The organism is uncultured Merdimmobilis sp. (assembly GCF_902471145.1).
GTDB classification, from domain to species: Bacteria; Bacillota; Clostridia; order Oscillospirales; family Ruminococcaceae; genus Merdimmobilis; species Merdimmobilis hominis.
On record NZ_CABRJC010000011.1, the window covers coordinates 1 to 57,671 of the forward strand.

The following is a 57,671-nucleotide window of genomic DNA, read 5'->3' on the forward strand; positions in this document are numbered from 1 at the left end:
CACCCGTCGCACCGGTAGGACCAGTTGCGCCAGTAGGCCCGGTCACACTGGCGCCAGTTGCACCAGTGGCACCGGTTGCACCCCGGGGGATAGTAAAGGAGAGCACGGCATTGCTGGCGGTACCTACGTTGACTACGCTGGCTGGGGTGCCAGGCTCACCAGTGGTCACGGTACCGATAGCCACAGTGGCATTTTCACCGGCAGGGCCCTGTGGGCCTACAGGCCCCGGGCAGCAGCAGACCGACGGGCAGGGCGGAGGACACGGCCTAGGGCAGGGAGGAGGACAACAGCCATCGTTGGGACGATATATATTCAAATCAAATACCCCCATTTGGATAAAATTTTGGATTACTCCACTGCCAGTATATGAAAATCCAAAAAAGTTGCTACAGCAAAAGAGGGTTTTTTCTCGGCTGTGGGAAAAAATCTGTCTTTTCAAGGGGAGAAAATCCTCTTTTTATCGAAGTGGCACCCATGGGATCCCTCCCGTGGGGAAAAGAAAACAACCGGAGCTCATCCTTTGAGCTCCGGTTGGAATGGTTAGCGCGCGATGCCGTTTTGGAAGGCGTTGTACTCCACCACCCGCCAATCGATAAGGGGGAACCACTGATCTAGGTATTCGGCCCGGCGGTTTTGGTACTGGAGGTAGTAGGCGTGTTCCCAGACGTCCACCAGAAGGAGGGGCCGCAGCCCTTGGGGAAGCGGCGTGTCCTGATTGGCGGTGGAGAGGATTTTGAAATCCCCTTTGGGGTCTTGGACCAGGTAGGCCCAACCGGACCCGAAGCGGGCTAGGGCCGCCGCCTTCAGCTGCTTCTGGAATTCCTCCAGGGAGCCGAAGCAGCGGTTCAGTTCCCGCTCCATCCGCGGGGAGGGGGAGTTCTTATCCCCGGTCATACACCGGAAATACAGCTGGTGGTTGTACACGCCGCCGGCGTTGTTGCGCACTCCGGTGGCAGCTTGAGGCGGCAGGGAGCCGTAATCAGCGCAGAGGCGTTCCAAGGTCCAGTCTTGAAACTGGGGATAGGGTTCCAGCGCCTTGTTGAGATTATCCACATAGGTTTGCAGGTGCTTGTCGTGGTGGAAGTGGAGGGTGGTCTCGTCGATGTTGGGGGAGAGGGCGTCATAGCTGTAAGGCAGGGGTTCCAGCTGAAAGGGGTAACGGGAGTTTTCCATAAAATCAAATCCTTTCCCATGGGTATTTCCCCAATAGTTTTTGCAGTTGCGGCTGGAATATCAGCAAATAAAGGAAATTGAGCTGTGAACAATTAGACAATTTTAACACGGTAAACAATTGACCAAGCGGCGGAAACCTGCTACAATAAGACCGTCCCCAAACGAGACAAATTTAGTCGAGAAAAGAAACGGAGAAAACACAATGAGCGATTTGATGAAACGAGCCGAGGAACTCAAAGACGTGATTGTCAAGGATAGAAGAACCATCCATGAGACTCCTGAAATCAACGCTGAGCTCCCCGAGACCACAAAATATGTGATCAAGTGCCTCAAGGAGATGGGGTACGAGCCCAAGGAAATCTGCAACTGCGGCGTAGTGGCCACCACCACCCCCAAGCCCGGCAAGGTGCTGCTGCTGCGGGCCGATATGGATGCCCTGCCCATGCAGGAGACCAGCGGTGTGGATTTTGCCTCGAAAAACAACTACGCCCACACCTGCGGCCACGACTGCCACACCGCCATTCTTCTGGGCGCTGCCCGCCTGCTGAAAGAGCGGGAGGACGAGCTGGAGGGCACTGTGAAATTCATGTTCCAGCCCGATGAAGAGGGCCTGACCGGCGCCCAGGCTATGATCGACGCCGGCGTTATGGAAAACCCCAAAGTGGACGGCGCCTTTGGCATGCACATCACCGGCGAGGGCCTGCCCTGCGGCCACATCGGTTTCCATGAGGGGCCCTTCATGGCTTCCTCTGACCGGTTTACCATCACCATCCACGGCAAAGGCGGCCACGGCGCTTACCCCCACACCAACATCGACCCCATCAATGTTGCGGCTCATACCCATATCGCATTGCAGGAGATCATCAGCCGTGAAGTCAACACCGCGGAACCCGCCGTGCTGACCATCGGCTCCATCCATGCCGGCGACGCCCCCAACATCATCCCCGAGTATGCGGTGATGGAGGGTTCCATCCGCACCTACAACAACGATGTGCGGGAGTACATCAAATCCCGCCTGGTGGAGATCGCCCAGTACACTGCCCTGAAATTCCGCTGCACCGCTGAGGTAGTGTACACCGGCGGCGTCTGCCCGCTGATCAATGAGAGCGCCTTCACCAAGGAGATGCACGGCTACATCAGCGACTTCCTGGGTGTGGACAAGCTCCACGAGATCCCCGCAGTCATGGGCTCTGAGGACTTCGCCCTGCTGACCGGCCTGGTGCCCGGCGCCTTCTTCAACATCGGCGCTGAGGTTGCTGACCCTGAGGGCCGTTACTCCTGCCACAACCCCAACGTGGTCTTTGACGAGAGCGCCCTGCCCATCGGCGCCGCCACCTTTGCCAACTGTGCCATCCAGTGGCTGAAACACAACAAATAACCTGGTAAAACGGCGAAAGAGGCCGGCCCAATTTGGGCCGGCCTCTTATTATTATGCGGGGACTTTGGAAAAGATGCCAGGGGTTAACCTACTACATTGATGGGGTTTCCCGCCAAATACGCATCGATATTCTTTTTGAGGAGGGAGAGGAGCCGCTGCCGGGTCTCCAGCCCTTTCCAGCCCATGTGGGGAGTCAGGATGACATTCTCCATGGTGTAAAGGGGGTTGTCCTCTGCCGGGGGCTCAGTCTCCTGGACATCCAGCGCCGCGCCTGCGATAACCTTGTTTTGCAGTGCCTCAATGAGGGCGGCCTCATCCACCAACGGCCCCCGGGAGGTGTTGATCAGATAGGCAGAGGGCTTCATCAGAGCGAGGGCTTCCTTGTTGATGATGTGGTGGGTGGAGGGCAACAGCGGGCAGTGGAGGGTGACATAGTCGCTTCTGCGCAGCAGCTCCTCCAGGCTGACAAAGTGGACCCCATCGGCGTCCTCCTGTGCAGGCACCGTGTAAGAGATAACCTCCATCCCCAGGGCCTGGGCGATCTTGATGACCTCTTTTCCGATGTTGCCTGCGCCGATGACCCCCAGGGTCTTGCCGTTGACCTCGGTATGGGAAACCTGGAGGCACTTGGTGAAGTTGTCGTGATTGCCCCGGGTGAGCATCGCCTGCTGGATTTGCAGGGAAGAACTCAGGTTCAGAAGCAGGGCGATGGCGGTGTGGGCCACCCGCTGGGTGCTGTAAGCGGGGATGTTGCAAACGGTGATCCCCTTCTTTTTGGCGGCAGCTAAGTCGATGTTGTTGTAGCCGGTGCCGGCCTCGCAGAGCAGTTTAACCGAATCGGGGAACTGAGCGATCAGTTCCGCTCCCACGGGGATTTCCTTGGTGACCACGATGTCATACCCTTGAATCCTCTGGAGGAATTCCTCCGGCTGGGTGTCATCGTAGACGGTGGTGTGGGGGGTCAGGGAACTAAAATCCACATTGCCATCAAAGTTGGTTTTTTCTGCGTTGAGAACTACTACTTTGTCGTTCATCTTCATCATCCTCTTGTCAGTTTTGGAGAATTGTCCTACCTTTTATTATACCGGCCCTGGGAAGGGCATGTCAACGCAAAGAGGGACTTGTTTGGCGGGGCGGCATTACTCCTTGGCCTTTCCGAAGTTGTACCGATAGTTGACCCAGGTAAAACAGAGGATTTCCAGGAACAGAAATCCCAATAAAAAGTAGACTGCTAGGGAGGAGTGGGTTTTGTATTCATATACCCATGCGGCGATCAGCACGAAGGTACTGATTGCCCGGGAGGTATAATCATAAAGCTTGGAATCCCGGAATTTGTCTTTGGGCCGGAACCAGGCGTTGTGGGTCCGCAGCAGCCAGAGGACTCCCCACCACAAGAGAAATCCCCCCGCCAGCCATGGGAGCCAACCCACTTGATTCCAACAGACTATGAGAAGAGAGAACGCACAAAAACCCAATGAAATCAGATGTTCGGCAAGGAATTGCAGTTTATCTTTTCTGCGGTTGTCTTCCATTTACAATCCCTCCTTCATCGCTCCTCGGGAAGGAGCAATTTGTAGAAGTTGTGCGAGTTTAAAACGACTGGGGAATAGGGGTTCGCTCGTAAAACATACAGGAAAAAGCGATGTTGCCGTAAGGAAACAGCAAAAAAACCCTTTGTATGGATAATATGACACGGCAGTTCTCCCCCTTTCTGGCATGGCAGATGGCAGCGATATACACTATAACTTTATTATACCATAAAGTCTGTATAAATTGGGAAAACTCGGCTTGGTTTTACCCTTGTAACGGGAGCACAGCGCTGGGGGAGAAAAGGCCACTGCCCCCTGGCATCCTGGGCGGGGATCCGCTATTTGATGCGGATTGGCCGCCACGAAACGCTTCTTTGAGGAGGGCCACTGGTTTGTAGAGGGGAAGGACGCCCCAGAGAGGGAATAAAAAATCCCCCGGCCAGATGATATATCTGGTCAGGGGATTTCTTGCTGTCAATCAAAGCATGCCATTGGACAGCAAAAATGCAATAGTCTTGACTTGCATCTTTACAAAAAACACCCTGTTTTTGCCCTGTTTTTGCCCTGTTTTGGCAAGGGTATAAGCCGTTTTAGAAGATAAGAAAAACCCGCTAAAGGCTGATTCTAAAGCCATTTAACGGGTTTTTTCTGTTGGTCGAGATGACAGGATTCGAACCTGCGGCCTCTGCGTCCCGAACGCAGCGCTCTACCAAACTGAGCCACATCTCGGTATGGAAATATAAGATAGCTGTATTATGATATACCAAATTTGGGCAAATGTCAACCCTCCCGGTTAAAACGTCCGGCTGTATAGTGGACGTTAACATTCTTTTAAAAACCATGGAATAATCTGGAACCCCAAGTTTCCCATTTTTCCACGGCTTTGCATATCCTGTTTAGGGGGCCGGCACCCCTATCTTTCAAAACTTTACTTCGATAAATGAAGGTGGCATGAGGGATCATGCCGCCTTTTTTGTGGATATGTTGAGGATCGCCCCCTCAAATTGAAGGAATCCCTTCACATAAAGAATGATTTGAGATATTTTACACAGAAAATAACCGACAAAATTAGGAGATATCACAGCAAAATTTCCAAAAGAACCCCTTGCTTTTTACAAGTTGGGGGACTATAATGAAGAAAATGACGCAAATCATGCATCAAAAACATGAATTCACATTTTTTGAAAGAGAAATTTCAATAAGGGAGAGAGCGATATGGCATTTCGTACCGAAAGCGATTCCATCGGCAGCAAACAGATCCCCGCTGAGGCTTACTATGGGGTTCAGTCCCTGCGCGGCGCGGAGAATTTCCACATCACCGGCGCAAAACTCCACCCCGAATTTATCAACAGTTTGGCGGCCATTAAAAAAGCTTCTGCGTTGAACAACCTAGCGGTGGGCGAATTGGACAAGTCCATCTGCGACGCCATCTGCCAGGCCTGCGATGAGATTATGGCCGGTCAGTTCCACGATCAGTTTATCTGTGATGCCATCCAGGGGGGAGCCGGCACCACAGCCAATATGAACGCCAACGAAGTCATCGCCAACCGCGCCATTGAAATCCTCGGAGGTACGAAAGGCGATTACAGCGTGGTTCATCCCAACGACCACGTCAACCGCGCCCAGTCCACCAACGATGTCATCCCCACCGCGGGCAAAATCACCACCATTAAATTGCTGCAGGCCGCTGTCAAAGAACTCCAGCGGCTGGAGAAATCCCTGGCGGCCAAAGAGAAGGAGTTCGACTCGGTGGTGAAGATGGGCCGCACCCAGATGCAGGATGCCGTCCCGATCCGTTTGGGCCAGGAATTCGGCGCCTACCGCTCGGTAGTCGCCCGCGACCTGAAACGGTTCAGCGAGCTGATGCCCTATCTGTACAGCATCAACATGGGCGGCACCGCCATTGGCACCTGCCTCAACGCCAACCGGGGTTATGTGGGCCACATTGCTGTCACCCTGGGGGAGATCACCGGCCTGCCCTTGGTCAAAGCCGACGACTTGGTGGATGCCACCCAGCATGTAGATGTGTTTGCCCAGGTCTCCGGGGTGCTGCGCACCTGCGCCCTGAGCCTTTCCAAAATGGCCAATGACCTGCGCCTGATGTCCTCCGGCCCCCGCACCGGCTTTGGCGAGATCAACCTGCCTGCCAAACAAAACGGTTCTTCCATCATGCCCGGCAAGGTAAACCCGGTCATCCCCGAAGTGATGAGCCAGGTGGCCTTCAATATCATTGGCAACGATGTGGCCATCACCATGGCAGCGGAAGGCGGACAGCTGGAGCTCAACGCCTTTGAGCCGGTGATCTACTACAACCTGTTCGAATCCATCATGACCTTGACCAATGGGGTCAATACCTTCATTGACAACTGCATTGACGGCATCACTGCCAACGAGAAGCATTGCGCCGATCTGGTCCACGGCAGCGTGGGCATTATCACCGCCATCTGCCCCAAGGTGGGGTATCAGCTGGCGGCCAGCATTGCCAAAGAAGCCATCAAAACTGGGGCCTCGGTCCGGGAACTGCTGGAACGGGAGAACATCTTCTCCAAAGAGGAGCTGGACGAAATCCTGGACGTCTATGCCATGACCAAATAACCAGACCAATCGACAACAATAGGGGCGGGGGAATTTCCCCCGCCTTTTTCTTTTTCTCAGGTTTGGGAACAGATTCTCTCTACTGGTAAAATTTTAACCGTTTTTTCACAGGATTGTGTTATAATAATCTCAAAGGGCGATGATTCGTCAAAAAGCCTTTGTCCATTGCCGCAAGCAAAGCCTATGGCATGCTATGAGTTGCTGTTGGGATGGAATCCCTCCCTCCTGCCGTGTACCGGCAGCGCAATTCTTTGAGGGCATAGCCCATCCCGACGCGAAGTGTCAACGGGCTTTTTCTAGCCTATGGGAATTTTATGCCACAATAAAAACTATAATCAGCAGCGGTTTGCAAAGAAAGGGGGGGAGAGAAGATGCCGCCTTATCGGGATTCGGATATGATCCATATGTTTGGGGCGCTGATGCGTACCCACGACATCCTTCTCAACAGAATTTTAAACCGCTATGGGCTGTACAAAAGCCAGCCCTTTATCCTGGAATTGTTGGAACGTTACCCGGGAATCACCCAGCAAGAGCTAGCCGATTGCCTGAAGGTGAGCAAGGCCACCATTGCAGCCTCCCTTAAGCGGATGGAGAAGGTGGGTTTTGTACAGCGGGCTCCTGATCCCCAAGATACCCGCCGCAACCGGATCACCATCACCGAGCTGGGGCGCAAAGCCTCCCACGACTGCCGCCAGGAGGTAGATCACCTGCGGGATACGCTGTTTTCCCAGGTGACCCCCCAGGATGAAGAACTGCTCACTGACCTGCTGCGCCGGATGTACGAGAGCCTCAACCGCCTCCGGGAGGAGGATGAAGACACGGAAGGGATGCGGCCGCGGAACCACCACCAGAACCCGCGCTGGGAGGAAGGACCGGACATGTAGCTGCGTCCAAGTTTGGCAAGACATCCGCGATAAAACGGACATATTTCAATGGAAACAGCCCCTTGAAAAAGGAGCTGTTTTTATCTTTGGTAGCCCTGTTGAGGGATTGGGGAGTTTAGGCGCCAAAAAACGATGTTCGCTTTATAGGGAAAGCGGCTTGGGGCAGGGCGTCTACCGCCAAAAAATATTCTTGTAAGTCCTACGGCAAGGGGCTAGATGCACAAAATTTGCTGTCCAATAGGTTTGATATCGACTACTTTTTAGGCACATATGATCATTTTGTGAATTCGTATCTGTGCGTATTGACAATTAAAATCCGGTGAAGTAGAATAGGATAACAATAAATAGTAAGTCGGCTTACCAAATTGTAAGCCCTTCCTAACATTAAAGAGATATGGGGTGAAAATATGATAAAAAAATTTGCGCCCTACCTATCCAAGTATAAAAAATGGGTGGGTATGGGCTGCCTGTGCGGCATTATGGAGGCAGTGTTTGAGATGCTGATTCCTTTGGTGATGGCAAACATTGTGGATGTGGGCGTGCAGAACCACGACGCGGCCTACACCATCCGCATGGGTTTGCTGATGGCCGCAATGGCTGTAGTATCCATGGGGTTTGGCATGGGTTTGGCCCGCTGCTCCTCCATCGCTGGGCAGAGCTTCGGCGCCGAGCTGCGGGAAGCCCAGTACAATAAAATCCAGGAGTATTCTTTCAGCAACATTGAACGGTTCAGCACCGCCTCGCTGATCACCCGCCTGACCAATGACGTCAACGCCATGCAGATGAGTATCACCATGGGCATGCGGATTCTGGTTCGCGCCCCTGTGATGCTGGTCAGCGCCCTCTTTTTGGCGGTGATGATCAACGCCAAGCTGGCCATGGTGTTCCTGGTGGCCATCCCGGTATTGCTGGGGTCGCTTTATTTCATCATAAGCCACGTGCGCAAACGCTTTGGCATTCTCCAGGGCCGGATTGACAACATGAACACCGCTGTGCAGGAGAACCTGATCGGCATCCGTACGGTAAAGGCCTTTGTCCGGGAGGATTTTGAGCGCAAAAAGTTTGAGACCGCCAACGGCAACCTGCGCAAGGCTTCGGAAGAGGCTTTCGGGTTTGTGGTTCTCAACATGCCGGTGATGCAGATGGTCATGTTCTCCACCATCATCGCCATCCTGTGGTTTGGCGGCGGAATGGTGTACACCGGCGCGCTGCAGGTGGGCAAACTGACCAGCTTCATCACCTATGTGACCCAGATTTTGATGTCCTTGATGATGGTCTCCATGATCTTCATGATGCTTTCCCGGTCGGTGGCATCCGCCCGCCGTATCCTGGAAGTGCTGGAAGAGGTCCCCGATATCAACGACGACGCCTGCGACCCACAAGCACAGGTGGCCGACGGCTCGGTGGTCTTCGACCATGTGAACTTCAGCTATGATGGAAAAGAGGACGATCTGGTTCTCACCGACGTCAACCTCACCATCCCCTCCGGCTCTACAGTGGGCATTTTGGGGGGCACCGGTTCGGCCAAGACCACCTTGGTGCAGCTGATCCCCCGCCTGTACGACGTCACCTCCGGCCGGGTGCTGGTGGGCGGTCGGGATGTGAGGGACTACAGCCTGGAACACCTGCGCAACACCGTCGCCATGGTGCTCCAGCAGAACACCTTGTTCTCCGGCACAATCCGGGAAAACCTTTTGTGGGGGGATGAATCGGCCAGCGACGAAGAGATCTGGGCGGCCTGTCAGGCGGCCTGCGCCGATGAGTTCATCAGCCGGATGCCCCAGGGATTGGAAACTGACCTGGGCCAAGGCGGCGTCAACGTCTCCGGCGGCCAGAAACAGCGGCTCTGCATCGCCCGTGCCATCCTGAAGAAGCCTAAGGTTCTCATCTTGGACGACAGCACCAGCGCCGTGGACACCGCCACCGATGCCAAAATCCGCCGGGCCTTCCGGGAGGATCTCTCCGGCACCACCAAGATCATTATCGCTCAGCGGGTCAGTTCCATCAGCGACGCCGACCAGATCATCGTGCTGGATGACGGTCATGTGGCGGCCCATGGCACCCACGAGGAGTTGATGGAAAGCTGCGATATTTACCGCGAGGTCTATCAATCTCAACAGGAAGGAGCTGGTTTGAGTGAGTAACAATACCAAAACTGCCGCACCTATGCGCGGACCCGGCAACGGACCGGGCAAACACGGGTATGCGCGCCCTCAGAACATGGGAAAAACTCTCCGCTTCCTGATGGGGTATATCGGCAAACACAAGCTGCTGCTGGTGGTAGTCATTGTATGCCTGTTTGCCAGCTCCTTTGCCATGGTGGCGGGGAACTACTTCCTGCGGCCATTGATCAACAATTACATCCTGCCCGGCGATTTTGCCGGTTTGGCCAAGATGCTGACGGTGATGGCCCTAGTTTACCTGACCGGTGCCTGCTGTTCCTACGCATACGCCCGCATTATGGTTCACATCTCCCAGCAGACGGTGTATGAGATGCGCCGGGACTTGTTTGACAAGATGGAACAGCTCCCCCTGAGCTATTTCGACAGCCACACCCACGGCGAATTGATGAGCCGTGTCACCAACGATATCGACACCGTCAGCGAGGCGGTCAACAACAGCTTCGCCTCGCTGATCTCCAATGGGCTGACTTTTGTTGGCACCCTTTCTATGATGGTCTTCCTAAGCCCTGGGCTCACCCTGATTTCCCTGGGCTTTTTGGGGCTCATGCTCCTGCTCATCAAAGTCATCGGCGGTAAGAGCCGGTTTTACTTTGGCCAGCAGCAGCAAAAGCTGGGCAATGTAAATGGATACATCGAAGAGATGATCGAGGGCCAGAAGGTCATTAAGGTCTTCTGCCATGAAGAAGAGGCTAAAGCCCAGTTTAAGGAGCGCAACGATGCGTTGCGCCAAGCGGCCATCAGCGCCCAGAGCTATTCCGGCATCATGATGCCTATGATGGGCAACCTCTCCCACGTCAACTACGCAGTCACCAGCTGTGTCGGCGGCCTGATGGCCATTGCCGGCGGCTTGGACCTGGGTTCCCTGATTTCCTACCTCCAGTACACCCGTCAGGTGGCGAACCCCATTTCCCATCTATCCCAGCAGATTAACACCATTCTGGCGGCTTTGGCCGGCGCGGAGCGGGTGTATGAAGTGATGCAGGTGGAGCCGGAAGTGGACGAAGGCACCGTCACCCTCACCGAGGCCATCCGCAAAGAGGACGGCACCCTGGAGGAAACCAGCGAACACACCGGCATTTGGGCCTGGAAAGCCCTAGGCCCCGCCGGTACTGTGGTGCTGGAGCCGGTTCTGGGGGATGTGCGGTTCCACAACGTGGTGTTTGGCTACAACAAGGATAAGACCATCCTCCACGACATCAGCCTGTTTGCCAAACCCGGCCAGAAAATCGCCTTTGTGGGTTCCACCGGTGCGGGCAAAACCACCATCACCAACCTGATCAACCGGTTTTATGAAATCCAGTCGGGCACCATCACCTACGACGGAATCGATGTCCGGCTGATTGAAAAGGACTCCCTGCGCCGCTCCTTGGGGATCGTCTTGCAGGATACCCACCTGTTCACCGGAACCATCGCCGACAACATCCGCTACGGCAAGCTGGATGCCACCGACGAAGAGGTGGTCGCCGCGGCCAAACTGGCCAACGCCCACGCCTTTATCAAGCACCTGCCCCAGGGGTATGACACCGTCCTCACCGGGGATGGCGACAACCTCTCCCAAGGCCAGCGGCAGCTGCTGTCCATCGCCCGGGCAGCGGTGGCCAACCCGCCTGTGCTGATTTTGGATGAGGCCACCAGCTCCATCGACACCCGGACCGAGAAGCTTATCGAGAAGGGCATGGACCGCCTGATGGCCGGCCGGACGGTGTTTGTCATCGCCCACCGCCTCTCCACTGTGCGAAATGCCAAGGCCATCATGGTCTTGGAGCAGGGGGAGATCATCGAGCGGGGCACCCATGAGGAGCTCCTGGAGAAAAAGGGCCGGTACTACCAGCTCTACACCGGCAAAGCCGAATTGGAGTAAAAAAGATCCCTCGCTGCGGCGGGGGATTTTCTTTTTTTGCTCGGTTGTGAAAAGCCTGGCGGTGTGGTACTATAAGACCGTAGAATTGTATCGGAAGGGGGAGCGCTGTTGTGAGAGGAGCTGTCAAAATTGTGGTTTGCATAGCTTTTGCTGCGGCAATTGCCGCTTCGTTCTTCCTAGGAAGCTACAAAAAGGAGCAGGAGTATACCGAAAGTAGAATACAGCGCTGTAACACGCTAATTCTGTTTGCGATTGATAAAGCTGAGAAGGAGGATCTGTCCAATCAGGAGACGATGAAGGCACTAATTAGCAACATCTATGCCGCTTACGAACTTTGTGACAACCCCATTGGAGCGCAGCAGCTGCATGATTTGTGGAATACCATGATTTTTGAAGGTGAAACCTATATTGGCAAAGAGGATATGTTGGCTGACCAGCTGAGAGGTATTTTAAATAGAATGCAGGCAGCGGAATAACAACCCAAAACTTTTGAAGGAAAAGAGAGCTTGCACCCGGACTTTTCAACAAACCGGGGGAAGTGTATAATAGGAACGGTAATAAGGGGGATGAGACATGTTTTTGCCAGTAGGGGTATCGGGCCTTTTGGAGGCGCTGGAAACAGCCGGATTTGCCGCCTATGCGGTGGGCGGCTGTGTCCGGGACAGCCTTTTGGGCCGAGTCCCCCAGGATTGGGACATCGCCACCTCTGCCCGCCCGGAGGAGGTGCTGGCCCGGTTCCCCCACGCCATACCTACCGGTATCGCCCACGGCACTGTTACAGTGGTGTGGGAGGGGGAGCCCTTTGAAGTGACCACCTTCCGGGCGGAGAGCGCCTACACCGACCACCGCCATCCGGATCAGGTTCGGTTTGTCCCGGATTTGGAGGCGGACCTGGCCCGGCGGGATTTCACCGTCAATGCCATGGCATGCCGCCGGGATGGGCAGGTGATCGACCGGTTCGGCGGCCGGGAAGATCTAAAAAATGGGATCATCCGCTGTGTGGGGGACCCAGGGGAACGGTTCCGGGAGGACGCCCTCCGGATCCTGCGGGCGCTGCGGTTCGCCGCCTGCTATGGGTTTCGGCTGGAGGAAAAAACTTCTGCCGCGGTGCTGGAATCCCGGGAACTCCTCTGTTATGTGGCGGCGGAACGGATCTGGGCAGAGTTTTCACGCCTTCTCTGCGGCATAGACGCCGGTCGGGTGCTGAGGGAGTTCCCTCAGGTGATTTTTGCAATTTTGCCAGAGCTTTTCCCAATGGAGGGATTTTTGCAGTACAACCCTCACCACGACCGGGATGTGTGGGAGCACACCTGTGCCGCAGTGGAGGCATCCTCTCCTGAATTGGCAGTGCGCCTTGCCATGCTGCTTCATGATTGCGGCAAGCCCGGCTGTTTCACCTTGGACGGAGAGGGAACAGGACACTTCTATGGCCACGCTCAAAAAAGCTTGGAACTGGCTGGGACGGTGCTGAGGCGGTTGCGGGTTCCCCGTTTATTGGGGGAACGGGTACTTCTCCTCATCCATCTTCACGACCGGCCGGTGTTCCCGGAGGAGAGGTGGGTCAAGCGCCAGCTGGGCCGCTGGGGGGAGGAGGTCTTTTTCCAGTGGCTGGCGGTCAAGGAGGCGGATACCCTGGCGCAAGCCCTGGCTTTCCAGCCGCCCCGTTTGGCAAACCTCCGGGAGGTGGAGGCCGCCGCCCAAGCCGTTTTGCGGGAAGGGCAGTGCTTCAGCCTCAAACAGCTGGCGGTCACCGGCTGCGATCTGTTGCAGCTGGGCATCCCCCAAGGGCCTCAAGTGGGGGCGCTGCTGGAACAGTTGGTTCAGGCGGTCATCGACGGCCAGGTGGAAAATCAGAAAGAAACCCTGCTGGCTTATGTGGCGTTCCTGTCCACAAGCACAGGGGAGGAGCCGGGAAAAGGAGGGAACCCATGGCCCAATATGTAACCGATTTCCCTGGGAATTTGGATGTGTTTTCCCAGGAGCTGCAAAACGGGATACTAGGGGGGAGCGCCTCCGCCAGTTTGGAGGAGGAAAGCCGCTGCCGTATCGGCAATGTGCGATGCTGTGTCCAGGCATACGAGCGCTACAGTTACACTGGGGGCAATCGGGTCAGCCTGGGGGTCACTATGCTGGAATCGGAGGGGAAGATCCACCTTGTAGCCATCGCCACCGGCGGCAGCCAGGCGATGTTCTTCAAAATCAACACCTTTGGCGAGGAGGCCTTTTTGGAACAGTTGGTGGAGGTGGTGGAACGGTTCCGGTCGGCAGCGGCGATCCCTCGTTAAAAATCCAATGCATTTATTTAATATGTAACCTATTTGACAGGAGGTTGTTTCCCTATGGCAAAGACCCAAGAAGTGCAGAAACAAATGATGATGGCGCTGAAAAACAAGGAGCACGCCCGAAAGGACGCACTGTCCCTTCTCCTCTCCGCCCTGAAGGCCAAGGCCAAGGACAAGCGGGAGGATTTGACCGAGGAGGAGGAAGACGCCATCATCCTCAAGGAGATCAAGCAGGTCAAGGAAACACTGGAGAGCGCCGCCGGCCGCCAGGACATCATCGAGGAATGCGAGTTCAAATTGAAGGTCCTCTCCGAGTTCGCCCCCCAAAGCATGAGCGAGGAGGAGATCCGGGCGGCGGTGGAATCGGTGCTGTCCAGCCTTGGCATTGAGGTGCCCACCGTCAAGGAGAAGGGCCTCATTATGAAAAATCTGATGCCTTTGGTGAAAGGCAAAGCCGATGGCAAGCTGGTCAACCAGGTAGTGGAGGGCTTTTTCCAAAAATAAAGCAAGCAAAACAGGGGAGGATACCTATATCCTCCCCTGTTTTTGTTTCAAAGATTACTCCTCTACTGTGATGACCGAGACAGGGCAGCTCTCCTGGGCAGTGATGGCCCCTTGTTTGGCTTCTTTGGGCACAGGGCTTTGGTGGACAGCGGCAATGCCGTCCTCCGCCATGCAGAAAACTTCTGGGCAGAGTTCCACGCAAAGGCCGCAGGAGATACAGCCCTCCCGGTTGATATGAGCGAACATACAATCACATCCTTTGGTTACAGCGTTTCTTTGAGATGCTCGGCCACCTGCATCAGTTCCCCCAGGGTGGAAATCTCCACATTGGACTGGAGAATGAACATCTGCACATGGTTGGGCAGGGAATTGAAATAGGCGGAAAGGTCGGAATTTGCCTGATAATACTCTTGCATTTAATCACCCTGCATTAGTTTGTGCGCCGATGGCACAGCCATGCCCGGCAAATTTCGGGGAACTGGCGAGAAAACCTTGGCAAAATCCATTGCATACCTTCTGGGAATGTGATACAATACCCATGAAATTCATAGATAAAATAAATTAAAATTATAAAATACATAATATTTTACCTATGATAAAAATGACGGATACCTTTCCGCCAATCAAAGGGGAGAATGAAGTTGGAAAAAAGTAGAGTGGAATTGGCGGCAAAGCGCCATGCGGGAGGCTATAACTGCTGCCAGGCGGTGGTCTGCACCTATTGCGATTTGTTGGGGATGGATGAAGTGACTGCGTTCCGCGCGTCGGAGGGGTTTGGCCTGGGAATCGCCGGCATGCAGGAGACCTGCGGCAGCGTTTGTGCCATGGTGTTTTTGGCGGGCCTCCGGAACAGCGATGCCAACCTGCAAAAGCCCGCAACTAAATTGGCGACCTTTGCTTTGGGCCGCCAGATGGCCGAATCCTTTGCAGAGAAGAACAGAACGGTGGCCTGCAAGGTGCTCCGGGGGACCGATGGGGTCACTGACCGGCTGCGCAGCTGCCGCGGCTGTGTCATCGACTGCGCCCGGATTGTGGAAGAGACCCTTTTCCCCGGAAAATTCGCGGCCTATGAAGGCCCGGAGGATGAATCCCCAATATCCAACCAAAAAGGCACCAGCTTATAGCCGGTGCCTTTTTTCGCGCAGGACATAAAAGTTATTGGTTGGTCCAAGCGGGGAGGTAGGAGCCTTTGTAAGTTTCTTCGATCACCTTGGCCACAGCGTCGGTGTGGTAGGTGTCCACCACTTTTTTGTACACCTCATTGTCTTTATCTGCAGTGCGGGCGACGATGACGTTGATAAAGGGGTTGTTCTCCGTTTCGCTGCTGTCGGTGGACTCCAGGAAGATGGCATCCTGGGCGGGGATCAACCCAGCGTCCACTGCATGGCCGCCGTTGATCACTGCGATAGCTACGTCAGGCAGAAGGCTGGGGGTCTGGGCAGCTTCCACCTCATAGATATCCAGGTTTAGGGGATTCTCGACGATGTCGGCCTTGGTGCCCAGGTACCCCACCTCTGGGTCCATCTTCAAAAGGCCGGCGGATTCCAGCAGCTTGAGGGCGCGGCCGCCGTTGGTGGCGTCGCTGGGGATGGCCACTTTATCCCCCTCCTTGACCTGGGAGACCTCCTGGACGTTGACCGAGTAGATGCCTAAGGGGGCGATGATGGTCTCGCCAATCACTGTCAGATCCAGGTTCTTTTCCTCGATTTCCTTGTTTAGAAAGGCGTAGTGCTGGAAGCTGTTTAGGTCGATGTCCCCATCGGCCAAAGCCTGGTTGGGCAGGCTGTACTCGCTGAATTTGACCAGTTCAATCTCAATGTTGTCCGCAGCGAGGGCAGCTTTTACTGGCTCCCACTGCTCGCTGTTCTCCCCGACAACGCCGATCTTGACGACGGTTTTGCCACCCTCCCCAGAGGAGGAATTTTCAGCGGGTTTTCCGGAACAGGCGGTGAAAGAAAGAGCTAGGGCTGCGGCCAACAGGGCGGATGCGAGGCGTTTCGTGGTTTTCATAATGGATTCTCCTTTTTTCATTGGTTTTGGATTAATGGGTGGTTTTCTTGATGATATAATTGCCGATCCCTTGGATCAGGCTGATCATGAGAAGGATGATCACCACAGTGACATAGGTGATGTCCACCATGTTGCGCTGGTGGCCGTAGCGGATGGCGAAGTCCCCTAGGCCGCCGCCGCCCACAGCGCCAGCCATGGCGGTGAGGCCAACCAAGCTGACAAAGGTGATGGTGGTTGCCCGGACGATGCCCGGCACGCTCTCCTTGAGATAGACCCGGAAGATGATCTCCCAGGGGCTGGAGCCCATGGCCTGGGCGGCTTCGATGAGGCCCTTGTCCATCTGGGCTAAGGCAGTCTCAATCTGCCGGGCGAAGAAGGGCACGGTGCCGAAGATCAAAGGCAGGATGGCCCCCTTGGTGCCGATGGCAGTCCCCACCACCGCGCGGGTGAGGGGGATGAGGGCGCCGATGAGGATGATGAAGGGGATGGAGCGGAACAGGTTGATTACCCGGTCCAATGTAGTGTATACCAGTTTGTTTTCCAGGATGTTGCCCGGTTTGGTGACGGTGAGCACCACCCCCAGCACCATGCCGATGACAAAGGAGATCGCGCCGGAAAAGGCGATTAAATACAAGGTCTGCTGAAAGCTTTTGACCAGTTCGGGCACCCGGTCAAGGACGTTGGGGATCAGGCTTGCGATTACTTCTGGCATTGTTTGAGTACCTCCACTTCTACCTTTTGCTGCCGCAGATAGGCGATGGCCTGGGCGATGTCCCCCTCCCGGCCGCTGGCAATGATAATGAGCCGGCCCAAGGGGGATTCCTGGATGATTTCAATGGAACCGAAGACGATGTTGCAGTTGATGGAAAACTTCCGGGACACTTCAGAGATCAGCGCTTGGGAGGCCCCCATCCCCAGGTAGGTCAGCTGCAAAATCTGTTCCCCGGGTTTCAAGGCCACCACGGGGGAGCCTTCCCGGTCCAACTCCTCCACCTTCTGGGCCAGGGAGGAGGTGTTGATAAACCCTTGGGTCACCGGGCTCTGTGGGGTGGCGAAAAGGCTGTACACATCCCCTTGTTCAATGACTTCGCCGTGTTCCATCACCGCGGCCCGGTTGCAGATTTCCTTGATCACCGCCATCTCGTGGGTGATGATGACGATGGTCACCCCCAGTTCCCGGTTGACCTGTTTCAGCAGCTTGAGGATGGCAGTGGTGGTCTGGGGGTCCAGAGCGCTGGTGGCCTCGTCGCAGAGGAGGACTTGGGGGTCGGTGGCCAAAGCCCGGGCGATGGCCACCCGCTGCTTCTGCCCGCCGGAGAGCTGGGAGGGGAAGACATCCCGTTTGTCCGAGAGGCCGACCAGCTCCAGCAGGGAGGTGATCTTCTTCTCAATCTCCTCTTTGGGGCGGCCTTTGAGGGGATAGGCGATGTTTTCAAACACTGTGCGGGAGGGCATCAGGTTGAAGTGCTGGAAGATCATCCCGATGTTTTTGCGGGCTTGCCGCAGTTCTTTTTCCGAAAGGCCAGTCAGTTCCACCCCGTCTACGGTGACGGTGCCTTCAGTGGGGGTTTCCAGCAGGTTGATGCAGCGCACCAAGGTGGATTTTCCCGCGCCGGAAAAGCCCATGATACCGAAGATATCCCCCTTGTCGATGGAAAGGGTGACGTGTTTGACCGCTTCCACCACCTTGCCAGGGGTTTCAAACCGTTTGGAGATGTTGCTTAATTGAATCATTGGGTGTGTGCCTCCTTTTGTGATTGGGCAAAATTCAAAGACAAATGTGGGAGCGGCGAAAATCACAATAAAAAAGCCCCCGTCCTCGAAAAACAATTTCAAGGACGAGAGCTAAAATAGCTTCGTGTTACCACCTTAATTCACCCATGCCTCACGGCATGAGCCTTGACAAGTACGGGCCGATGAGCCGATACTCTGACGCGATTACGGGCGCACCCGTCGTATCCTATGCCGGGGAAACCGGCGGTCGGTACGCAGCTCCGAGACCATGTTCAACCACATTCTTTGTACCTCTTTCCACCAGCCGAGGCTCTCTGTGACACGCCTTGTGATCTACTCTTCTCTTCACAGCTTTTGTCTGTGTTGAATTTTTCTACATGATACTGCGTCTTTTGGAATCTGTCAAGAGGTTTTTTTCATCAAGTTTGGAAGGAGAGGGAAGAAATCCTGATAAAAAGGCGTTTGAGCCATAAAAATTTTGTCCTCTCAAAGGATTGGTTACCGGCTGCGCGGCGGATTGTGCCGGGCGGCTCTGGCGCGGTTTCCATGGGAAGAGAGGTCGGAGAGCTCCTTGATGCTCCACAGACAGGTGAAGCCCAGCACTCCCAGTACAGCGGAGAGGAGAGGGGCGGCGGTGCGCAGGGACAGCACCAAGAAGAGAATCCCTGCGGCGAGGAAGGCAACCCAAATTTTGTTGGAAAATTTCTCCTCAGCAAGGACCACCAAGGGGTGGAACAGAGCGATGATGAGGAAGGTGGCAAGGCCGGTCCACAGGCCGATAGTCTGCATGGGAAATCCCCCTTTGGCGAAAATGGTGGGCATTTTTGTGCCGCTTGAGGAAATTGTATGCGGCTGCAGGGGAAAGAATGCGAAAAATTTTTGGAGGAGCAAGGCGAAAATTTGAGAGTTCGCACCAAATCTTGAAAAAAGGGTTGCAACTTGGAGCGAAATGTGGTATCTTAAATAAGCAGTTTCTGGGTATGGCGCAGATTGGTAGCGCGCTACCTTGGGGTGGTAGAGGCCGTGGGTTCAAATCCCGCTACTCAGACCAAAAACCAGGTTCAATTGAGCCTGGTTTTTTTGCTGTATTGGGATATCTATCTAAAGAAAAGCGCCTTTTGGCAATTCTCCCATTTCCTTGAGAATGCTCTCATATCGGCATCAAAAGGCCTGTCTGCAGATCTTCATACTCAGTATTGAGGAGTTTTTGCATGGACGATAAAATTGATATATATTCCCCCAACAGAACTCCCATGTGCTTTCCGTCGTCCATATCGCCTGCAAACTTATATTCTTCATCGGTTTCCACCCAGAGCATCTAAGTGGAAACTCCCAAATCTTAGGGAGCTGGCTGACGGTCACGACATAGTGGGTTCTCCCACTTCTGGATTTCATAGAAAATGCAGCACAGTGTTAACGTCAAGGGAAAATGTATCAATCCTTGGCAGCCGTTATGTTTTACTAAGAAAAACTGTTCCGCGGGGCTGGGGCAAAAAGAAAGCAGCCGGTGTACAAGTGTACACCGGCTGCTTTGGTCTGAGTAGCGGGATTTGAACCCACGGCCTCTACCACCCCAAGGTAGCGCGCTACCAATCTGCGCCATACCCAGAAAGCTTTATTATTATAGCATGGCGCTTTTCAATTTGCAAGCCCTTTTTGCAATTTTTGTCGGGAGAGGGCGTGAGTATTTAAAAATTATGTTGGGAACCGGGCACAACACACATACCTTTACCCTCTATTCTTCTTCCCGCCAGCCTTTGCAGACGTCCACCCACCCGGCGGCCCGGGAATAATCGAACAGCTCCTGAGGGGTTAATTCAATGGCGTTGTGGCTGCTCCCGCAAGCGGGGAACACAGTGGAAAACCGCTGGAGGGAGACATCCAGGTATACCGGAATCCCTTCAGGAAGGGCAAAAGGGCAGACCCCGCCGACAGCGTGACCGGTTTTTTCCAGCGCCTCCTCTGGGGTGAGCATCTTCGCCTTGAGGCCGAATTGGGCTTTATAAGCGCCGTTGTAGAGTTTGGCATCCCCTGCCATCACGATGATCAGTGGGCTTTCTTTCCCTTGAAGGGAAAGGGTTTTGGCAATGCGTGCAGGCTCTACTCCCACTGCTTGGGCAGCCAGTTCCACGGTGGCGGTGGTGGCTTCAAAGGTGAGGATATCCCCACCCCGGCCAAATTGATCCAAATATTCTTTAACTGCTTGGGTAGACATAATAACACGACCATCCTTCGCTTTTACTTTTGTTTGCAGGAGACGCTCGACTGGGCGGGATTCCCGCTGGGAATCGCTTTGCGATTATTGTAGCACAAATTCCCCTGCCTGTGGAAGAGCGGCGGGGAGAATCCGCCTGAATTCGGGAGGAAAAAGCATCCGGTGGAAGGGCAGTGTTCCCTTGCAAAAGGCCACCTTTATAACATTGGGAAAAAAAGGAAAATATGAGTGGTGAAAACCGATGATTCTTAGAGAAAATCAGAGAATTTTTGAGAAAAACAGGTGGTTTTACCCAAAAAATCGGCAGAAATCCCGCAAAATGCAGATAAATATGGATTTTTTGCGAAAAATCATTGACAATTCTAAGAATTATGTTATATTGGTTTTTGCATCTGTGTAAACAGTAAAAATGAGCACAGCGACGTATGTACCGCCTAACAACGGGCGCCGGTTTTCCGGCCGCCACGATTAGAAACTAACCTTTTGCGGGGAGCGGTCAAAAGGCGCTGTGGGCCCATGGGGCCCCGTAGGGGCCGGCAGGGCTAAAAATCCGCAAAGGGGGATGCAGAATGGAAAACTGTATTATCAATTTAAAAGACATCGTCGTCGAATACGACGGCGAGCGTGTACTCAACGGGTTGAACCTGGAGATACACGACAAGGAATTTGTCACGTTCCTTGGCCCCTCCGGTTGTGGGAAAACCACAACGCTGCGAATCATCGGTGGATTTGTGGAGCCAAAGGAAGGCGACATTTTTTTTGACGGGGTGCGGATCAACGACCTACCCCCTCACAAACGCCAGCTGAACACCGTGTTTCAGCGGTACGCCTTGTTCCCGCATTTAAACGTGTATGAAAATGTCGAGTTCGGCCTGAAGTTGCGCAAAATGCCGGAATCGGAGCGCAAACAGCGGGTGCGGGAGATGCTGGAGCTGGTCAACCTCAAAGGGTTTGAGCGGCGCAACATCAACCAGCTTTCCGGCGGCCAGCAGCAGCGGGTAGCCATCGCCCGGGCGCTGGTCAACCATCCCAAAGTCCTATTGCTGGACGAACCCTTGGGCGCCCTTGACTTAAAACTGCGCAAAGAGATGCAGATCGAGCTCAAACGCATCCAGCAGAGCCTGGAGATCACCTTCATCTATGTCACCCATGACCAGGAAGAGGCACTTACCATGTCCGACCGGGTAGTGGTCATGAAGGACGGTTACATCCAGCAGATCGGCACCCCTCAAGACATTTACAACGAACCGGCCAACGCCTTTGTGGCCGACTTCATCGGTGAAAGCAACATCATGGACGGCCTGATGTACGACGATTTTAAAGTGCAGTTTGCCGGCAATGAATTTGAATGTGTGGACAAGGGCTTCGGCCAGATGAAACGGGTGGACGTGGTGGTCCGGCCTGAAGACGTCAAGGTCGTTGCCCCGGATGAGGGCCAGCTCAACGGCGTGGTCAATTCGGTCATCTTCAAAGGCGTTCACTTTGAAATGATGGTGGAGGCCGCTGGCTACAACTGGATGATCCACTCCACCAAAATGGAGGAGCCCGGCTCCATCATCGGCATGCGCATTGACCCCTTCGACATCCACATCATGCACAAGATGGAGGATGAAGAATGAAAAGTAGATACTCTGCCTACCCATACGTAATTTGGATGGTCATCTTTACCGTGGTGCCCCTCCTGTTGGTGGCCGCCTTTGCGATCACCGATTCCTCCGGCGCCTATACGCTGGAAAACATCTCTGCGGTGGGGGAGTACACCCCGGTTTTGATGCGCTCCATCTGGCTGGCGGCCATTGCCACGGTGCTCTGCCTGGTGATCGCCTATCCGTTAGCCTACATTCTGTCGCGGAAAACCGGGAGCCAGCAGCGCACCATGCTGATGCTGGTGATGCTGCCCACCTGGATGAACTTTTTGCTTCGCACCTACGCCTGGATGACCTTGCTGGAAAAAAACGGCATCATCAACCGGCTGCTGGGCTTTATCGGCCTTGGGCCCTTTGAGATGATCAACACCCAGGGTGCCGTGGTGCTGGGCATGGTGTACGACTACCTGCCCTTTATGATCCTGCCCCTGTATTCCATCATGACCAAGATCGACAACAGCGTCATCGAAGCGGCTCAGGACTTGGGGGCCAGCACCCCGCAGATTCTGCGCCGGGTGCTGATCCCCCTGAGCATGCCGGGCATCACCACCGGTATCACCATGGTGTTTGTACCGGCGGTCTCCACCTTTATTATCTCCCGGATGCTGGGCGGCGGCGGCAACCTGCTGATCGGCGACCTGATTGAGCTCCAGTTCCTGGGCAACGCCTACAACCCCAACCTGGGTGCGGCCATCGCCTTGGTGCTGATGGTTCTAATCCTCCTTTGCATGAGCATCACCAACCAGTTTGACGGTGAGGATAAGGAGGATATGATCATATGAAAAAGACTAGCTGGTATTCCAAAGCATATATGTCGGTGGCGCTGGGCTTCCTTTACCTGCCCATCCTGGTGCTGATTGTGTTCTCCTTTAATGAGAGCAAATCCCGCGGGGTGTTCACCGGCTTCACCTTGGATTGGTATGTTAAACTGTTTCACAACGAGATGATCCTCTCCGCCCTGTTCAACACCCTTGTCATCGCGGCTATCGCCTCGGTGGTGGCGACGGTGATTGGCACATTGGCGGCCATCGGAATCAACGGCATGAAAAAATGGGCGAAAAGCCTGGTGATGAACGTCACCTACCTGCCCATCATCAACCCGGAGATTGTCACCGGCGTTTCCATGCTGCTGCTGTTTGTCTTCATCCGGGACAAATTCAACGTGGACATGGAGCTGGGCTTCTTCACCCTGCTTCTGGCCCACATCACCTTCTGCACCCCCTACGTCATCCTCAATGTGCTGCCCAAGCTGCGGCAGATGGACAAACACACCTTTGAGGCGGCCCAGGATTTGGGGTGCAGCCCGGCACAGGCCATCTGGAAGGTGGTCATCCCGGAGATTATGCCCGGCATTATGGCGGGCTTCCTGATGGCGTTCACCTATTCCATCGACGACTTCATCATCTCCTACTTTGTCAGCGGGCCCACCTCCCAGACCTTGCCCATCGCCATCTATTCCATGACTCGGCGCAAGGTCAGCCCCCAGATCAACGCCCTGTCCACCATCATCTTTGTGGTGGTGCTGCTGGTGCTGTTAGGGTCCAACATTGTGGAGGCCCGCCGGGAAAAACGGCTGAACCGGAAGGAGGAGGACTAGGATGAAACGGATTTTTGCCCTCCTTTTGGCCCTCGCATTGGCTGCCGGCCTTTCCAGCGCCGCTTTTGCCTTGGAGGAAGAAGACCTGGATATGGAATACTACACCCGCTTCAAAGGACAGAACATCTCCATCAACGTCTACAACTGGGGCGAGTACATCTCCGATGGGTCGGACGACTCGATGAATGTCAACAAAGAGTTTGAGGAGCTGACCGGCATCAAGGTCAACTACACCAACTTCGCCACCAATGAGGAGCTCTACGCCAAGCTGAAAACCGGCGGCGTCAGCTATGACGTGATCATCCCCTCCGACTACATGGTCGCCAGGATGATCAACGAGGGGATGCTCTCCCCCATAAACTTTGACAACGTCCCCAATTTTAAGCACATCAGCGAAGAGTTCAAGTACCAGCCCTATGACCCGGAGAACCTCTATTCGGTGCCTTATACCTGGGGTGTGGTGGGTATCATCTACAATACCACCCTGGTGGATGAAAGCAAGGATATGGAGACCTGGGACATCCTGTGGGATGCGGACTACGCTGGGGAAATCCTGATGTTCTCCAACCCCAGGGACGCCTTTGGCATTGCCCTGAAAAAATGCGGCTACTCTATGAACCCCGACAGCACCGATCAGCTCCGGGAGGCCACCGAGGCCCTCAAAGACCAGAAGTACCTGGTGCAGGCCTATGTCATGGATGAAATCTTCGACAAGATGACCGGCGGCGAGGCAGCCATCGCCCCCTACTATGCCGGCGATGCGGTCACCATGATCGACGACAACCCCGACCTGGCCTTCGCCATCCCCCGGGAGGGGACCAACCGGTTCCTGGACGCCATGTGCATCCCCAAGGAGGCGAAGAACAAAGAAGCCGCCGAGATGTACATCAACTTTATGTGCGAGCCGGAAGTGGGCGCCGCCAACGCGGAGTACATCGGCTATTCCTCCCCCAACGACGCGGCTTTTGAACTGCTGGATGAGGAGACCCAAGAGAGCCCCATCATCTACCCCAGTGACGAGGTGATCGAGAAATCGGAGTTCTTCAACGAGCTCCCCACCGAGATCAACCTGGCCATGGATAAGATGTGGACCGAAGTGCTCAGCAACGATGAGCAGTACAGCGAGTGGTTTATTCCCATTTTGCTCGTGGTCTGCATCGGCCTCTCCATCGCCATCAATGTGGTGCGCACCTTGCGGCGCAAGCGGGAATCCCGCAATTATTAAACATTTTTTCCCATTTTGAGGAGCCTTCCGGCGGGAAGGCTCCTCTTTTCGCCGTTTTGGTGAATTTTTCTTGCTAATTTCTCACAAAATAAGCAGGAATACAACCAAAACAAAGGAAGTGGCAGACGATGGACCGGCAAACCTTAGAATGGGACGACAGCGCCTATTCCCTGATGATACAGTGCAAACGGGCCCAAAAACAGCTTTCCCTGCGGTATCACGAGGCGAAAAACGCCTCTTCCCCCAGCGGGGCTGGGCAGTGGCTGGTGGATAATTTTTACATCCTTTCCAGGGAGGAGAGGGAGACCCGCACTGCCCTAAAAGCCAACCCCAAGGGAGTGGCCAGGCTGGCTGTTCTCTTTTTTGGGGAACTGCGCCGCCACCCCTTGGGCGAGCAGGAACTGCGGGATTTGATCCTTATGGAAGACAGCCGCAGCCGCCTCACGGTGGAACAGCTGGAGCAGGTGGCACTCTCCCTGAAAGTGGCATACCTGCTATTGGCCGCCGACGCCTTTGGGGAAGAGGAGCGGGAGGAGTGGATTTCCCGGGCGGTCCTGGGCCTTCAGCAGCTGGGTGGGGTGGACTTCGCCGCCCTGGAGGAACTGGGCGCGGTGGAGGAAACCCTGTGGGAGGACCCCGCTGGAATCTATCCCCGGATGACGGTGGAAAGCCGCCGCCAATACCGCCGCACCGTGGCTTGGATCGCCAAGCTGCAAAGGGAAAAAGAGGAAACAGTGGCCCGCTGGGCAGTGAACCAAGCCCGTGCCGGCGGCGTGGAGCGCACCCGCCACGTGGGGTATCCCCTCCGCCACCAGGTCCAGATGGAGGAGGCCCGCCGCCGGCGGGGGAGACTCCTCCTGTGGGGGAAGGGCCTTCTTCCGCTGGCCCTCTCCTTGGCGGGTGGTTGGTGGGCAAAAAACGGGTGGATTGTCCCGGCTCTATACCTTCCCCTGTGGGAGGCGTGCGGCCCCTTTTTGCAGCGCCTTGCCATGGCCGGCGTCAAGACGGATTACCTCCCCCGGATGGAGCTCACACCAGGGGAAGCCCCCCGGTGCGCCGTGGTGGTGACCACCCTTTTGCCTTCCGCTGCCCGGATGGGGGAACTGGGGGAGCACTTGGAGCAGCTCTATCTCTCGAACCGGGAGGAAAATCTGGTGTTCTGCGTGCTGGCAGACTTTCCAGAGGGTCCGGCCCTCACCGCGCCAGAGGATGATTCCCAAGCCAGGGCCGCCCGGGAGATGATTGAAGAATTGAACAGCCGTTGGGGGAGCCGGTTCCTGCTGGCCCTGCGCCCTCGTACCTATTTGCGGCAGGAGGATTTGTACCGCGGCTGGGAGCGCAAACGGGGCGCCCTGGTGGAATGGGTCCGGTTTTTGAAGGGCTTCCCGGTCACCTGGCACACCTTCTGTGGGGATGCCGCACTGGTGCAGGACTGCCCCTTAGTCATCGCCCTGGACAGCGACACCCAGCTCCTCTTCGGCTCGGCCAAGCGGATGATCGCCGCGGCGGTCCATCCCCTTAACCGGCCGGAGGTGGACAAGGCCCTGGGGCGGGTGACCGAGGGCTACGGCATCCTCACCCCCCGGATGGTCACCCGCATGGAGGGGAAGACCCGGTTTTCCCGTTTGATGGAGGGCTGGGGAGGGGTGACCCCCTACGACCTGGTCAGCCGGGATGGGTACCAGGATTTGTTTGGCGAGTCCATCTTCTGCGGTAAGGGAATTTTCTGGGTGGATACCTTTTTCGACCTTCTTTCCGAGAGGTTCCCCCAAAACCAAGTCCTCAGCCACGATGTGCTGGAAGGGGAGATTCTGCGCACCGGCTTTTTGTCTGACATTGAGCTGGCAGACGCCGCCCCCCGCACCGCTACCGAGTGGCTGGAGCGGCTTCACCGCTGGGTGAGGGGTGATTGGCAGAATGCCGGCTGCTTGTGGGATGGGCAGTTTTCCCCTCTTTCCCGCTATAAGATTGGGGACAACCTGCGCCGCTCCCTGACCCCGGCGGCGGTTCTGCTGGCGGTGGTCTTAGCAGCCTGCTCCACAGGCCGGACTGCAGCCGCCCTCGCTGTCGCGGCGCTCTTGGCCCTTTGCCTCTCCCCGGTGGTATCCGCCCTGGAGACTGTCTTGGCCGGCGGGTGGTTTGCGGTCAGCCGCAAATACTTCACCGGCGCCATCCCCAAGGCCTTTGAACTGCTGGGACGGGCGGCCTCCTCCCTCATCTTGCTGCCCCAGAGGAGCTTTGTCGCCCTGGATGGAGCAGTCCGAGGGGGGATCCGGCGGTTTTTTACCCACCGAAAATGCTTGGAGTGGAGGACAGCCGCCCAATCCGGCGGGGGAGGGCTGGCCCTCTCCCGGTATCTGCCTGCCCAGATGCTGGGCCTACTCCTCCTGTTTTCCCGCAGCGGGGAGGGGCGGTTTTTCGGCCTCTGCTTCTCCTTGATCATCCCCTTTGTCTGGTTCACCGCCCAGAGCGGAAGCCGCAAACGGGGGAAGCTGACCCCAGCCCAGCGGGACGCCCTTCAAAGCCAGGCGGCGGCCATGTGGAATTTTTACGAGGACTATGTGAACCGGGAAAACCACTTCCTGCCGCCGGACAATGTCCAGTTTGCCCCGGTGCTCCGGGAGGCGCGGCGCACCAGCCCCACCAACATCGGCATGTACCTGCTCTCCGCCTTGGCGGCCCGGGATCTGGGGCTCATCGATTCCAAGGGCCTGGCCCTGCGGGTGGGGAGGACAATCGCTTCGGTGGAGAGGCTGGAAAAATGGCAGGGGAACCTGTACAACTGGTACGACACCAGCTCCCTCACGGTGCTGCCGCCCCGTTATGTCTCGGCGGTGGACAGCGGCAACCTGGCCTGCTGCCTTGTAGCGCTCAAAGAGGGGCTCAAGGAGTACCGGGGGGAGGAACCGGCCCTCACCGGCCTGATCCGGCGGGTGGAGGCGCTGGTGGATGGGACAGATCTATCCCCCTTTTACAACAAAAAGAGGAACCTCTTCTCCATCGGGTACGACAGCGAAACGGGGGAGCTCAGTGCCTCCTGTTACGACTTCTTGATGAGCGAAGCGCGGATGATGAGCTACTTTGCCCTCAGCATGGGTCAGGCCCCCCGCCGCCATTGGGGGGCGATGAACCGCTCCATGAGCCGCAGCGGTTTCTATGCCGGACCCCTCTCCTGGACCGGCACCATGTTTGAATACTACATGCCCCACCTGCTGCTCCCCGCCGGGGAGGGCACTTTGCTCTGCGAGGGCCTGCGCTACTGCCTCTACTGCCAAAAGAAGCGGGTTCGGGCCAAAAAACTGCCTTGGGGGATCAGCGAAAGCGGGTACTATGCCTTCGACGGGGAGCTCAACTACCAGTACAAAGCCCACGGGGTACAGCTGTTAGGGGTAAAGAACGGCTTGGACCAGGAGTTGGTCCTCTCCCCCTATTCCACCTACCTGGTATTGCCTTTCAGCCCCCAAGGCGCCTTTGCCAATTTGAAAGAGCTGGAAGCCCTTGGCCTGTGGGGGAAATACGGCCTTTATGAGGCGCTGGACCTGACCCCCTCCCGCCTGGAGGGGAATAGTTCAACTGTGGTGAAGAGCTATATGGCCCACCACGTGGGGATGAGCCTTGCCGCCTTGGACAACGCCTTCTTTGAAAATGCCATGCAGCGCCGCTTCCTGCGGGATAAGCGGATGAAGTCCGCCCGGGAGTTTTTGGAGGAGCCAGTGTCCGGCGACCCAGCCGTCTGCCGCGGGGAGGGGGAGGAGGGGCCTGCCCCTGCCATACAGCCCCAGTTGGAGGAATATGTGGGGAAAGTGCATCCCCAGTCCCCCCGGTGCGTCTTTCTCTGCAATGGGGAGGTGACCGACGTTCTCACCGACGTGGGGGCAGGGTTCTTCCGCAAGGGGGAGATCGAGCTCACTCGGAGGGGGGAGGACTTGCTGTGCCACCCACAAGGGGTTTACGCCTTTTTTCAAGGGCCACAGGGCTGCTTGGCCCCCACCGCCGCCCCTTTTTATCAAGAGGGGACAGAACACCAGGTCAAGCTCCAAGGGGGTGGGGTGACCTACTTTGGACAAAAGGGGAATCTGACTGCCGAGCTGTTCTGCGGGGTGTACCCCCGCCTACCGGTGACTTCCCGGACGCTTACCCTCCACAACCGCGGGGGGGATGCCATCCAAGGGGAGGTGCTCTTTTACCTGGAGCCGGTCCTCTCCACCCAGAGGGAATATGAGGCCCACCCCGCCTTCTCCAAACTCTTTTTGGAGTTTGACTGGGAGCGGGAGAGCCGGGTGGTCACCGTCACCCGCCGCCTGCGCCACGGGGGGAAAGGGGAGCCGCTGACCGCCGGCCTTCTGGAGGAATTCCCTTATGAGCTGGAGTGCAAGCGGGAAAACCTGACCCCCAACGGAAAGGGGATGGAGGCCCTGAAAGATTTTGCGGGGCTCCCCTTTTTGGGCTCCAACAGCGTACCGGATGGGGCCGTGGCCCTGCGGGTGAAGGTAGAGCTCCCCGCCGGGGGGAAGAAGAAGTTGACCCTTCTGTTGGCGGCGGGCGGCCCGGATACCCTGATTGCCGCACGGCGGGAAGGGGAGCTGACCGCCAAAACCGCCGCCCAATCCCCCATGCTGCGGGACAGTGGGGAGGGGCGCCTCGCCATGGCGGTGCTGGGGCAACTGTTCTACAACAAGAGGGATGGCCGCCACAACCTGGCGGCGCTGCGAAAAAACACCCTGGGACAGCCTTCCCTCTGGCCTATGGGCATATCTGGTGACCTGCCCATCGCGGTGGTGGAGACCGGCGACGCTCCCGATCCCCAGCGGCTGGAGGCATACCTGAGGCTCCACGCCATGCTGCGCCTCTGCCTCCTCCGCTTTGACCTGGCGTTGCTCTTCGATTCCCGCAAAAGTCCCCTCGCCGCCGGGGAAATCCTGGAGATGGTGCGGGCCTCCGGCGGGATGGAGGTCCTGGGCGCCCGGGGCGGAATCCATTTGGTGGACTCCCAAAACTACCCGCCGGAGAATATCCTCCTCCTCAAGGCGGCGGCGCGGCACATCTCCCCAAAGTCGATGGTTCTCTTTTCCCATCCCGCTGGAAGCTACCGCCCGATGGAGATTCTGCCGGTACAGGGGGATTTGCTTCCCTCCCAAGGGGTGAAAACCAGCGGGGGAATCTTGGCGGGGGATCGGTTTTATGTGGACCGCTCTTCCCCTCTGCCGTATTCCCACATCCTGGCCAACCCCGCCTTTGGAACCTTGGTTTCCGACGGGGAACTGGGATTCACCTGGGCAGTCAACGCCCGGGAAAACAAGCTGACCCCCTGGAAAAACGACTTCGCCTCCGGCAACGATGGGGAAAAACTGCTCTGCCGGGTGGATGGACGCTGCTTCTCCTTAACCCGGGGGGCCCTCGCCTCCTTCGCCCCCGGCGATGCCCGGTATGAAGGGGAATTCTGCGGAATCCGCTTCCGGCTGACGGTAACGGTGCCAAAGAAGGGGAGCGTCAAGCGGATGCATCTCTCCCTCACCAGCGGGCAGGGTGTGCCCAAACAGGTGGAGGTCGCCTATTACACCGAGCCAGTGCTGGGCCCAGGCCGGGAATACGCCCGGTTCCTGAAAACCCGGTTCACCGGCCGGGAGCTGATTCTGGAAAACCCCTACCAGACCGCGGTGCCAGGGGTGGTTGTACTCAGCTGCGGCAGGCGGGAGTTGACTGCCACCTGCGACCGGGCCGCCTTCCTCTGCGGGTCTTGGGAAACCGGCCCTATGGCTCCGGTCAGCGACCCCTGCGCAGCCCTTGTGGCCCGGGCCGCCCTCCTCCCTGGGGAGGAAGAGGAGATGGAATTCCGCCTGGCCTTTGGGGCAGAGGAGAAGGCCGCCCTCTACCTGTCGGGGATGGACTTCCCCGCAAATCCGGCGGACGGGGATTTTATCGCAGTCCGCACCCCCGATGAAGGGTTTAACAGCTTGGTCAGCCACTTCCTCCCCCATCAGATCCTCAAGGGAAGGGTGGAGGGCCGCACCGCCTTTTACCAGTGCGGAGGCGCCTATGGATTCCGGGATCAGCTCCAGGACGTCTGCGCCCTGCTGCTCACCCACCCAAAGGCCGCCCTACGGCAGATTACCCGCTGCTGTGCCGTCCAGTTTGAAGAGGGGGACGTCCTCCATTGGTGGCACCCCCTGCCCAAGGCCGGCGGTGGTGTCAAAGGGGTGCGCACCCGTTTCTCTGACGATTTGATCTTCCTGCCCTGGGCGGCAGCCCAATACGCCAAAGCCACTGGAGACACCGGTTTCTGGGATACCCCCATCCCTTACCTGAAGGGGGAGGAGCTGGAACCAGGGGAGATGGAACGGTATTTCGCCCCCCAAAAAAGCGGCCTGCGGGAACCTGTTTACTGCCACTGTGTCCGGGCGCTGGAACGGGCGTACCGGCTGGGCAACCATGGCCTGCCTCTCATGGGCTGCGGCGATTGGAATGACGGTTTCAGCGCCGTGGGCTCCGGCGGCAAGGGGGAGAGCGTCTTTGTGGCGCTGTTCCTCGCCATGACGCTGGAGGCTTTCGCCCCTGTCTGCGAGGGGAGGGGGGATATCCAGCTGGCCGCAGAGCTACGTGAGCGGGCACAATTTCTAAAAGGAGCGGTGGATCGCTCCTGCTGGACCGGCGCTTGGTACCTGCGGGCTTACTTTGACAGCGGCAGTCCCATGGGGGCCGGCGGAAAGGAATGCGCCATCGATTCCCTGCCTCAAAGTTTTGCCGCCCTGGCCGGCATGCCGGACAAAGAGCGGGTGAAAACTGCCCTGCTGGCCGCCTACGAACATCTGGCCGACTTTCAGGTCGGCATTGTCCGGCTGTTTGAAGGCCCCTTTGTAGGAGGAGGGGAAAATCCCGGTTACATTGCGGCCTATAGCGCCGGTGTGCGGGAAAACGGCGGCCAGTACACCCACGGGGCCATCTGGCTGGCCCTGGCTCTCTATCAGGCGGGGTTGGAGGACAAGGGGTGGCAGCTGCTACAGCTGCTAAACCCCATCCGCCGGTGCCAAAACCCCCAGTGGGCACCAAGCTATAAACTGGAGCCCTACTATCTGGCGGCAGACATCTATTCCAGCCGGGAAGCCATGGGACGGGGCGGCTGGAGCCTTTACACCGGCGCGGCTTCTTGGTACTACCGGGCGGCGGTAGAGACGGTGCTGGGCATCCGCCGGGAGGGGGGACGGCTCTTCCTTTCGCCCCATCTGCCCCCAGAGTGGGAGACGGCGGCCTTCTCCGCCCGGATTGCCGGGACGCCCTTAGAGGTTGAGTACCGCCGGGGGAAGGCCCTGCGCCTCACGGTGGATGGGGCGGAACGGGAAGACATCCCCCTGGATGGTATCCCCCATCGGGCGGTGCTGGAAATCCCCCGGCCAATTGAAAACAAACCCTGAACATTATAGGGTAAGATTGGAAAAAAAGAAGGGCTTGTGCTATAATAGTCGCCAAGCAGCGATTGGTGAAAAAGCTTTGTTGGGGAGTGTCTCTTCCGCCGCAGTGCGCCGCCAAGCTTTTTCGGATCTGTGCAAATTTTTATGTTGTCAACAATTCCAGCAGTATTTTCTACCGGCGCTTGGGTCCCCAAAAAGCGGACCCAAGGGCCTGCAACCCATTTTGATTGGAGATGGACAGATGAACAACACATTGCGCCGCCGGCGCATCGGGGAAGAGGTCTACTTCAGTTCGGTGACCGACCCCAAATTCAAACACAACCGCATATCCGTCAACTATATTCTGCCCCTTGAAAAAGAGACGGTCTCCGCCAATGCCCTCATCCCCTTCCTGCTGCGCAAAGGCAGCCGGGAATGCCCGGACTTTACCCTTCTCAACCAAAAGCTGTATAGCCTTTACGGGGCGACCCTTTCCGCGGACGTCTCCAAATACGGCGGCTACCAGGTTTTGGATGTCTCTATCTCCGGGCTGGATGACAAATTCACCCTGGATGGGGAGGCGATGGTGGCCCAGTGCGCCGGCCTGCTGGCAGGCTTGGCCACCGACCCCAACCTGGTGGACGGCGCCTTCCCAGAGAAGGACGTGGAGCTGGAAAAACAGTATCTGATTGACTCCATCGAGGCGGAGATCAACGACAAACGGGCCTATGCCATCAACAAATGCCGCACCATCATGTGCGAAGGGGAGCCCGCTGCCCTTCGCAAATACGGCTATGTGGAGGATGTAAAGAAGATCACCCCCCAATCGGCGGCCGAGACCTTCTTGCGAGTCCGCCGCACCGCCCGGGTGGAGATCCTCTTTGTGGGCTGTGGCGACTGTACCCCTGCTGAAGAGATTATGGAGGCCACCTTTGCCAAGCTGGACCGGGCGCCCATCGCCCTGCCGGAACAGGTGCGGGTCCCCGCCGCCGCCCAGGTGAAGCAGGAGGTGGAGCGGATGGATCTGAGCCAATCCAAACTGGCCATGGGTTTCCGCACCGGCGCAGCTCAAAACATGGACGAGCTCTCGGCCATGCGGCTGATGGTGGCCATGTTTGGCGGCACCCCTTTCTCCAGGCTGTTTGTCAACGTGCGGGAGAAACTCAGCCTCTGCTATTACTGCGCCGCCCGGTTTGACCGGATCACCGGCATCATGCTGGTGGACAGCGGGGTGGAAGCCCAGAATCGGGAAAAAGCCCAGGCGGAGATCCTCAACCAATTGGAGGTCATGAAGCGGGGCGGGTTCACTGACGAGGAATTGGAGAACACCCTGCTCACCATGAAGAATTCCCTGTATACTGTGTCCGACTCCCTCTCTGGGCTGGAGGACTGGTATATGGCCCAACTGATGCAAAGCACCGCCCGCTCCCCCCAAGAGGAGGCAGAGCTGATGGCAAAGGTCACCCGGGAGGACGTGATGGCGGCGGCCCAAAAGGTCACCCTGGACACCGTGTATTTCCTCACCGGGGAAAAGGAGGATTAGCCCAATGAAAGAGATCATCAAATCCCAGCGCCTGGGGGAGGAGTTTTTGCGGATTAAGCACAAAAGCGGCCTGACCCTCCTTCTGTGCCCCATGAAGGGCTATTCCAGCGCCTATGCCCTCTTCGGCACCGAGTACGGCTCGGTGGAGTCCAGCTTCATCGACAAGGACGGCGCCCTTATACAGATCCCCGCCGGCACCGCCCATTTTTTGGAGCATAAAATGTTTGAAAGCGAGGAAGGGGACGCCTTTGCCCTGTACGCCAAAACCGGCGCTTCGGCCAACGCCTACACCTCCTTTGATAAAACCGCTTACCTCTTCTCCTGCTCGGACAATTTCAAGGAGTCCCTCTCCATTTTGATGCACCTGGTCACCGAGCCTTACTTCACCCCCCAAACGGTGGAAAAGGAGCAGGGGATCATCGGCCAGGAGATTAAGATGTACGACGACAGCCCCGAGTGGCGGGTGATGTTCAACCTGATGGAGGCGCTGTTTGAGAAGCACCCCCTAAAGATCGACATCGCCGGCACGGTGGACACCATCGCCCAAATTACCGCGGACACCCTGTACACCTGCTACAACGCCTTTTACAACCTAAACAACATGGCCTTGGCCATTGCCGGCAACTTTGAGGTGCAGGACGTCCTGGATCTGGCCGACGAGATCTTAAAACCAGCCGAGCCCATGACTGCCCAGCGGATTTTGGTAGACGAGCCCGCCCAGGTGGTGAAGCACCGGGTGGAACAGCAGCTTCCGGTGGCTACCCCTTTGTTCCAGATTGGATTTAAGGCGGTGCCCAAGTCCAAGGAGGAAAATCTGATCAACCAGGTGTACGATGAGATCCTCTTGGACACCATCGCCGGGGAGCACACCGCCCTCTACCGCAGCATGTACGATGAGGGAATCATCAATTCCACCTTTGTGGGCGAAGTTATGGCGGGCCGCGATTTTGCCGTCACCTTGTTTGAAGGGGAATCCCGGGACCCGGACAAGGTGTATGAGGCCCTGTGTGGCGAGATTCGCCGGATGCAGCGGGAGGGGATCGACCGGGATGCCTTTGAACGCAGCCGCCGGGCCATTTACGGCCGCTACCTGGGGATGTATGCCCGGGTGGATTCGGTGGCCAGCCTGATGCTCACCACCCAGTTTGGCGGCGCGGATATGTACACGGTGCTGGAAGCCGCCGCCGGGGCGACCTATGAAATGCTGACCGCCCGCCTCCTGGAGGCCTTTGACCCGGAGCGCAGCGCCCTTTCAGTGGTGACCGCCCCCAAGGAGGCATAGCGCCATGAAAGAGACCCTTTTGTTCCCCGGCCTGGGGCTGGAATTTGAACTGAGCCGGGTGGCTTTCCAGCTGGGGCCGATCACCGTGTACTGGTACGGCATCATCGCCGCCACTGCCCTCACCCTGGGGATGCTCTATTGCTACCGCAAGGCCCGCTCTTTCGGGGTGGACCCGGATAAGATTGTAGACCTGATCCTGGTCACCGTCCTTTTGGGGGTGGTGTGTGCCCGGATTTACTATGTGGTCTTCTCCTGGGACCAGTATAAAGACGACCTAATGAGCGTCTTCCGCATCTGGGAAGGGGGTATCGCCATCTACGGCGGGATCATCGGCGGGCTGATTGGCATAGTGATCATGTGCAAAGTCACTGGCATCAAGCTGCTGCCCATGCTGGATCTGGCGGTGGCCCCCTTGATTCTGGGCCAGGCAATCGGCCGGTGGGGGAACTTTGTCAACATCGAAGCATTTGGCTCTAACACCACCCTGCCCTGGGGGATGACCGGCCCGTCCATCGTCAACTACCTGGCCAGCCATCAAAAATCCCTGGCGGAGATCGGAGTCGTGGTGGACCCCACTCAGCCGGTCCACCCAACCTTCTTTTACGAATCCGCCTGGTGCTTCCTGGGCTTCTTGATCCTGCTTTACCTGACCCGCCACCGCCGGTTTGACGGTCAGTTGACCCTCTTTTACGCGGGGTGGTACGGCGCGGGCCGGTTTGTCATCGAAGGGCTTCGCACCGACAGCCTGATGTGGGGCGGGGTGCGGGTCTCCCAGGCGCTGGCGCTGGTAGGCTCTGTGGCCGCCTTTGTCATTCTGTTCGCAGTGATGTCTAAGATCAAAAAAGCCGGCGACCCGGAGTACCTCAAGGTCTTTGCCCTGACCCCAGAGGGCCAGAAAATCGTCCTGGGCCAGCCGGAAGGGCCAAAGCCAGAGCCGTCCCCCCAGGAGCCCTCTGGGGATACATCTGGCGGCGGGGAAGAGCCTAGCCCATCCCATGGGGAAGGGAAGCCGCAAGACTAGCCCCTGGGGGTCCCCCTGCGGGGTACATACTTGAAAAATCTCGTGGTGCGCAAAAAGCGGTTGACAAGCCCCTTGCAATATGGTAAAATCTATTCTGCCGCATGTTCCGGGCTCAAAGTGCGCCGTTTTGCGCCGCCTTAGGAGACAGCGAGTTTAAGAAAAGGGCAGGTGCCTTATTGATGTACGCTATTATTGAAACCGGTGGAAAACAGTATCGTGTCAGCGAAGGCGATATTCTTTACATCGAAAAACTGGATGCCGAGGCTGACTCCACCGTTGAGTTCGACCGCGTTATGGCAGTCGGCAAAGAGGATGGTACTGTGATCGGCGCTCCCGTTGTCGAGGGTGCTAAAGTTTCCGCCAAAGTTCTCAAAAACGGCAAAGCGAAGAAGATCACCGTCTTCACCTACCGCGCCAAGAAAGATTCTAAGCGCAAAATGGGCCACAGACAGCCTTACACCAAGGTTGAAATCACCGCGATCAACGCCTAAGTTTTTTCGATGATTACAGCCAGGTTCACAGGGAAGCCCATCGCATCGGCCAGCATATCCGGCCACGCCGGCTTTGCCGACTACGGCCACGATGTGGTATGCGCCGCTGTGACGTCCGCTGTGCAGCTCACCGCCAATGGCATCACCGAGGTGTTAAAAGCCCCTTGCCAGGTGTCGGTGCTGCAAGATAAGATTGTATTGACCCTTCCGGGCAATTCCACCAGGGAGGCACAGGCTTTTTTGGAAGCTTTACGGCTCCATTTGACTGTCCTTTCAGAGGACTACCCGGGCACGATTGAAGTATTTGTTTCGGAGGTGTAGATATGTTAAGACTTAGCATGCAGTTCTTTGCTCATAAAAAAGGTGTCGGTTCCACCAAGAACGGCCGTGATTCCGAGTCCAAACGCCTTGGTGTCAAACGCGCCGACGGCCAGTTTGTCCTCGCCGGCAACATCCTGGTTCGCCAGAGAGGCACCCACATCCATCCCGGTACCAACGTTGGCATCGGTTCGGATGACACCCTGTTCGCCCTCACCGACGGCAAGGTGAAATTTGAGCGCTTGGGCCGTGACCGCAAAAAGGTCTCCATTTACCCGGCCAACTAGTTTTACAGAACGAAGTGAGAAATCCCCGGCCTTACCGCTGGGGATTTTCTTTATGGAAAAATGGCGGGAACGAAGAAAAGTTTGGATTTTTTTCCGCTTTTTTGATATAGTAAAAGAGATAGAATAGATCAAGTCCCCTCTTTGGCGCGCTCAAAGGGGGATAAAGGAGTAAAAAGATGTTCGTAGATGTTGCGAAAATCAGAATAAAAGCCGGGGATGGAGGGGCAGGCGCCGTCTCCTTCCACCGGGAAAAATATGTGGCGGCCGGTGGCCCTGACGGCGGCGACGGCGGCAAGGGCGGCGATGTCATCTTCCAGGTGGACACCAACATCTCCACCCTGGTGGATTTTAAGTACAAGCGCCGGTATTTTGCCCCCAATGGGGAGCCGGGCCGCGGCTCCAACTGCTCGGGGAAAAACGCCCAGGACCTGATTATCTATGTCCCAAAGGGCACAGTGATCAAACACGCCGAATCCGGCCGGGTGATGGCTGACCTCTCCGGCCCGGAGCCGGTGGTGGTGGCCCGTGGCGGCAAGGGGGGGTGGGGCAACCAGCACTTTGCCACCCCGACCCGTCAAATTCCCCGGTTTGCCAAACCCGGCCTGCCCGGGGAGGAATTTGAGATCACTTTGGAATTGAAGCTCCTGGCGGATGTGGGCTTGGTGGGGTTCCCCAACGTGGGCAAATCCACCCTGATCTCGGTGGTCAGCGAGGCCAAACCTAAGATCGCTAACTACCACTTCACCACCCTGACCCCAGTGCTGGGGGTGGTGAAGATCGCCGAGGGCAAGAGCTTTGTCATGGCGGATATCCCCGGCCTGATCGAAGGCGCCAGCGATGGGGTTGGCTTGGGCCATGAGTTCCTGCGCCATGTGGACCGTTGCCGCCTGATCGTCCATGTGGTGGATGTCTCCGGCATCGAGGGCCGGGACCCCAAAGAGGATTTTGAGGCCATCAACCGGGAACTTTACAACTTCAGCGAGGAGCTTTCGGAGCGGCCCCAGATTGTGGCGGCCAACAAGTGCGATATGGCCTCCCCGGAGCAGATCGAGGCATTCCGCCAGTTCGTGGAGGAGAAGGGGCTGGAGTTTTTCCCCATCTCCGCCGCCACCCGGCAAGGGGTGGACGCGCTGATCGGCGCCGTAGCCGCCAAGCTGGATACCCTGCCCCCCATCAAGGAGTATGAGGTGGAACATGTGCCCTTCACCGAGGTGCTGGATCGTCAGCGGTTTGAGATCCGCGTGGAGGAAGGTATCTATGTGGTGGAGGCCGATTGGCTCAAGCCGGTATTGGGAATGGTGGATGTGGACGATTATGAGTCCCTCCAGTACTTCCAGCGGGTGCTGCGCAACAGCGGTGTCATTGACAAGCTGGAGGAAATGGGCATCCAGGAAGGGGATACCGTCAGCATCCTGGGCTTTGATTTTGATTATGTCCGCTAGCGGCGAAAGGATGAAGCATCACGTTTGATTTAAAAGAGCACATCACAAACCCCAAACAGCTCAGCCCGCTGACCCTCGCTTTTTTGGGGGATGCAGTGTTTGAACTGCTGGTGCGGGAGCGTTTGGCTGCCCAAGGCAGCATGCCCGCCCACATCCTGCATAAAAAAGCGGTGAAAAAAGTCTGCGCTGTAGCCCAGGCGAGAGGGTACGACCGGGTGGAGCCTCTCCTCACCGATGAGGAGTTGGGGATTTTAAAACGGGGGCGCAATGCCAACTCCACCCATGTGCCCAGAAGCTGCGACCCTTCGGATTACCGCAAGGCCACCGGGGTGGAGGCGCTGTTTGGCTACCTGTATTTAAAGGGGGATCTCCAGCGGCTGGAAACCCTGTATGAACGGATGGAGGACGACGGGACAGAGGAGGATTAGGCTTTGAAGGAACAGGTTTTTTCCAAGGGAAAGGATTTCCTGCTGGATATTCTGTACGATGTGGCTAGTTCGATCATGATGGCCATCAGCATCAATGTGTTTACTGCCCCCAACGGCATCGCACCGGGCGGCATCTCCGGTATTGCCATCATTATCAACCACTTTACCGGGCTGCCCATCGGCACCCTGAACCTAGCTATGAACATCCCCTTGCTGCTTATTGGCTACAAAGTGCTGGGCAGGCGGTTCACCTTCAACACCCTAAAGACAATTGCCATCGGCACGGTATTTTTGGATGTCATCCTGGTAAACCTGCCCACCTATACCAGCAACCCTCTGTTGGGGGCGCTGTTTGGCGGCGTCTGCCTGGGCGCATCTCTGGGCTTAGTGTTCCTGCGGGGCTCCACCACTGGCGGCCTGGATATTGTCACCCGGCTGGTGCAGAAGAAAAGGCCGCATCTCTCTATGGGCCGGGTCATGCTCATATTGGATTTCTGCGTCCTGGGGGCATCTATGGCAGCCTTTGGCAGCATTGAGGTTGGCCTTTACGGACTTATCAGCATCTTTGTCACCTCTCAGGTGGTGGATGCCATCCTCTACGGCGCCGATGTGGGCAAGTTGGCCCTCATTATCTCGGACAAATCGGATGAGATCGCCCGGGCGGTGATGAGCCAACTGGATCGGGGTGCCACCCTTCTCAAAGGGGTAGGGGCCTATTCCAGCGAGGAAAAACACGTCCTCATGTGCGCGTTGCGCAAGCAGGAGTTCTACCGGCTGAAAAAATTGACCTATGAAATTGACCCTAAGGCATTTTTGATCGTCACCGAAGCCGGCGAAGTGGCGGGGGAGGGCTTTAAATCCCTGGAGGGATGAGGAATTTTCTCACCCCACAATAGAAGAAACCCCAGCCTGGGATACTTTACAGTATCCCAGGCTGGGGTTTTGTAGGTTTGGAAGGAAAAAGGAGTTAGAACTGTTCGTTGTTTCTCTTCTTCTGCTCAATTTTAATGGGAACTTCGTTGTTGGCGTTTGGGTTCTGTTTGTTTTCTGCCTGGTTCTGTGCTTTCTGCTTTTTCTCTTTTTTTGCCATTTTGCGTACATCCTTTCCGCCGCCGTACTGCGGCACTGGGTTTTGTTTGAGAGAGATTTCCTCTCGTCGCTGTTAGTATTTGAGAAGCGGCACGGCTTATTCTACCGGTGGGTTTGCAAAAAATGCCAGCTTTGGGAAATCTTTTGAAAAAAACGTTACAATGTGTTAAAGTATACACGCTATACTGATCAAGAAGGGGTTGCTGAAGGCTTTTCTTCGGAACCCAGCGCAGAGGAGGATTTGGCGTTGGCAAAAGTAATCCGGCCAAACGGCGGCAACAGCGTGGGCAGGCAGTATCTGAAAAAAATGTGTTGGCTGGTCCTCTGTTTGGCTGCTGGCATCGGCTCCGCCATCCTTTGCGCCAGGGCCTCTCAATGGGCCGCCAGCGCATTTTGTCTGGGGGCAGCGGGGATCGGCGTCCATTTTCTGTGGCGCTCTGCGGCGATTTTGAAAGTGGGGGCACAGGGGGAAAGCGAGACCCTTCGGCTTCTGAAAAAGCGGCTGCCCGGCAGTTATACCGTCCTGCCTGACTTGACCCTTGACCACCGGGGGCACAAAAGCCAGCTGGATTATGCGGTAGTCTGTCCGGGGAGAGTGTATGTGGTGGAGTGCAAAAACGTCTCCGGCCAGATCTCAGGCAGCAGTAGTGGCAGCAATCTCAACCAGACCAAATACCGGGGTGGTCAAATTATCGAGAAAAAGACAATGTACAACCCGGTTTTGCAGGTAGAAGGCCATGCCCGCACCCTGCGGGGCATCCTGGAGGACCAAAAGCTCCATGCCCAGGTGACGCCGGTGGTCTACTTCGCAAACCCCCGCGCCCAGCGCAGGATGGATTTTGCGGGCCGTCCAGTGTTCTTCCAACAGGAGGGCGGGGCGGATTCGTTGATCCGGTACCTCACCTCCGGGCCACCTGCCCGAGGAGGGAGCACCTCTGAAGAATTAATAAAAGGAATTATTCTAAAAAATGTTAGTAAAGGGTAAAAAATCCCCTTGACTATGATACACCAAAGTGGTATACTTTAGCCATGGAAGAAATTCCCCTGAATCCGACAACAAAAATAGAAACATTACATAGGAGGAAACAGCAATGAAAAAATTTATCTGCACCATCTGTGGTTACGTTCATGAAGGCGAGACCGCTCCCGAGTTCTGCCCCCAGTGCAAAGCCCCCGCATCCAAATTCCAGGAGCAGTCCACCCAGACCATGAGCTGGGCTGACGAGCACCGCATCGGCGTTGCCGCTGGCGTAGACGCTGAGGTCTATGAGGGCCTGCAGCAGAACTTCATGGGTGAGTGCACCGAGGTTGGCATGTACCTGGCTATGGCCCGTCAGGCCCACCGCGAAGGCTATCCTGAGATCGGTCTGTACTACGAGAAAGCCGCTTACGAGGAGGCAGAGCATGCTGCTAAGTTTGCCGAGCTGCTGGGCGAAGTAGTTTACGCTGACACCAAGAAAAACCTGGAGCTGCGGGTTGCCGCTGAGAACGGCGCTTGCGACGGCAAGAAGAAACTTGCTTCCAGAGCAAAAGAGCTGGGCTTGGATGCTATCCATGACACCGTTCACGAGATGGCTAAGGATGAGGCCCGCCACGGCTGCGCTTTCCAGGGTTTGCTGAACAGATACTTCTCTAAATAACTCATTTTCTTCATAAAAACCGCCGGATAACATCCGGCGGTTTTTTTATGGAAAACTATGCCAGGGTCGTTTTAGACAGCCGGATTTTGTGGTACAATAGCCACAGCGAAGCTGTGGCATTCGAAGAATTGCTCACAGGGCGAGGCCCTTTCCTCCACTTTGCAGCAACGCAATTCTTTCGGACAGCATGGCTTTCTGCGGCAAGGCCGCACCAAAATTTGTCCAATCGGTGCTGCGGCATCGGAGTTACAGCGATCGTTCGGGGGAGGACCTTCGCCAGGGCCTTTTCCAAAATTTTTCATTTACAGGCGGGAGGATGTTATGGACGAGCTCAACATCGGCAAAAAACTACAGGAATTCCGCAAACAACGGGGACTTACCCTGCGGGAAGTAGCGGACCAAACGGGTATTACCGCTTCCATGCTCAGCCAAATGGAGCGGGATTTGGTGAACCCATCCATCAACACCCTCAAGGCGATCTCCAAAACGCTGGACGTTCCCCTGTTCCGCTTCTTCCAGGAGGGGGAGACGGGCCGCACCCTGGTGGTCCGGGAGGGGATGCGCAAAACCATCGGCTGGCCGGATCAGCACGATGTCCAGTACGACCTGTTGACCCCGGATGTCTCCGGGAGCATCGAATTCTGTTTGATGAAGCTCCCCGGCCGGTGCAGCTCTGGCCAGGCAAACCAGCGCCACGATGGGGAGGAAGTTGCCTATATCCTCGCCGGGCCGGTGGTGCTATCTGTGGAAGGGGAGAAGACCGAACTGTGCACCGGAGACAGCGTCCGCATCCCCGCGGGAAGCGAACACCGGTGGGAAAACCCTGGGAAGCAAGATGCCCAGGTGATTTTTGCAGTGACGCCCCCCAGCTTTTAATGGGGGATGGAAGAAAAGCCTTGACTTTTCTGCAAAGAATGTTAATATAAAATTAAAATAATTAATTTAAAATTAAACACAAAATGGGAGGAATTGATTTGCTGGACGTTCTGATTCAAAATGCCTCCATAGTGGATGGAACTGGTGTGCCCGCCTACCAGGGCTCGGTGGGCATCCGGGAGGGGAAGCTTACCCTCGATGTGGACAATCAACCCGCTAGGGAGACCATTGACGCGGCCGGCCGGGTCCTTGCACCCGGATTCATCGACGCCCACTCCCACGGGGACTTGATCCTGGGGGAGGAGTTTGCCCGCCTGTGCAAAACCAGCCAGGGCATCACCACCGAAATCGGGGGCCAGTGCGGCCTTTCTATTGCGCCGGTCAATCCCCAGCGTCTGGAGCTTTTGCAGGGGCAATTGGCGGTGGGAGCACTCTCCTTTCCCAAAGAGATGGATGAGTTCACCAGCTTCCAGGCTTACTGCGCCTATGGGGACCGGGTTCCTAAGACGGCTAATATGGCTATGTACATCGGCCACAGCACCCTTCGCATTGCAGTGATGGGCTTTGATAACCGGGAGCCTACCTGCGATGAGCTGGAGCAGATGAAGGCCCTCCTGCGGGAGGCCATGGAGCACGGGGCGATGGGCCTTTCCACCGGCCTGATTTACACACCCTGCTGCTATGCCAAAACTGAGGAGATTGTGGAGCTTGCCAAGGTGATCCGCCCCTATGGCGGCATCTACGCCTCCCATATGCGCAACGAATCCTACGCTGTGGTGGAGGCCGTCCGGGAGACCATCGACATCGGCCGCCAAGCCGGGGTGCCGGTGTTTATCTCCCATCACAAGGTCTGCGGCAAGGACAACTGGGGCCTGCAAAAGGAGACCCTCCGCCTGATCCACGAGGCCCGGCAGGAGGGGATCATGGTCACCAGCGATCAGTACCCCTACGCTTGCAACATGACCCACCTCAACGCCTGCGTACCCCCGTGGCATTTTGACCAAGGGGTGCAGACCATGGCTGAGCGACTCAAGGACCCTGCGACCCGCCAAAAGGTGCGGGCGGAGATGGAGGATCCGGCATCCCCTTATGACAACTACTACCGCAATGCCGGCGGCTGGGAGGGGGTTCTGGTCTCCTCCAGCCCCAAGTGCCCGGAAGTGGAGGGCAAGACCATCGCCCAATATGCCAAGGAGACTGGGCGGGACCCCTTTGAGGCATTCTTTGACATCCTGGTGGCCAACCAGGGAGCCAGCAGCGCGGTGTATAGCAGCATGTGCGACGAGGACGTCTTTGCCATCGCCAAAGATGAAAACACGGTGGTGGGCACCGACGGCCTGACCCGCAAACCGGGGGAGAAGGGCCATCCCCGGGCCTACGGTTCTTTCCCCAGGGCTATCTGCTATTATGTGAAGGAAAACGGCATCTTCACCTTAGAGGAGTGCATCCACCGGATGACCGGCCTCCCTGCAGAGCGGCTCATGCTGCCCGGTAAAGGCCGGATCGCCGAAGGGTATGATGCCGACCTGGTGCTCTTTGACCTGGAACGGCTCCGCGACCGGGCTACCTATACCGATCCCTGTGCCTTGACCGAGGGCTTGGACCTGGTGATGGTCGCTGGGGAACCGGTCTGGAAAGACGGCAAGCTCACCGGGAAAACCCCCGGCAAACTGCTGCGCCACAACCAACGATAACCTGTAAACAGCGGGAGGAAATACGCCATGAAGATTCTTGGAAAACCCATCGGCCAGTGGGAAGAGGAGTTCCCCATTGTCCGCGATCTGATCGACCTGAAGGAGACCCTTTGGATCAACCCGAAAAAGCTTCCCATCGATGAGGCTGTCGCCGAAAGCTCGGTGACCATGGAGGACGTTTTGGATGCCTCCGCCCGGCTGGAGCGGTTTGCACCTTATCTTGCTTTGGCTTTCCCTGAGACGGCTAAAACCGGCGGCATCATCGAATCCCCCTTGGCAGAGATTGAGAATATGCGCCCCTACCTGGAGGGGGAAGCCGGCGGCAGCATCCAGGGCCGTCTGTTGTTGAAGCTGGACAGCCATCTGCCCATCTCCGGCTCCATCAAGGCCCGGGGAGGCATTTATGAGGTGCTCCACCACGCTGAGGACATCGCCCTTCAGTCCGGTCTGCTGAAGCTGGAGGACAACTACGCCGTCCTCATGGAGCCCCGGTTCCGGGAGCTCTTTTCCCAATACTCCATCGCGGTGGGTTCCACTGGAAACCTGGGCCTCTCCATCGGCATCATGAGCGCCAAACTGGGCTTTAAGGTCACTGTGCACATGTCCGCCGACGCCCGCCAGTGGAAGAAAGACCTGCTCCGCTCCAAAGGGGTGCAGGTGGTGGAGTACGCCGATGACTACAGCAAAGCTGTGGAGGAGGGCCGGCGCCAGGCCCAGGGGGATGACCACTGCCACTTTGTGGACGATGAGAACTCCAAAACCCTGTTTATGGGCTATTCGGTGGCGGCTCTGCGGCTGAAAAACCAGCTGGCTGAGGCCGGTATCCCGGTGGATGAAACCCACCCCCTCTTTGTCTACCTGCCCTGTGGCGTAGGCGGCGGCCCCGGCGGCGTTGCCTTCGGCATCAAGCAGGTATTCGGAGGGGCGGCCCACTGCTTCTTCGCCGAGCCGACCCATTCCCCCTGCATGATTCTAGGCCTTTCCACCGGGTATCACGACCAGGTGTGTGTCCAGGATTTCGGCATCGACAACCGCACTGCGGCCGACGGTCTGGCGGTGGGCCGGGCCTCCAGCTTTGTGGGCAAGGTGATCCAGCCCTTCCTCAGCGGCAGCTACACCGTCACCGATGAGCGGCTGTACCAGTATCTGGCGGCCCTCACAGACCAGGAGGGCATCCGCCTGGAGCCCAGCGCTCTGGCTGGTATGAAGGGCCCTGGCAACGTCTGTGCCACCGAAGGGGGCAAGGCTTACCAGGCCAAGGAAGGCATCACCTCGGCGATGGCCGGCGCCACCCATCTGATCTGGGCCACCGGCGGCAATATGGTCCCGGAGGCGGAGATGAGCGCCTATTATCAAAAAGGGAAATCCCTCCTGACAAAATAAATAAAATGCCATGGAACCGGGTCTTGCAGGACCCGGTTTTTCCTTTTTGCAGAGGATAGGGGGGCCGATGACGGCTCTTGCTTGGCTTTAGATTCGGGTGAGGGGGGCCAAGCGGCTGGGAAAGAATTCAAACCTGGGGCCATCCCAGTTCTGGTACGTGCCAAGGAGCAGCTGAGGGAACCCGGCCATACAGGCGGGGTCGATCTCGGGAAGGGCCTAGGGCAGGGAAATTCTGGATGAAGCCCCAGAGCCGCGGAAAAATTCCCCATATTCTGGGGCGAAGGTTGGGTTTAGCGCCAGGTTCTGCCGGTTTTCCCTGCAAAAGTGCACTTTTGCGGCCCCCATATGCATAGAATGAAGGGCGGAGCCGATTGCGGATTTTACTTGAACAAATAGGAAAAAGCTGTCATAATAGGGGCAAGGCGAAAAAACGGCCCAAAAGGAGGGATGGATTTCGGCCAGTGAGCCCCAGCGCCATGTACCGCGCCAGGCGGTCGACGAGGCGGGAGAAGTATCGAATGTTTCGGCGGATGTCTCCCCGTCATGCTTCCAGACGTACGGCAGGACAAAGCCCGCAGGTGACTGCGGGGACAAATCCCGGGCCGGGGAAGCGCAAGGACTACAAAATAACATCGGACGGACCACGGTGCCGAAGCCGCGGTTTCTTTGGCGTCCGCACAGTATGAAAGCTTGGAGGAACACAATTATGTGTGGTATCGTTGGTTATAGCGGCCCCCAAAATGCAGTGGACATCCTTTTGGAGGGGCTGGAAAACTTGGAGTACCGCGGGTATGATTCCGCGGGGATTTCGGTGTTTGCCGGGGATGGCATCACCACCGTCAAAGCGGAAGGGCGGCTCAAATGCCTGCGGGAGAAGCTGAACACCTCCCCGGTGAGCGGCCACTGCGGCATCGCCCACACCCGCTGGGCCACCCATGGGGAGCCCAGCGACCGCAACGCCCATCCTCACGGGACAGAGCGGGTCATGCTGGTTCACAACGGCATCATTGAAAACTATCTGGAGCTGCGCAGCCGGCTCACCGCAGAGGGCTATGTATTTAAGACACAGACCGACACCGAGACGGCCGCCCTGCTGCTGGATTCCCTCTATCAGGGGGACCCGCTGGCCGCCATCCGGGAGATGACCCGGCAGATCGAGGGGGCTTATGCCCTGGCCATCCTGTTTGCCGATCGACCGGGGGAGGTCTACGGGGTGCGCAAAGACAATCCCCTCATCGCCGCTCTAGGAGAAGGGGAGAACTTTATCGCTTCAGACATCGCAGCGGTGCTGAGCCATACCAAGCGGTTCTTCACCCTGGAAGAGGGGGAGATCGCCGTGGCCACCTCTTGCGGCATCACCGTCTACTCCCCTGGGGGTGCGCCGGTGGAGAAGAAAGTCCACACCGCCACCTGGGATGTGGAGCAGGCCCGGAAGGACGGTTACCCCCATTTCATGCTCAAGGAGATTTTTGAGCAGCCCAAGGCCCTGCGGGATACCATCCACCCCCGCCTCAAAGACGGCTTGCCCTCCTTTGAATACGACGGCATCCCCGAATGCCTGTTTAAAGGCCGCGGCCGGATTCACATTGTGGCCTGCGGTACCGCTATGTACGCCGGCCTGGTGGGCCGGGATTTGATCGAAACCCTGGCCCGTATCCCGGTGGAGGTGCAGATCGCCTCGGAATTCCGGTACCGGGACCCCATTTTATCCAAAGATGACCTGGTGGTCATCATCTCCCAGTCTGGGGAGACCGCCGACAGCTTGGCTGCCTTGCGGCTAGCCAAACAGCGGGGGGTTCCCACCCTTGGCGTGGTCAACGTGGCCGGCTCCACCATCGCCCGGGAAGCGGACTACGTCATCTACACCCACGCGGGCCCGGAGATCGCCGTGGCCAGCACCAAAGCTTATTCGGTGCAGGTGTCGGTGATGTACCTGCTGGCCTTCGCCATGGCTCGCTCTGCCCGCACCTTGGGGGAGGAAGAGATCCGCGCCAAGGTAGAAGAGCTGCTGCAAACAGTGGAAAAACTGCCCCGGGTGCTGGAACAGAACGATGCAATCGCCTCCATCGCGGGGCGTTTCCAGGGAAGTGAGAGCATCTTTTTCCTGGGCCGGGGGCTGGATTGGGCCCTCTCCCAGGAAGGGGCGCTGAAGCTCAAGGAGATCTCCTATATCCACTGTGAAGCCTATGCCGCCGGTGAGTTGAAGCACGGAACCATCTCCCTGATCACCAATGGGGTGCCGGTGGTGGCGGTGGCCACCCAGGAACATCTGCTGGGAAAGATGGTCAGCAACATCAAGGAGGTCAAGGCCCGGGGCGCTTGGGTGCTGCTGCTGGCCCAGGAGGGCTCCCCCATCGACGAGGAGGTCTACGACCAGGCCATCCGGCTGCCAAAGGCCCCGGATCTCTTCACCCCCCTCTTGGCTGTTGCGGCCCTTCAGCTGCTGGCTTATCACACTTCGGTGTGCCGGGGCTGCGATGTGGATAAACCCCGCAACCTGGCCAAATCGGTCACTGTGGAATAGGGATTCCCAATCGAACAATAGATGAAAAACTCCCCTGAGGATTGGAGTCCTCGGGGGAGTTTTTTGCGTATTGATGGATGGCGGGGGAGAAAGGCTTATTCCCCCAGCATCATATGGGCGCATTTGTAGACGTCTCCGCAGCCCAGGGTGATGACCAGGTCGCCGGGCTGAGCCTCTTGGATCACGTAGCGGGCAATCTCAGGGAAGGTCTCAAACCAGACGCAGCCGGGGATTTTATCCGCCAAGTCTTTGGCGTAGATCCCATAGGTGTTGACTTCTCGGGCGCCCATGATGGCCGAGAGGACCACCCGGTCTGCAATGGGGAGGATCTTGGCAAAATCCTCCAAAAGGAGGGCGGTGCGGGAGTAGGTGAAAGGCTGGAACACCGCCCATACCCGATTGAAATCCATCTCTTTGGCGGCCTCCAAGGTGACCTTCAGCTCAGCGGGATGGTGGGCGTAGTCGTCGGCGATGGTGACGCCGTTCACCTGGCCCAGCACCTCAAACCGCCGGTGAGCGCCCCGGAACTGGGGCAGATGCTCCTGGATCTGGGCGGGCGTGGCCCCTACAGCCAGGGCGGCGGCAGCGGCGGCCACCGCGTTGAGGATGTTGTGCCGCCCGGGGACATTCAGTTCGATGTGGCCTAGGTTTTCCCCGCGGCACATCAGGTCAAAGCCGCACTTGACCCCGCCTTTCTGGACGATATTAGCAGGGTAGAAGTCATTGTCCTCCCTCCAGCCGAAGGTGGTCTTGGGCTGATCAAGCCCCTCTACCGCTTTACAGGTGTTGGGGTCGTCACCGTTGTAAAGGATGGCCTTGGTGGCCATCCCAGCGAATTTGTGGAAGGATTTGATGATGTTTTCCAGAGTTCCGAAGTAATCCAAGTGATCGGCGTCTACATTCAAAATCACCGCGTAATCTGGGGCCAGGTGGAGGAAGGTGTCCACAAATTCACAGGCTTCACAGGTCATGATGGAGCTGCTGCCAGCCCGGCCGCTGCCGCCGATAGCAGGGAGCTTCCCCCCGATCACAGCGGTGGGGTCTAGGCCCGCGCCGTATAAAATTTGGGTGAGCATCGCTGTGGTAGTGGTCTTTCCGTGGGTGCCGGAGACACAGATGCAGTCGCTGTAGTGCCGGGTTAAAAGGCCCAACATCTCCGACCGCTCCACCACCGGCACACCCATCTGCCGGGCAGCTACCAGTTCAGGATTATCTTCCATGATGGCGGCGGAGTAGACCACCAGCTCCGCCCCTTTGAGATTCTCCGGGCGCTGGCCCATGTATACAGTCACCCCCATAGCCTGTTCGGCGTCCAGGGTTTCCCCGGGGTTGTTGTCTGACCCGGAGATGGCATACCCTTGGGAAAGCAGAATCTGCACAATGGGGAACATGCCGGAGCCGCCCACCCCAATGAAGTGGATGTGGTGTTTGCCGGCGAGAATGGTATCGTCAATATGTGTCATCGTGGCACCTCTTTGTCAGCGATTTTTGGCCGAAGCCTTCCTTTTCCATTATAGGTATTATAGTGCTTTTTGGCTACAAAATAAACAGCAAAACCAAGATTTCGCCGCAAAAGGGCATTTCTCCCCGTTGGGGTGATCGCCCGGCTGAGGGGATAGGCGCCCACCGAGGGGAAATTTTTCCATCTTTGGGTTTCGATTCGGCACAGCGGGAATCCCCGTCCGCGGCTGCTCTGCCTTTGCCAGGAGGACCATCAATTGGGAAAAATGGCTAAAACGTGCCATCTGGTATGTAAAATCCCCCGCTGGGGGATTGGCTACAGCTGTGCGGCTTCTGGGGTGTCCACCTTCGGCGGCTCCTCTTCCTCCAAAGGCAGAAGTTCCGCCGTGGCCAGGTATTCTTGGTAAGCGTGAATGATGGCGTCTTCCAGCTGGCGGCGGGCCGCGGTGGTGATGGGGTGGCAGATGTCCCGGTACACCCCATTTTCATCTTTTCGGCTGGGCATGGCTACAAACAGGCGGTCAGGCCCCTCGATAATTTTGATGTCATGGACGGCAAAGTCGCTGTCCACCGTCACCGAGACCATGGCGCGCAGCCGGTTGGCGGAATAGGTTTTGCGAATGCGGATATCGGATATTTTCATGTAACTACGCCTCCTTTTGTTGTCTGAACCTAGTATTCAGCCACAAAGGAAGGTTTATACAATTTCTTCTAAAAATTGGGAATGTTAGGGGTTGGAATCCAAAAGAAACTGGGAGGCCAGTTGGCGGCACAGCTCCAGGAAGGCCTTGGCCGACCGGCTCAAATACTTGTTTTTATGATAGATGATCTTTAGTTTTCGCCGGAAATCCATCCCCTCCACCGTCAAGGCGGTCAGCCGGCCTGCGGCCAGGTCCTGTTTCACCAATGCGTAGGGGAGGGCGGTTACCCCCAGCCCCTGGACCACCGCTTCCACGATGGATTCTGCGTTGATGCTCTCCCAGGATGGTTCCACCGAAAGGTCGTGGGCCAGGAGGACACTTTCAAACAGCTCCCGGACGCCGCTCCCCCGCTCCCGCAGCAAAAACCGTTGGCTTTTCAGGTCCTGGGGGAGGAGGGGCTGCTCTTTCTGGGCCAAGGGGTGGCCGGGTGCAGCCACCAGCAGCATTTGATCCTCAGCGAAGTCCTGGGCCACCAGGTTGGGGTCGTGGACCGCCCCCTCCAGCAGGCCGAAATCCACCTCGTTGGCCAGCACCTTTTTCTCGATGACCTGGGAGTTGTCGATGACCATTTTAATCTCCACATCGGGGTATTGCTGGGAGTAAAGGGCCACTGCTTTGGGGATGAGGGCCGCACCGATGGTGATGCTGGAGCCGATGCGCAGGGCGCCCAGGGTATCCCAGTTCTGGATATCCCGCTCCATTTCATCGAATAGGGAAGAGATGTGGACGGCATATTCCAGAAACCGGTTCCCCGCACTGGTCAAATAGAGCTTGCGGGAGATGCGGTCGAAGAGTCGCACCCCGTAATGCTCCTCCAGCTCGTGGATGGCAAGGCTCACCGCCGGCTGGGAGAGGTAGAGCTTCTCCGCCGCCAGGGTGACGCTGCCCTCTTCGCAGACCGCCACAAAAATCCGCAGGTGGCGCAGGGTCAAAGAGATCCCCCCTTTTATATGAAAAACAATATAAATATAATAATATTATATTATTTTACTTATGGAAAAACAAGGAGTATACTGGAACAAGATTGAACAAAGGAGACAATTATATGGAACAGCAGAAGCGGGACCTTTCTTTTTATTGGAAACTCTTTTACGCCACCTTGACCTTGAGCGCTTTCACCTTCGGCGGCGGCTATGTCATCGTGCCGTTGATGAAGGAGCGGTTTGTAGACGACTACCACTGGATTGATGAGGAGGAGATGATGGATCTGGTGGCCATCAGCCAATCCTCCCCTGGGCCGCTGGCCATCAACGCCTCCATCCTGGTGGGCTACCGGATGGCCGGAGTGGTAGGGGCGCTGATCACCATCCTGGCGACGGCGTTGCCGCCCCTGGTGATTATCACCATCGTCTCCTATTTCTATGAGGCGTTCCGCTCCAGCCCCATCGTGGACGCGGCCCTCAAGGGGATGCAGGCGGGGGTGTCCGCCGTCATCCTCAACGTGATTTACACCATGGCGGGCAATGTGATCAAACAAAAGGATGCCCTGGCCATCGGCATCATGGTGGCGGCGTTTGCGGCCACCTACATCTTTAAAATAAACGTTATGTTTGTGGTGCTGGCCTGCGCGGCGCTGGGGGTGGCCCTCTCGCTGTCCCGCAAGCCGGGAAAGGAGGGGGAATAAGATGGTTTTGCTCAAATTGTTTTGGAGTTTTGTCCAGATTGGCCTGTTCAGCATCGGGGGAGGCTACGCCGCCCTGCCGTTGATCCAGCAGCAGGTGGTGGATATCCACGGCTGGCTGACCATGACCGAATTTGCCGATGTCATCACCATTGCAGAGATGACCCCAGGGTCCATCTCCATCAACTCCGCCACCTTTGTGGGCACCAAAATCGCCGGCATGCCGGGGGCGGTCATCGCCACCATCGGCTGTGTGCTGCCCTCCTTTGTCATTGTGTTGACCTTGGCCTTCTGCTATTACAAATACAAGAATTTGACGGTGGTACAGGGGGCGCTCTCCTGCCTGCGGCCGGCGGTAGTCTCACTGATTGCCAACGCGGGTTTGGCTATTTTGCTGCTGGCGGTGTTTGGGGGAAAGACCTTCTCTGGGCAGGTCAATCCTGTCGCCATCGGCATCATTTTGGTCTGCCTGTTCTGCCTGCGCAAATGGAAGCTTTCCCCCATTCAGATCATCGCCGGCTCTGGCGCAGCGGGAGTGGTGATCTATTACCTGATGGGGATTGCGTAGGGGAAATGTGGATTCGGCGCCCTGCCTGCCGAACGGGGGCGAGTAAAAAACTGTGGATGATTGGGGAGGGGGACTGCGCGCTCCCTCCCCTTTTTGCGGCTAGGCGCAGGAAAAGCGCCATTTGAAGATTTTCCAGGCAAAGTATGCACAGGATGATACAAAAATAACAAGAATGCCGCCGCACACCCATTTCTATGGAGATTTTTTCCATTTTTAAAGGGATGAGAGACCATTTGTGCAGGAAGTCTAGCGAAATCCTGCAATTCAACTTGCATTTTCCGGTAGATTGGTATAAGATAGGGATACCACCCCACAAACGGGGAACGACAGGTACAGGAGGATCTTGTATGAGCAAAGATTTACTCTCGTTGATTGAAGATCGGATGCCCGAATTCTCCAAAGGGCAGAAACTGATCGGAAAATTCATCGTCAACCATTATGATAAGGCGGCGTTTATGACCGCTTCCAAACTGGGGACCACCGTCGGGGTCAGCGAATCCACTGTGGTCCGCTTTGCCTCCGAAGTGGGGTACGAAGGCTATCCCCAGCTGCAAAAGGCCCTCCAGGAGCTGATCCGCAACCGGCTGACTTCCGTCCAGAGGATGGAGGTCACCAACGAACAGCTGGGGGAGTCGGATGTGCTCTCAAAAGTCCTCTCCTCCGACATCGAAAAAATCCGCAAAACCATGGAGGAGATCTCCAAGGAGGAGTTTGAGGCAGCAGTGGAGTGCATTGCCGGGGCGAAATCGGTGTACATCATGGGCAACCGCTCGGCTTCGGCTTTGGCCAAGTTCATCCACTTCTACTTCAATCACATCTTCGACCACGTCAAGCTCATCGAAACTTCGGGCACCAGCGAGATGTTCGAGGAGATTTTCCGCATGGGGCAGGGGGATGTATTTATCGGCATCAGTTTTCCCCGGTACTCCAAGCGGACGGTAAAGGGGATCAAGTACGCCAAACAATGCGGCGCCAAGGTGGTGGCCATCACCGACTCCACCAGTTCCCCCCTGGCGGAGAACGCCGATCACCTGCTTTTGGCCCGCAGCGACATGGCTTCCTTTGTGGATTCCCTGGTGGCCCCTTTGAGCCTGATCAACGCCATGATTGTGGCGGTGGGGATGAAGCGCAAGGAGGAGATCAGCCAGACCTACGCCAAGCTGGAACGGATTTGGGACGAGTTTGAAGTCTACGAAAAAGCAGAGGAGAACAACGCTTAATGGCAAACCACTTTGATGCTGTGATCATCGGCGGGGGAGCTGCCGGCCTGCTCTGCGCCGGTTTTGCCGCCCGGCGGGGGATGCGGGTGGCGGTGCTGGAGAAAAACGACCGGCCCGCCCGCAAGGTGCGGATCACCGGCAAAGGCCGGTGCAATGTCACCAACAACTGCGACAACAACGATTTTATCCGGGCGGTGCGGGGCAACGGCCGGTTTTTGTACAGCGCCATCGCGGCTTTTTCCACCGCCGATACCATGGCGTTTTTTGAAGGGCTGGGCGTCCCCCTCAAGACTGAGCGGGGCAACCGGGTGTTCCCGGTCTCCGACCAGGCCACTGACATCGTTGACGCCTTGGTGGGTTTTGCCAAGGATGGCGGGGCCAAAATCTTCACCGGACAAGCGGCGAAGGAGGTCCTCGCCGAAAATGGGCAGGTGACCGGCGTGCTACTGGAATCGGGGGAGGCCATCCCCTGCGCCCGGGCGGTCATCGCCACCGGCGGCAAGAGCTACCCCCTTACCGGCTCCACCGGGGATGGATACCGGATGGCCCAGCTGCTGGGCCATACCATCGCGCCCATCAAGCCTTCTTTGATCCCCATTGTGGCCAAGGAGGGCTACTGCGCCGCCATGATGGGCCTTTCGCTGCGCAATGTCACCTTGAAGGTGTTGGATTCCGGGAAAAAGAAGCCGGTGTTTGAGGAACTGGGGGAGATGCTGTTCACCCACTTTGGGGTCAGCGGCCCCCTGGTGCTCAGCGCATCCAGCCACATGACCGGGGACCTCTCCCGCTACCGGATGGAGATCGACCTGAAGCCGGGCCTCACCGCCCAGCAGCTGGATGCACGGCTGCTGCGGGACTTTGAGGAAAACCGCAACCGGGACTTCGCCAACTCCCTGGATGCCCTCCTGCCCCGGAAGATGATCCCGGTGGTGGTGGAGCTGTCGGGCATCCCGGCGGGGGAGAAGGTTCACCAGATCACCAGGGAGCAGCGCCAGGGCCTTTGCATCCTCATCAAAGCCTTCCCGGTGACCCCCAAAGCCTTCCGGCCCATCGAGGAAGCGATCGTCACCTCCGGGGGGATCAAGGTGGGGGAGATCAACCCCAAAACCATGGAATCCAAACTGGTGGAAGGGCTGTTCTTCGCCGGGGAGGTCATCGACGTAGATGGCTACACCGGGGGGTACAACCTGCAAATCGCCTTTTCCACTGGGTATCTGGCGGCCCAAAATCTGTAGCTGCCTATTTTGTTGTGGGAGGAATTGTTCAGTGACTGCAATTGCAATTGACGGCCCCGCAGGCGCGGGAAAGAGCACCATCGCCAAACAGCTGGCAAAAGACCTGGGGTATATTTATGTGGACACCGGAGCGCTGTACCGGGCGGTGGGGTATTATATGGACAAGCAGGGCGTCGACCTCGGGGCGGAGGACCAGGTGGTTCCGCGGCTGGGGGAGCTGACGGCTGAGCTGAAATACATCGACGGGGAACAGCGGGTGCTGGTGAACGGAGAGGATGTCACCCAAAAGATCCGCACCCCCAAAATGTCCATGGCGGCCTCCAAGGTGTCTGCGCTGCCCGCAGTGCGGGATTTCCTCTTTGAGCTCCAGCGCAAAATCGCCCGGGAAAATGACGTGATCATGGACGGCCGGGACATCGGCACAGTGGTGCTCCCAGACGCCCAGGTGAAAATCTACCTCACCGCCTCTCCCCAGGAGAGGGCCCGCCGCCGCCATGCAGAGCTGCTGCAAAAAGGGGAAAAGGCCTCTTTCGAGGAGGTCTTGGCTGACATCGTTGAGCGGGATTACAATGACTCCCACCGCGCCGTCGCCCCCTTGCGGCAGGCCCAGGACGCCATTTTGGTGGACACTACCCACCTGGATTTGGAGAAATCGGTGGAGCGGATTCACCAGCTGATAAAGGAGAGACAAAGCCATGTGGATCGCCTATAGGTTCTTTTTGTTCTGCGTCTCGGTGGGGCTGCGGTTCTGGTTCTCCATCCACTTTGAAGGCCGGGAGAACATCCCCCATGGGGGCGGCTATATTATCGCCAGCAACCACACTTCCAACATCGATCCCCTGTTGCTGGCCATGGGGGTGCCCCATCCCATCAACTACATGGGCAAAGCGGAGTTGTTCCAAAACCCCATTTTAGGGGCGCTGTTCCGCTCTATCCACGTGATCCGGGTGGAGCGGGGCAAAGGGGACACCGGCGCGGTGGAGGAGTGTGCCAAACTGGTGGAAAACGACCATGTGCTGGGCATTTTCCCCGAGGGGACCCGCTATAAAATAGGGGAGCCGGGGCGCCCAAAATCCGGCATGGCCCTCATCGCCAAGATGACCCAGGCGGACATCCTGCCCTGCTGCGTGCTCTATGAGCCGGGCAAGAAGTTCCGCTCCAAGGCGGTCGTCCGGTTTGGGGAGCTCATCCCCTTTGAGGAGCTTGGCTTTGAGACCGACTCCCCCCGGGAGATCAAAACCGCCACCAAGAAGGTGTGGGGAACCATACTGGGTTTGATGGGATTGGAGGAAAGCCATGATTAAAGTGGCAAAAAGCGCTGGGTTCTGCTTTGGGGTGGACCGGGCGGTCAACCTGGTTCTCAAAGACGTGGAAGCGGGCAGACCGGTGGCCACCTTGGGGCCCATTATCCACAACCCCCAGCTGGTGGGGGATCTGGAGCAACAGGGCGTTTTGACGGTGGACCGCCCAGAGGACTGCCCTCCCGGGTACACTTTGGTAATCCGCTCCCACGGGGTGCCGGGGGCGGTGTACGACGCCCTCATTTCCCGGGGAATCCCCTATGAGGACGCAACTTGTCCCTTTGTGGCGAAGATCCATAACATTGTGGCACAGGAGGCCCAAAAGGGCCATCGGGTACTCATCGCCGGGGATAAAAACCACCCGGAAGTACAGGGTATTGCCGGCCACTGCCCTGGGTGGCACCGGATTGTCAAAGACGCATCAGAACTGGAAAAATGCTTGATACAGGAAGGCAGTTTTGATCAATTTGTCTATGCCTTGGTGGCCCAAACCACCTTTCATACAAAAGAATGGAAAAAATGCGTGAATTCCATAAAAAAGGTGTGTACAAATCCCGTAATATTTGATACAATATGTAATGCTACAGCGTTGCGCCAAAAAGAGGCAGAGCAGCTGGCAAAGGAATCCGACCTCATGGTGGTGGTCGGAGGGCGGCACAGTTCAAACACGGCCAAACTCAGGGACATTTGCAGCAGCTACTGCCGCACCATCCTGATCGAGACTTCGGCGGAATTGGCTGGCCTTGATTTGAACGGCGTGCATCGGATTGGCGTTACGGCCGGAGCTTCCACTCCGGCTGGCATAATTAAGGAGGTACGAAAAACAATGAGTGAGATTCTGAACGAGAACAATCAGATCCAGGAAGAAGAGCTGAGCTTTGAGGAAATGCTCAACCAGTCCTTTAAAAGTACATATACAGGGGAGAAGGTAACCGCAGTTGTCACCGGCATTGCGCCCAATGAAATTTCGGTTGACATCGGCACCAAACACGCCGGCTATGTCCCTCTGTCCGAGCTGACCGACGATCCCTCTGCTAAAACTGAGGATCTGGTCAAGGTTGGGGACAAGCTGGACCTGATCGTCCTGCGGGTCAATGATGTGGAGGGCACCTTGATGCTCTCCAAGAAGCGCCTGGATGCCATCGCCGGCTTTGAAGCTGTCTGCGATGCCGCTGAGTCCGGCGCCACCCTGTCCGGCGTTGTCACTGAGGTGGTCAAGGGCGGTGTCCTTGCCCTGACAAACGGGGTGAAGGTGTTCATCCCCGCTTCCCAGGCAACCATGAGCCGCGCCGACAACCTGGAAGACCTGCTCAAAAAAGAGGTTGAGTTTAAAATCCTGGAAGTC

General features: G+C 57.0%; 51 protein-coding genes, 3 tRNA genes, 1 pseudogene and 1 other annotated feature (1 of these 56 running past the window's edge). Of the genes and pseudogenes, 38 read left to right on the forward strand and 17 right to left on the reverse strand.

All coding sequences use genetic code 11. The features are described from left to right. Together RDQ42_RS06515 and RDQ42_RS06520 are read right to left on the reverse strand one after the other, a co-directional pair. Positions 1–184, reverse strand: a pseudogene (locus tag RDQ42_RS06515) (collagen-like protein); the annotation flags it as partial. A 356-nt stretch (positions 185–540) separates the two neighbouring features. Beyond that, complete coding sequence (locus RDQ42_RS06520) at positions 541–1,173, reverse strand: superoxide dismutase (protein WP_231358564.1); 633 nt, start codon at positions 1,171–1,173, stop codon at positions 541–543. 202 nt (positions 1,174–1,375) lie between these two features. Between RDQ42_RS06520 and RDQ42_RS06525 the strand changes: the two genes are divergently transcribed. Beyond that, positions 1,376–2,551 carry a M20 family metallopeptidase gene (locus RDQ42_RS06525; protein WP_231358563.1) on the forward strand — a complete coding sequence of 392 codons (1,176 nt, stop codon included), beginning with the start codon at positions 1,376–1,378 and terminating at the stop codon, positions 2,549–2,551. An 83-nt stretch (positions 2,552–2,634) separates the two neighbouring features. On the opposite strand, the gene RDQ42_RS06530 is transcribed toward RDQ42_RS06525, so the two are convergent. From RDQ42_RS06530 to RDQ42_RS06540, 3 genes are all read right to left on the reverse strand, one after another. Next, a complete protein-coding gene (locus RDQ42_RS06530) occupies positions 2,635–3,585 on the reverse strand; it encodes a 2-hydroxyacid dehydrogenase (protein WP_054330863.1) in 951 nt (316 codons plus the stop codon). 105 nt (positions 3,586–3,690) lie between these two features. Beyond that, complete coding sequence (locus tag RDQ42_RS06535; protein WP_152916793.1) at positions 3,691–3,945, reverse strand: hypothetical protein; 255 nt, start codon at positions 3,943–3,945, stop codon at positions 3,691–3,693. 787 nt (positions 3,946–4,732) lie between these two features. Next, positions 4,733–4,809: transfer RNA gene (locus RDQ42_RS06540), tRNA-Pro, on the reverse strand. A 486-nt stretch (positions 4,810–5,295) separates the two neighbouring features. On the opposite strand from RDQ42_RS06540, the gene RDQ42_RS06545 reads away from it, so the two are divergent. The 8 genes from RDQ42_RS06545 (at position 5,296) to RDQ42_RS06580 (ending at position 14,389) form a co-directional block, all read left to right on the forward strand. Beyond that, positions 5,296–6,675, forward strand: coding sequence for an aspartate ammonia-lyase (locus tag RDQ42_RS06545; RefSeq protein ID WP_308588461.1), 1,380 nt, complete (start codon positions 5,296–5,298; stop codon positions 6,673–6,675). A gap of 371 nt (positions 6,676–7,046) precedes the next feature. Further along, entirely contained in the window at positions 7,047–7,559 is a 513-nt protein-coding gene (locus RDQ42_RS06550; RefSeq protein ID WP_054330866.1) for a MarR family winged helix-turn-helix transcriptional regulator, read from the forward strand. A 407-nt stretch (positions 7,560–7,966) separates the two neighbouring features. Next, positions 7,967–9,703, forward strand: coding sequence for an ABC transporter ATP-binding protein (locus RDQ42_RS06555; RefSeq protein ID WP_308588463.1), 1,737 nt, complete (start codon positions 7,967–7,969; stop codon positions 9,701–9,703). 22 nt (positions 9,704–9,725) lie between these two features. After that, positions 9,726–11,603 carry an ABC transporter ATP-binding protein gene (locus RDQ42_RS06560; protein WP_308588471.1) on the forward strand — a complete coding sequence of 626 codons (1,878 nt, stop codon included), beginning with the start codon at positions 9,726–9,728 and terminating at the stop codon, positions 11,601–11,603. A gap of 110 nt (positions 11,604–11,713) precedes the next feature. Beyond that, a complete protein-coding gene (locus RDQ42_RS06565; protein WP_071427267.1) occupies positions 11,714–12,079 on the forward strand; it encodes a hypothetical protein in 366 nt (121 codons plus the stop codon). A 97-nt stretch (positions 12,080–12,176) separates the two neighbouring features. After that, positions 12,177–13,547: a CCA tRNA nucleotidyltransferase gene (locus tag RDQ42_RS06570; RefSeq protein ID WP_071427266.1), complete on the forward strand. Its 1,371-nt coding sequence runs from the start codon at positions 12,177–12,179 to the stop codon at positions 13,545–13,547. Beyond that, a complete protein-coding gene (locus RDQ42_RS06575; protein ID WP_054330868.1) occupies positions 13,532–13,888 on the forward strand; it encodes a DUF6054 family protein in 357 nt (118 codons plus the stop codon). The genes RDQ42_RS06570 and RDQ42_RS06575 overlap by 16 nt, the downstream gene beginning before the upstream one ends. A gap of 54 nt (positions 13,889–13,942) precedes the next feature. Next, a complete protein-coding gene (locus RDQ42_RS06580) occupies positions 13,943–14,389 on the forward strand; it encodes a GatB/YqeY domain-containing protein (RefSeq protein WP_054330869.1) in 447 nt (148 codons plus the stop codon). Positions 14,390–14,443: 54 nt separating this feature from the next. Here RDQ42_RS06580 and RDQ42_RS06585 read toward each other — a convergent pair whose 3' ends face one another. Further along, positions 14,444–14,635 carry a ferredoxin gene (locus tag RDQ42_RS06585; protein WP_054330870.1) on the reverse strand — a complete coding sequence of 64 codons (192 nt, stop codon included), beginning with the start codon at positions 14,633–14,635 and terminating at the stop codon, positions 14,444–14,446. A gap of 17 nt (positions 14,636–14,652) precedes the next feature. Next, positions 14,653–14,805 carry a hypothetical protein gene (locus RDQ42_RS06590; RefSeq protein WP_153801611.1) on the reverse strand — a complete coding sequence of 51 codons (153 nt, stop codon included), beginning with the start codon at positions 14,803–14,805 and terminating at the stop codon, positions 14,653–14,655. Positions 14,806–15,030: 225 nt separating this feature from the next. On the opposite strand from RDQ42_RS06590, the gene RDQ42_RS06595 reads away from it, so the two are divergent. Continuing rightward, positions 15,031–15,513: a C-GCAxxG-C-C family protein gene (locus RDQ42_RS06595; RefSeq protein WP_231358560.1), complete on the forward strand. Its 483-nt coding sequence runs from the start codon at positions 15,031–15,033 to the stop codon at positions 15,511–15,513. Positions 15,514–15,544: 31 nt separating this feature from the next. Here the strand turns inward: RDQ42_RS06595 and RDQ42_RS06600 are convergent, their stop codons facing one another. From RDQ42_RS06600 to RDQ42_RS06615, 4 genes are all read right to left on the reverse strand, one after another. Continuing rightward, positions 15,545–16,399 (reverse strand): MetQ/NlpA family ABC transporter substrate-binding protein, encoded by an 855-nt coding sequence (locus tag RDQ42_RS06600; protein ID WP_231358559.1) that lies wholly within the window; start codon positions 16,397–16,399, stop codon positions 15,545–15,547. A 31-nt stretch (positions 16,400–16,430) separates the two neighbouring features. Next, entirely contained in the window at positions 16,431–17,111 is a 681-nt protein-coding gene (locus RDQ42_RS06605; protein WP_054330872.1) for a methionine ABC transporter permease, read from the reverse strand. Beyond that, on the reverse strand, positions 17,099–18,133 hold the full coding sequence (locus RDQ42_RS06610; RefSeq protein WP_054331241.1) for a methionine ABC transporter ATP-binding protein: 1,035 nt from the start codon (positions 18,131–18,133) through the stop codon (positions 17,099–17,101). The genes RDQ42_RS06605 and RDQ42_RS06610 overlap by 13 nt, the downstream gene beginning before the upstream one ends. A 97-nt stretch (positions 18,134–18,230) precedes the next feature. Beyond that, positions 18,231–18,491, reverse strand: a binding site (T-box leader). Positions 18,492–18,631: 140 nt separating this feature from the next. Then, positions 18,632–18,922: a DUF4491 family protein gene (locus tag RDQ42_RS06615; RefSeq protein ID WP_071428398.1), complete on the reverse strand. Its 291-nt coding sequence runs from the start codon at positions 18,920–18,922 to the stop codon at positions 18,632–18,634. A 185-nt stretch (positions 18,923–19,107) separates the two neighbouring features. Between RDQ42_RS06615 and RDQ42_RS06620 the strand changes: the two genes are divergently transcribed. Beyond that, a tRNA-Pro gene (locus RDQ42_RS06620) sits at positions 19,108–19,184 on the forward strand. A 481-nt stretch (positions 19,185–19,665) separates the two neighbouring features. Here RDQ42_RS06620 and RDQ42_RS06625 read toward each other — a convergent pair. Both RDQ42_RS06625 and RDQ42_RS06630 read right to left on the reverse strand, forming a co-directional pair. Continuing rightward, a tRNA-Pro gene (locus tag RDQ42_RS06625) sits at positions 19,666–19,742 on the reverse strand. 126 nt (positions 19,743–19,868) lie between these two features. Beyond that, on the reverse strand, positions 19,869–20,348 hold the full coding sequence (locus tag RDQ42_RS06630) for a YbaK/EbsC family protein (RefSeq protein WP_054330873.1): 480 nt from the start codon (positions 20,346–20,348) through the stop codon (positions 19,869–19,871). A gap of 569 nt (positions 20,349–20,917) precedes the next feature. Here RDQ42_RS06630 and potA point away from each other — a divergent pair. The 14 genes from potA to RDQ42_RS06700 all read left to right on the forward strand — a co-directional run bounded on the left by potA (position 20,918) and on the right by RDQ42_RS06700 (position 39,886). Then, a complete protein-coding gene (gene potA / locus RDQ42_RS06635; protein ID WP_071427264.1) occupies positions 20,918–21,967 on the forward strand; it encodes a spermidine/putrescine ABC transporter ATP-binding protein in 1,050 nt (349 codons plus the stop codon). Continuing rightward, entirely contained in the window at positions 21,964–22,776 is an 813-nt protein-coding gene (locus RDQ42_RS06640; RefSeq protein WP_071427263.1) for an ABC transporter permease, read from the forward strand. Before potA ends, RDQ42_RS06640 begins: the two co-directional genes overlap by 4 nt. Continuing rightward, positions 22,773–23,591 (forward strand): ABC transporter permease, encoded by an 819-nt coding sequence (locus tag RDQ42_RS06645; RefSeq protein ID WP_071427260.1) that lies wholly within the window; start codon positions 22,773–22,775, stop codon positions 23,589–23,591. Before RDQ42_RS06640 ends, RDQ42_RS06645 begins: the two co-directional genes overlap by 4 nt. A 1-nt stretch (position 23,592) precedes the next feature. Beyond that, a complete protein-coding gene (locus RDQ42_RS06650; protein ID WP_071427259.1) occupies positions 23,593–24,816 on the forward strand; it encodes a PotD/PotF family extracellular solute-binding protein in 1,224 nt (407 codons plus the stop codon). Between the two features lie 128 nt (positions 24,817–24,944). Next, the gene (locus tag RDQ42_RS06655) at positions 24,945–32,225 is read left to right on the forward strand and encodes a GH36-type glycosyl hydrolase domain-containing protein (RefSeq protein WP_308588464.1); all 7,281 of its coding nucleotides are present in this window, start codon (positions 24,945–24,947) and stop codon (positions 32,223–32,225) included. Positions 32,226–32,463: 238 nt separating this feature from the next. After that, on the forward strand, positions 32,464–33,744 hold the full coding sequence (gene yfmF, locus RDQ42_RS06660) for an EF-P 5-aminopentanol modification-associated protein YfmF (protein ID WP_071427257.1): 1,281 nt from the start codon (positions 32,464–32,466) through the stop codon (positions 33,742–33,744). A 4-nt stretch (positions 33,745–33,748) separates the two neighbouring features. Beyond that, positions 33,749–35,026 (forward strand): EF-P 5-aminopentanol modification-associated protein YfmH, encoded by a 1,278-nt coding sequence (gene yfmH / locus RDQ42_RS06665; RefSeq protein WP_054330881.1) that lies wholly within the window; start codon positions 33,749–33,751, stop codon positions 35,024–35,026. A 4-nt stretch (positions 35,027–35,030) separates the two neighbouring features. Next, the gene (gene lgt, locus RDQ42_RS06670) at positions 35,031–36,047 is read left to right on the forward strand and encodes a prolipoprotein diacylglyceryl transferase (RefSeq protein ID WP_054330882.1); all 1,017 of its coding nucleotides are present in this window, start codon (positions 35,031–35,033) and stop codon (positions 36,045–36,047) included. Between the two features lie 179 nt (positions 36,048–36,226). After that, positions 36,227–36,538: a 50S ribosomal protein L21 gene (gene rplU, locus RDQ42_RS06675; RefSeq protein WP_071427256.1), complete on the forward strand. Its 312-nt coding sequence runs from the start codon at positions 36,227–36,229 to the stop codon at positions 36,536–36,538. A 9-nt stretch (positions 36,539–36,547) separates the two neighbouring features. Beyond that, positions 36,548–36,859 carry a ribosomal-processing cysteine protease Prp gene (locus RDQ42_RS06680; protein ID WP_054330883.1) on the forward strand — a complete coding sequence of 104 codons (312 nt, stop codon included), beginning with the start codon at positions 36,548–36,550 and terminating at the stop codon, positions 36,857–36,859. A gap of 2 nt (positions 36,860–36,861) precedes the next feature. Further along, a complete protein-coding gene (gene rpmA, locus RDQ42_RS06685; RefSeq protein WP_054330884.1) occupies positions 36,862–37,143 on the forward strand; it encodes a 50S ribosomal protein L27 in 282 nt (93 codons plus the stop codon). Positions 37,144–37,319: 176 nt separating this feature from the next. Beyond that, positions 37,320–38,585, forward strand: a complete 1,266-nt coding sequence (gene obgE, locus RDQ42_RS06690) for a GTPase ObgE (RefSeq protein WP_231358554.1) — start codon at positions 37,320–37,322, stop codon at positions 38,583–38,585. An 83-nt stretch (positions 38,586–38,668) separates the two neighbouring features. After that, a complete protein-coding gene (locus RDQ42_RS06695) occupies positions 38,669–39,013 on the forward strand; it encodes a Mini-ribonuclease 3 (RefSeq protein WP_083386353.1) in 345 nt (114 codons plus the stop codon). A 3-nt stretch (positions 39,014–39,016) separates the two neighbouring features. Then, positions 39,017–39,886: a YitT family protein gene (locus tag RDQ42_RS06700; protein ID WP_054330885.1), complete on the forward strand. Its 870-nt coding sequence runs from the start codon at positions 39,017–39,019 to the stop codon at positions 39,884–39,886. 94 nt (positions 39,887–39,980) lie between these two features. Here the strand turns inward: RDQ42_RS06700 and RDQ42_RS06705 are convergent, their stop codons facing one another. Continuing rightward, positions 39,981–40,103: a hypothetical protein gene (locus RDQ42_RS06705; protein WP_267888272.1), complete on the reverse strand. Its 123-nt coding sequence runs from the start codon at positions 40,101–40,103 to the stop codon at positions 39,981–39,983. Positions 40,104–40,349: 246 nt separating this feature from the next. Between RDQ42_RS06705 and RDQ42_RS06710 the strand changes: the two genes are divergently transcribed. From RDQ42_RS06710 to glmS, 6 genes are all read left to right on the forward strand, one after another. Next, positions 40,350–41,087, forward strand: coding sequence for a nuclease-related domain-containing protein (locus tag RDQ42_RS06710; protein ID WP_054330886.1), 738 nt, complete (start codon positions 40,350–40,352; stop codon positions 41,085–41,087). Positions 41,088–41,193: 106 nt separating this feature from the next. After that, positions 41,194–41,742: an NADH peroxidase gene (locus RDQ42_RS06715; protein ID WP_054330887.1), complete on the forward strand. Its 549-nt coding sequence runs from the start codon at positions 41,194–41,196 to the stop codon at positions 41,740–41,742. Positions 41,743–42,063: 321 nt separating this feature from the next. After that, on the forward strand, positions 42,064–42,618 hold the full coding sequence (locus RDQ42_RS06720; RefSeq protein WP_231358552.1) for a cupin domain-containing protein: 555 nt from the start codon (positions 42,064–42,066) through the stop codon (positions 42,616–42,618). A 98-nt stretch (positions 42,619–42,716) separates the two neighbouring features. Then, positions 42,717–44,312 (forward strand): D-aminoacylase, encoded by a 1,596-nt coding sequence (locus tag RDQ42_RS06725; protein WP_308588465.1) that lies wholly within the window; start codon positions 42,717–42,719, stop codon positions 44,310–44,312. A 27-nt stretch (positions 44,313–44,339) separates the two neighbouring features. Beyond that, entirely contained in the window at positions 44,340–45,695 is a 1,356-nt protein-coding gene (locus RDQ42_RS06730; protein WP_054330890.1) for a D-serine ammonia-lyase, read from the forward strand. Between the two features lie 706 nt (positions 45,696–46,401). Further along, positions 46,402–48,219: a glutamine--fructose-6-phosphate transaminase (isomerizing) gene (glmS, locus tag RDQ42_RS06735; protein WP_231358550.1), complete on the forward strand. Its 1,818-nt coding sequence runs from the start codon at positions 46,402–46,404 to the stop codon at positions 48,217–48,219. A gap of 95 nt (positions 48,220–48,314) precedes the next feature. Here the strand turns inward: glmS and murC are convergent, their stop codons facing one another. The 3 genes from murC to RDQ42_RS06750 all read right to left on the reverse strand — a co-directional run bounded on the left by murC (position 48,315) and on the right by RDQ42_RS06750 (position 51,313). Further along, a complete protein-coding gene (gene murC / locus RDQ42_RS06740) occupies positions 48,315–49,682 on the reverse strand; it encodes a UDP-N-acetylmuramate--L-alanine ligase (protein WP_231358549.1) in 1,368 nt (455 codons plus the stop codon). A 314-nt stretch (positions 49,683–49,996) separates the two neighbouring features. Beyond that, positions 49,997–50,323 (reverse strand): SpoVG family protein, encoded by a 327-nt coding sequence (locus RDQ42_RS06745; protein WP_231358548.1) that lies wholly within the window; start codon positions 50,321–50,323, stop codon positions 49,997–49,999. A gap of 84 nt (positions 50,324–50,407) precedes the next feature. Next, a complete protein-coding gene (locus RDQ42_RS06750) occupies positions 50,408–51,313 on the reverse strand; it encodes a LysR family transcriptional regulator (RefSeq protein WP_054330893.1) in 906 nt (301 codons plus the stop codon). 113 nt (positions 51,314–51,426) lie between these two features. On the opposite strand from RDQ42_RS06750, the gene RDQ42_RS06755 reads away from it, so the two are divergent. The 7 genes from RDQ42_RS06755 to RDQ42_RS06785 all read left to right on the forward strand — a co-directional run. Further along, the gene (locus RDQ42_RS06755; RefSeq protein ID WP_054330894.1) at positions 51,427–52,005 is read left to right on the forward strand and encodes a chromate transporter; all 579 of its coding nucleotides are present in this window, start codon (positions 51,427–51,429) and stop codon (positions 52,003–52,005) included. A gap of 1 nt (position 52,006) precedes the next feature. Further along, positions 52,007–52,570, forward strand: coding sequence for a chromate transporter (locus RDQ42_RS06760; RefSeq protein WP_054330895.1), 564 nt, complete (start codon positions 52,007–52,009; stop codon positions 52,568–52,570). Positions 52,571–52,917: 347 nt separating this feature from the next. Then, a complete protein-coding gene (locus tag RDQ42_RS06765) occupies positions 52,918–53,790 on the forward strand; it encodes a MurR/RpiR family transcriptional regulator (protein ID WP_231358547.1) in 873 nt (290 codons plus the stop codon). Beyond that, positions 53,790–55,025 (forward strand): NAD(P)/FAD-dependent oxidoreductase, encoded by a 1,236-nt coding sequence (locus RDQ42_RS06770; protein ID WP_308588466.1) that lies wholly within the window; start codon positions 53,790–53,792, stop codon positions 55,023–55,025. Before RDQ42_RS06765 ends, RDQ42_RS06770 begins: the two co-directional genes overlap by 1 nt. A 31-nt stretch (positions 55,026–55,056) precedes the next feature. Continuing rightward, a complete protein-coding gene (gene cmk / locus RDQ42_RS06775; protein ID WP_054330897.1) occupies positions 55,057–55,737 on the forward strand; it encodes a (d)CMP kinase in 681 nt (226 codons plus the stop codon). Further along, complete coding sequence (locus tag RDQ42_RS06780) at positions 55,721–56,329, forward strand: lysophospholipid acyltransferase family protein (protein ID WP_054330898.1); 609 nt, start codon at positions 55,721–55,723, stop codon at positions 56,327–56,329. Before cmk ends, RDQ42_RS06780 begins: the two co-directional genes overlap by 17 nt. Further along, positions 56,322–57,671, forward strand: the 5' portion of a protein-coding gene (locus RDQ42_RS06785; RefSeq protein WP_054330899.1) for a bifunctional 4-hydroxy-3-methylbut-2-enyl diphosphate reductase/30S ribosomal protein S1. The gene runs 612 nt beyond the window's last position; the window shows 1,350 of its 1,962 coding nt (coding positions 1–1,350); its start codon is at positions 56,322–56,324; the stop codon falls past the right edge of the window. The genes RDQ42_RS06780 and RDQ42_RS06785 overlap by 8 nt, the downstream gene beginning before the upstream one ends.

Excerpts from the sequence above, each read along its gene's own strand:
- RDQ42_RS06520 (WP_231358564.1), bottom strand. The coding sequence starts at position 1,173 with ATGGAAAACTCCCGTTACCCCTTTCAGCTGGAACCCCTGCCTTACAGC.
- RDQ42_RS06525 (WP_231358563.1), top strand. The coding sequence starts at position 1,376 with ATGAGCGATTTGATGAAACGAGCCGAGGAACTCAAAGACGTGATTGTC.
- RDQ42_RS06530 (WP_054330863.1), bottom strand. The coding sequence starts at position 3,585 with ATGAACGACAAAGTAGTAGTTCTCAACGCAGAAAAAACCAACTTTGAT.
- RDQ42_RS06545 (WP_308588461.1), top strand. The coding sequence starts at position 5,296 with ATGGCATTTCGTACCGAAAGCGATTCCATCGGCAGCAAACAGATCCCC.
- RDQ42_RS06550 (WP_054330866.1), top strand. The coding sequence starts at position 7,047 with ATGCCGCCTTATCGGGATTCGGATATGATCCATATGTTTGGGGCGCTG.
- RDQ42_RS06555 (WP_308588463.1), top strand. The coding sequence starts at position 7,967 with ATGATAAAAAAATTTGCGCCCTACCTATCCAAGTATAAAAAATGGGTG.
- RDQ42_RS06560 (WP_308588471.1), top strand. The coding sequence starts at position 9,726 with ATGCGCGGACCCGGCAACGGACCGGGCAAACACGGGTATGCGCGCCCT.
- RDQ42_RS06570 (WP_071427266.1), top strand. The coding sequence starts at position 12,177 with ATGTTTTTGCCAGTAGGGGTATCGGGCCTTTTGGAGGCGCTGGAAACA.
- RDQ42_RS06575 (WP_054330868.1), top strand. The coding sequence starts at position 13,532 with ATGGCCCAATATGTAACCGATTTCCCTGGGAATTTGGATGTGTTTTCC.
- RDQ42_RS06580 (WP_054330869.1), top strand. The coding sequence starts at position 13,943 with ATGGCAAAGACCCAAGAAGTGCAGAAACAAATGATGATGGCGCTGAAA.
- RDQ42_RS06585 (WP_054330870.1), bottom strand. The coding sequence starts at position 14,635 with ATGTTCGCTCATATCAACCGGGAGGGCTGTATCTCCTGCGGCCTTTGC.
- RDQ42_RS06590 (WP_153801611.1), bottom strand. The coding sequence starts at position 14,805 with ATGCAAGAGTATTATCAGGCAAATTCCGACCTTTCCGCCTATTTCAAT.
- RDQ42_RS06600 (WP_231358559.1), bottom strand. The coding sequence starts at position 16,399 with ATGAAAACCACGAAACGCCTCGCATCCGCCCTGTTGGCCGCAGCCCTA.
- RDQ42_RS06605 (WP_054330872.1), bottom strand. The coding sequence starts at position 17,111 with ATGCCAGAAGTAATCGCAAGCCTGATCCCCAACGTCCTTGACCGGGTG.
- RDQ42_RS06610 (WP_054331241.1), bottom strand. The coding sequence starts at position 18,133 with ATGATTCAATTAAGCAACATCTCCAAACGGTTTGAAACCCCTGGCAAG.
- RDQ42_RS06615 (WP_071428398.1), bottom strand. The coding sequence starts at position 18,922 with ATGCAGACTATCGGCCTGTGGACCGGCCTTGCCACCTTCCTCATCATC.
- RDQ42_RS06630 (WP_054330873.1), bottom strand. The coding sequence starts at position 20,348 with ATGTCTACCCAAGCAGTTAAAGAATATTTGGATCAATTTGGCCGGGGT.
- potA (WP_071427264.1), top strand. The coding sequence starts at position 20,918 with ATGGAAAACTGTATTATCAATTTAAAAGACATCGTCGTCGAATACGAC.
- RDQ42_RS06640 (WP_071427263.1), top strand. The coding sequence starts at position 21,964 with ATGAAAAGTAGATACTCTGCCTACCCATACGTAATTTGGATGGTCATC.
- RDQ42_RS06645 (WP_071427260.1), top strand. The coding sequence starts at position 22,773 with ATGAAAAAGACTAGCTGGTATTCCAAAGCATATATGTCGGTGGCGCTG.
- RDQ42_RS06650 (WP_071427259.1), top strand. The coding sequence starts at position 23,593 with ATGAAACGGATTTTTGCCCTCCTTTTGGCCCTCGCATTGGCTGCCGGC.
- RDQ42_RS06655 (WP_308588464.1), top strand. The coding sequence starts at position 24,945 with ATGGACCGGCAAACCTTAGAATGGGACGACAGCGCCTATTCCCTGATG.
- yfmF (WP_071427257.1), top strand. The coding sequence starts at position 32,464 with ATGAACAACACATTGCGCCGCCGGCGCATCGGGGAAGAGGTCTACTTC.
- yfmH (WP_054330881.1), top strand. The coding sequence starts at position 33,749 with ATGAAAGAGATCATCAAATCCCAGCGCCTGGGGGAGGAGTTTTTGCGG.
- lgt (WP_054330882.1), top strand. The coding sequence starts at position 35,031 with ATGAAAGAGACCCTTTTGTTCCCCGGCCTGGGGCTGGAATTTGAACTG.
- rplU (WP_071427256.1), top strand. The coding sequence starts at position 36,227 with ATGTACGCTATTATTGAAACCGGTGGAAAACAGTATCGTGTCAGCGAA.
- RDQ42_RS06680 (WP_054330883.1), top strand. The coding sequence starts at position 36,548 with ATGATTACAGCCAGGTTCACAGGGAAGCCCATCGCATCGGCCAGCATA.
- rpmA (WP_054330884.1), top strand. The coding sequence starts at position 36,862 with ATGTTAAGACTTAGCATGCAGTTCTTTGCTCATAAAAAAGGTGTCGGT.
- obgE (WP_231358554.1), top strand. The coding sequence starts at position 37,320 with ATGTTCGTAGATGTTGCGAAAATCAGAATAAAAGCCGGGGATGGAGGG.
- RDQ42_RS06705 (WP_267888272.1), bottom strand. The coding sequence starts at position 40,103 with ATGGCAAAAAAAGAGAAAAAGCAGAAAGCACAGAACCAGGCAGAAAAC.
- RDQ42_RS06715 (WP_054330887.1), top strand. The coding sequence starts at position 41,194 with ATGAAAAAATTTATCTGCACCATCTGTGGTTACGTTCATGAAGGCGAG.
- RDQ42_RS06720 (WP_231358552.1), top strand. The coding sequence starts at position 42,064 with ATGGACGAGCTCAACATCGGCAAAAAACTACAGGAATTCCGCAAACAA.
- RDQ42_RS06730 (WP_054330890.1), top strand. The coding sequence starts at position 44,340 with ATGAAGATTCTTGGAAAACCCATCGGCCAGTGGGAAGAGGAGTTCCCC.
- glmS (WP_231358550.1), top strand. The coding sequence starts at position 46,402 with ATGTGTGGTATCGTTGGTTATAGCGGCCCCCAAAATGCAGTGGACATC.
- murC (WP_231358549.1), bottom strand. The coding sequence starts at position 49,682 with ATGACACATATTGACGATACCATTCTCGCCGGCAAACACCACATCCAC.
- RDQ42_RS06745 (WP_231358548.1), bottom strand. The coding sequence starts at position 50,323 with ATGAAAATATCCGATATCCGCATTCGCAAAACCTATTCCGCCAACCGG.
- RDQ42_RS06755 (WP_054330894.1), top strand. The coding sequence starts at position 51,427 with ATGGAACAGCAGAAGCGGGACCTTTCTTTTTATTGGAAACTCTTTTAC.
- RDQ42_RS06760 (WP_054330895.1), top strand. The coding sequence starts at position 52,007 with ATGGTTTTGCTCAAATTGTTTTGGAGTTTTGTCCAGATTGGCCTGTTC.
- RDQ42_RS06765 (WP_231358547.1), top strand. The coding sequence starts at position 52,918 with ATGAGCAAAGATTTACTCTCGTTGATTGAAGATCGGATGCCCGAATTC.
- RDQ42_RS06770 (WP_308588466.1), top strand. The coding sequence starts at position 53,790 with ATGGCAAACCACTTTGATGCTGTGATCATCGGCGGGGGAGCTGCCGGC.
- RDQ42_RS06780 (WP_054330898.1), top strand. The coding sequence starts at position 55,721 with ATGTGGATCGCCTATAGGTTCTTTTTGTTCTGCGTCTCGGTGGGGCTG.